We start from the raw sequence: 56429 nt of genomic DNA on the forward strand, positions 1-56429 counted from the left end.
ATTGTTGATCGACACGATGCGCTCGTTGGCGTCCGTGATCAGCACCCCCTGGTCGCTGTCCTCGACGATGCGCGCATGCAGGTGCACCTTGTCCGCCTCCGACAGCGGGTCGTCGAGCAGGTTGAACATGACGAGCACGCCGACCACCTCGGCCCGGTCGTTCTGCAGTTCCGCGTTGGCCAGCCGCAGCCACACCACCTCGCCCGACTGCTTGCGCCGGCGCACATCCGTATAGCCCTTGGCGTGACGGGGAAACAGCTCGGCCACGGTCTGGTCTTCGTCGTCGTCCGCGTACAGGAACAGCACGTGCTGCCCCACCGCTTCCTGCGCCGTGTAGCCGAACAGATGGGCCGCACCGCTGTTCCAGCCCTTCACGTAACCGGCCAGGTCCAGTTCCAGCACGGCATCGGGCTGCAGGTCGGCCGCGTCCTCACCGTGCGTGACCAGCTGTTCCAGCGCCGCCTCCAGGTTGGCCAGCGTGTCGGCCAGCGCGCCGCCCTGCTGGGCACGGGCTTGCCGGCTCAGCGCCAGGCAGCGCGCGATGGCCGCGTCATGCATGGCCCTGGCCCTGGCCCTGGCCCGTATCCGCCGCGCTGGCCGCCACGCTCTGCATCCACAAGTGGGCGTCGGCGACGATCTGGTTGAATTCGGCGGCCGGCAGTTCCAGCTGCGCCAGCTGGCCGGACAGGGCGGCGAAATCGCGCCGCTCGGCCCCTTCCAGCAGCACCAGCAACTGCCCCATCTCGCCCTCGTGGCGCAGCAGCGCCTGTTGCACGGCATCGGCGATGGTCAGCGGTTGCAGCACCTCGTCCAGCGGCAGGCCGAACAGCACGCCCAGCAGCGAGAACATGCCGGCCATGAAAGCCTGCTCCTGGTGCGCCTTGTCCATGCCCGTGGCCTGGGCCAGCAGCTCCATGGCGCGCGCGCGCACGGCCACCCGGCCCAGCAGCATGGGCGAGCGCAGGTCGCCGTCGCGGGTGCAGAACAGCATCAGGTTGAGCCAGCGCCGCAGCTGGGTCCGGCCCAGGATGAGGATGGCCTGGGAAAAACTGGTCACGCGCCGGCCGGTGCCCACGCCCAGCGAATTGACCAGCCGCAGCAGCTGGTACGACAGCGTGGGGTCGCGCCGCAGCAGCGATTCGATTTCGTGCGTGTCGGCGTCGGCCGCCACCAGCTGCACCAGCTGCAGCGCCAGCGCGCGCGACATGGCTTGCTGGCCCACCGGCTTGGGCGGCGGCGCCAGGAACCAGTCCCCTTCCACGCACTGCACGGCCGGCGCCAGCGCCGGCGGGAACATGGCGTCGGCCCGCAGCACGCTGTCGGCCGCCAGCGGCCGCCAGCCCTGGGCGCGCAAAGTGTCGGCCAGCCCGGCGGCCACGTCGGCCCGGTAATAACAGGCGCCGTGGGCCGCCAGTTCCCCCAACGCCGCTTCCGGCAATGCCGGCGGCGGCAGGGTGGCATCGGCGTCGAACAGCAGGCCGGCCGGACTGCCTTGACGGTCGGCCAGCAATTGCAAGAACAGGGGCGAGGCGGAGCGCGACTCAGTCATAAATTGTTCCAGAGTAATGCTTACATGATCACACCATACTATCTCGAAATTATTGGCGCGGGTCAACTCAATGGCGGGTCAACGGCCGATTCCCGCCCCTGTGCCGCCTTATCTGTGGCAAACAGGCCATGCTCCGCGCCGTTCCCCCGGTTTGACTTTGAACGAAAAACACCCCATGATTATTGGGGAAATCAAACGACGAGGAGTTTCCCATGAGCAAAGCTAAAATCGGTTTTGAAGTCGATGAAGCAGATTTGGCCAGGGCCAAAGCTTATGTCGCCAAGCATGGGACCTCGCTGAACAAACTGGTGTCAGCCTTGTTCGCCTCCCTGGGGCAAGAGGACGTTGGCCGAACGCCAGCACTCGACCCATTGACCAGCACTCTGCTGGCGGTCAGCGTGGGGAAACTTTCCGTCATGGAGGCGTCCCGACGCCTTGAGCTGCCGGACGCTGGCTACGTGTTCCATCTATTGGCGGAAAGAAAACTGCCGCTGCCCCGCTTGTCGGATGATTTTGTGAAGAAGCAATTGGCGGAGGCGCGCAGCGCGTTGGACGATTGCCTGCTTGAGCCAGCGAAGACGGTCACCAAGCGCGGAGCGGGCCGCCGCCCTGCGACGGCATGAGCCGGCTGCTGATCCCCGATTCCGGCCCGCTTTTCTCTTTGGCGGCAGGCGACTTGCTTCAACTGCTTGCCAATTTCAACGTCGGGGTCACTGACGTCGTTCGCGACGAGACGATCAACCGTGGAAACCGCGCCGACGCTTCGGCCGAGGCGCGGTCGCTGCTCGCTTATTACAAGCAGAACGCGCCCAATGTACAAATTTTCCCGACTCAGGTGGGAGCCGACCTGGCGGCGTTGAGAGCGAGGGATCCTGCCTATCAACCACCCCGAAACGTCGGCGAACTTTCGATACAAAGCCTGCTGATCAGCTTACAGATGAGCAATGCCGGCGCCCATCCCGTCATTCTGTTTGAGAATCATTGGTTTCTCAATAACGGGCTCATGCTCACGAAACCTTGCACCCTGCTCAGCACCCAGGCTTTTTTGGGGTATGCGGAAAGCAAAAAATGGATACCGTCCGCGGAACAAGCCCGGCAAGCGATACTCCAAAACCGCCCCGGCGCCTACGCGGCGAGCCAGACCATTTTGAATGTTCCAGATCCCGGCTAGAGCAAGGAACACCGCATCAGGCTAAGAAATCGACTCGGCCATGCCCCGGCAAATGCTGCACCAGGCGCTCGAACACGCCCGGCTGGCGCATGCGTTCCAGCCACCAGTGCAGGGCGGCGCCCGTCTCGCCCGTGCGCCAGGCCAGGTAGAAGGTTTCGTCCGGTTTCGGCTCTTCCACCTGCTTTTCCACCAGCAGGCCGGCGGCGATGGCGGCGCGGGCGCACGGCGCGGGCAGGAAGCCGAAACCCATGCCGGCCAGCTGGTAGTCGAGCTTGGCCTGCATGGTGGGCACGGTCAGCGTGTCCTGGCCCAGCAGCAGGCCCACCGTGCGCGGCGCCAGCCGGCGCGCGGAATCGGCCACGCTGACGGCGCGGTACGGTTGCAGCTCGGCCCGCCCCAGGGGACCGGGCACGCCCGCCAGCGGATGCTGCGGCGCCACGGCGAACACGAACGACAGCTGGCCCAGCGGGACGGCCACGTAACCGCCGCCGGACGGCCCTTCGCCGGCCGCGCCCACCAGCACGTCCACCCGGCGCTCGAGCAGCGCTTCCCAGGTGCCCGACAGGGCTTCCTGCACCAGGCGCAGCCGGGTCTGCCCGGTCGCGCCGTAGAACGCGGCCACGTCGGCCTGGAACACGGCCGGCGCGAACATGGAATCGCTGCCCACGGCCAGCTCCGTCTCCCAGCCCGACGCTACCCGGCGCACGCGCTGCTCCAGGTCGTGCGCCGCGAACAGCAGGTAGCGCCCTTCCTTGAGCAATTCCTGGCCGGCCGCCGTCAGCTGCACGCGCGGACCGTGGCGCAGGAAGATCTGCACACCCAATTCATCCTCCAGCTTGCCCACCGTGTAGGAAATGGTGGAGGGCACTTTGTGCAATTCCTTGCCGGCGGCGGAAAACGAACCGCGCCGGTCGATGGCGTCCACGATCTGCAAGGCTTCCAGGCTCAGTCTTAACATTCGATTCTTTCGATAATAGATCGGTAAATTTTCCGTTTTTTGTTCCAGTCCCACCCAGCTATACTGCTTCTGTACCAGCAATGAACGTGAAAGCAATTTTCGAAATTATTGCACAAACCCTAAACCAATTGGAGTCCACCATGTTACAAGTACGCAAAAGTGAAGAACGCGGCGATGCCCACCACGGCTGGCTGCAATCGCGCCACAGCTTTTCCTTCGCCGATTACTACGATCCGCAGCACATGGGCTTCGGTCCGCTGCGCGTGATCAACGAAGACCGGGTGGCGCCCGGCCAGGGCTTCGGCACCCACGGCCACCGCGACATGGAAATCGTGTCCTACGTGCTGGACGGCGCACTCGAGCACAAGGACAGCATGGGCACGGGCTCGGTGCTGCACTACGGCGATGTGCAGCGCATGAGCGCGGGCAGCGGCGTGCGGCACAGCGAGTTCAACCATTCGGCCACGGACGGCGTGCATTTCCTGCAGATCTGGATCCAGCCCGACGTGACGGGCATCGCGCCCAGCTACGAGGAAAAGCACTTTGCGCCCGACAGCAAGCAGGGCCAGCTGCGCCTGATCGCTTCCCGCGACGGACGCGACGGTTCGGTGCTGATCCACCAGGATGCGGCCTTGTACGCCGCCATCCTGGGCGCCGGCGACCGCGTCGAGCATGCGCTGGCAACGGGCCGGCTCGGCTATGTGCACGTGATCCGTGGCAGCGTCACCGTCAACGGCGTGGCGCTGGCCGGCGGCGACGCGCTCAAGCTCAGCGACGAGGCCAGTGTGACGGTGGAACAGGCCGATAATGCGGAGATATTGTTGTTCGATCTGCCATACTGAACGGGCAACGGACTAGCCGAGAATGTCCTCAAATTAATTTTCGCCTGAGTTTTGGTATGATTACAGGGCGCGCCGGGTCTGTGGTATCAGCCCGGCGCGCCCTTTTTTACCGCTTTCTTATTTTTTTTGCCATTTTTTGAAGAGCACAGCCATGTCGCAGAGCGCAGAAACACCCGTCAACGTTGAATTGGACTACACCACTTCCTGCGCGCTGCCGACCCCCTGGGCCCAGTTCACGCTGCACGCCTTCGTCGAGCACGCCACGGGCAAGGAACACCTGGCCATGACGCTGGGCGACATCGGCAACGGCGAGCCGGTGCTGGCCCGCGTCCACTCAGAATGCCTGACGGGCGACGTGCTGTTCTCGCAGCGCTGCGACTGCGGCGCCCAGCTTGAAGGGGCGCTCAAGAAGATCGCCGCCGAAGGGCGCGGCATCCTGCTCTACCTGCGCCAGGAAGGACGCGGCATCGGCCTGATCAACAAGATCCGCGCCTACCGCCTGCAGGAAGGCGGCGCCGACACGGTGCAGGCCAACGAACAGCTGGGCTTCAAGGCCGACGCCCGCAACTACGCGCTCGTCAAACCCATGTTCGCGCAATTTGGCGTCACCAAACTGCGCCTGATGACCAACAACCCGCGCAAGATCGACGCCATGAGCAAGCTCGGCATCGAAGTGGTGGAACGGGTGCCGCTGCTGGTCAACCGCAACGCCTTCAACCAGCACTATCTGAACACCAAGGCGGCCAAGCTGGGCCACATGATGACGCCCGTCACGCCGCCCGCGGCCGAGGACGGCGAACTCTGACCGGCCCGCGCCCTGCGCGCCCTACCCAAGTCCCAGGCATGCATGAAATTTACTGAACTTGCTCTCCTCTCCACCTTGACTTGGGCCAGCGCCGCCGCCCTGGCCGCACCGCCCCCCGGCGTCGGCGCCGCCCAGGCGGCCGCCCCGCTCACGGCGCCGGCCGCCGGCCGCGGCGCCGGCAAGCCCGACGGCGCCGCCCTGCCGCCGCCGTCCAGCGCGGCCCAGAAGCTGTACGCTTCGGCCAAGAACGACATCCTGCAAGTACGCTCGCTGCTGCGCAGCGGCCACACCCAATCGTCGGTCGGCTCCGGCTTCCTGATCGGCACCGGCAACCTGGTCGTCACCAACTACCACGTGGTATCGCAGTTCGCGCTCGACCCCGAAACCTATGTGGGCGAATGGGTGGACACGGGCGGACAGCGCGGCAACGTGGAACTGCTGGCCGTGGACGTGCTGCACGACCTGGCCGTGCTGCGTGTGAGCCGCAACGGCACCGGCTTCTTCAAGCTGCCCGACCAGCTGGCCACGCTGAGCCAGGGCCAGTACCTGTACTCGCTGGGCAACCCGCTCGACCTCGGCTTCGCCATCTCGGAAGGGGCCTACAACGGCGTGATCACGCGCAGCTTTTACGACCAACTGATGTTTACCGGCCCCATCAACGCCGGCATGAGCGGCGGCCCCAGCGTGACGGGCGACGGCGCCGTGGCCGGCATCAACGTGTCCAAGCGCCTCGATGGCGAGCTGGTCAGCTTCCTCGTTCCGGCCCGCTATGCGCAGGATCTGCTCAAGCAGGTGGCGCGGCAGCCGCAGGCACCCAAGGATTTCACGGCCGTGGTAGCCCAACAATTGCTGGCGCACCAGCGCGCCATGGTCGGGCGCCTGCTCGACGCGCCGCTGACCTTGAAGAGCATGGGCCCCTACCGCGTGCCCGTGCGCGAATCGGAACAGATGCGCTGCTGGGGCAGTTCCACCGTCAAGGCCGACAAGCCCTTCACCGTGGACGACGCCAACTGCGCCATGGAATCGGCCATCTTCGTCAACGGTTCGCTGCAGACGGGCCAGGTCAGCATCCGCCACCAATACCTGCGCAGCACGGGCTTGGGTCCGCTGCGCTTTGCGCAGCTGGCCAGCGATTCGTTCAAGAACGAGCGCTTCGGCTCTACCCGCGACAGCCGGCTGAGCGGCCCCAGCTGCACGGAACAGTTCGTCAAGAACGGCACGCTGCCCATGCGCGCCGTGCTGTGCGTGCGCGCTTACCGCAAGTTCGACGGCCTGTACGACTTCGCCCTGATCACCTCGAGCACGGACCAGCCCCTGATGAATCTGCAAAGCCGGCTCGATGCGCGCGGCGTTTCCTATGACAACGGCCTGCGCGTGACGCGCGCCTTCCTGGAAGCGCTGGGCAACGGGGGCCGGCCATGAACGCGCCCTACTTCATCGAGTTCCTGAGCCGCAGCGGCGACGTGCTGCAACGCCAGCGCGTCGAGCAGCTGCCGATCCGCCTGGGCCGGGGCTACGACAACGACGTCATCCTCGACGACGCCCACGCGGGCGCCCACCATGCCGTGATCGAAGCGGACGCCGGCGGCGTGCCCGTACTGCGCGACCTGGGCAGCCGCAACGGCACCGTCAGCGACGGCAAGCGCCAGGCCAGCGTGACGCTGGACGGCCATGTCGTGGTGCGGCTGGGCCACACGCGCCTGCGCGTGCGCGGAGCCGACTTCGCCGTCGCGCCGGAACTGGCCGATACCACCATGCACCGCTGGGAAGGCGCCGCGCCGGCGCTGGCGGGCCTGCTGCTGATCACCCTGTTCACGGGACTGGAAAACTGGTTGTCGGACACCGACGCCTTCCAGCCCATCCGCTACCTGCTGGTGGTGGCCTCCAGCCTGGGCGTGGGACTGGCCTGGAGCGGCGGCTGGGCGCTGGCCAACCGCCTGTTCGGCACCCATGCGCGGCTGGGCCGCCACCTGTTCATCCTGGGCACGGGACTGTTCGCCGTGGGCGCCTGGCGCGCCTTGAGCGAGCTGCTGGCCTTTGCCTGGTCGGCCGAGCTGCTGACGCGCTATGGCAACATGATGACCATCGCCCTCGTGTGCGGCATGCTGTTCTTCCACCTGTGGACCATCAAGCCGCACCACCCGCGCCGCTTGGCCGCCAGCTGCGGCGTGCTGCTGCTGGCCGGCATCGGCCTGAACCTGATGACCAACCTGCAAAGCACGGGCCGCGCCGCCGACGAGCTCTACATGTCGGTGCTGCTGCCGCCGGCGCTGCGCCAGAGTCCCGACCACAGCGTGGCCGAGTTCATGGCCGGCGCCGCCCAGCTCAAGGCGGCCGCCGACGCCGCCCGCGCCCGCCCCGGCAAGGACAGCGACGAGGAAGAGGACGACGCGGACGGCGAGTAATCGCCCCGCCCCAGCCGCCGCGCCCTGACTGCCTGGCTGCCTGGCTGCCGGGCTACCGGGCTCAGGACCAGGCCGGGCCTTTCAGTTCGACCATATTGCCTTCGGGGTCGTTCAGGTAGATGGAAGGGCCCTCGCCTTCCGCGCCGTAGCGCGATTCCACAGGGCCGGCCGTCACCCCGGCCGCGGCCAGCTCGCCGCGGATCGCGGCCTCGTCGAACGGCTCCACGCGGAAACAGATGTGATCGACATTGCGCCCCTCCACGCCGGGCGCCGCGCCGCCCATGCGGCCCAGCTTGCCGTCCACGGGCACCAGGTCCAGCAGGCAGCGCCCGGCCCGCAACTGGATCAGTCCTATCCCCTCCTGCCGCCGCTCGACCTTGCAGCCCAGCACCTGGCAATAGAAACGCTCCATGGCCGCCAGGTCCACCACACGCAAAACGATGTGATCGATTTCACGGATATGTATCATCAATTCGCCCTTTCGATGGGATAATGCATGACAAATGGGAATGATAGAACAAATTGCAATCACAATCGGTTTGCCTGATTATCCCGCCATCCGGACTTACATCACACCCCGAATCAGCCGCGAAAGGAAAGAATTACTTTGACCAGCCAGCCAAAACGCATCCGCCATACCGCCGCTACCCTGCTGTGTGCCTGCCTGATCCCCGTTAGCGCCTGGGCCGCCGAGCAGCCGGCCGCGCTGCGCGACGTCGTCGATGCCGCGATACGCCCCATCATGGGCAAGTATGACGTCCCCGGCATGGCGATCGCCGTCACGGTCGATGGCCATGCCATGTACTTCAACTATGGCGTCGCATCGCGCGAGAAGAATACGCCGGTCAGCGAGGCGACGCTGTTTGAACTGGGCTCCGTCAGCAAGACCTTCACCGCCACGCTGGCGTCGTACGCGCAAGTGCTGGGCAAGCTGTCGTTCGACGATCATCCCGGCAAGTACCTGCCGGTGCTCAAAGGCAGCGCCATCGACGGCGCCAGCCTGCTCAACCTGGGCACTTACACGGCTGGCGGCCTGCCGCTGCAGTTTCCCGACGAGATAGTGAACGACGATCAGATGATCGCCTACTTCAAACAATGGAAACCGGAAGTCGCTCCCGGCAAGCGGCGCCAGTATTCCAACCCCAGCATTGGCTTGTTTGGCTACCTCAGCGCGATCGGACTGCAGCGCGACTTCGCCGATGCGGTGGAGACCCAACTGTTTCCTCAGCTCGGCCTGGAACACAGCTACATCCACGTGCCCGACAGCGCCATGGACAGCTATGCGTGGGGCTACAACAAGGCCAATCATCCGGTGCGGGTCCATCCTGGGGTGTTCGACGCGGAAGCCTATGGCATCAAGTCGACGGCGGCCGACATGCTGCGCTACGTGCAGGTGAACATCGAGCCGGCCACGCTGGCCGAACCGATGCGGCGCGCCGTTGCCGGCACCCACGTAGGCTACTTCAAGACCGGGACGATGGCGCAGGGCCTGGGCTGGGAACAATATCCCTACCCTGTCGGCCTGAAGCAACTGTTAGCCGGCAACGCAGAGGAAATGATCTATGATCCCAATCCCACGCAGCCAATCGCCGCGCCGCGCCAGCCTGTGCAAGCCACCCTGTTCAACAAGACCGGCTCGACAGGTGGATTTGGCGCGTATATCGCGTTTGTGCCGGAGAAGAAAATCGGCATCGTCATGCTGGCCAATAAAAGCTACCCCATCCCCGCGCGCATCGAGGCGGGATATGCGATCCTGGAACGGTTGGCCACGATGACGAAATAGTCAGCGAGTCAGCGAGTCAGCGAGAGACAGTGCCTATCGTACGCAAACTGAACTGGCGACTGTCGCACTGGCCACCAGCTTTCAAATCCTGCCGCGCTTGAATTCCGCAAGAAAGCGTTTGGTTTCCGCTGCCGACATGACCTGCTCAGCATCGCCATGCCAGGCATAGAGATAGGGCATGCCGCCCAGCCGGTCGGTCAGCTTGGCCGACAACAGAAAACGGGTGCCGAGCGGAAAGACGCCCGTGTCGCACATACGGCGCGAACACTGCACCAGCAGCTCGGGCGAAAACGCCTGCCCTGGCACCGGGCGGATCTGCACCCTGCCCTCGCGCAGCACCGATTCGACGGCCACCTGCCGGTATGCATAGATATCGCGTGCCATTGTTGTTCTCCCTGTTCCCGGTCAGGGCGCCATGGTAGCAGAACGTCGGCCGCCCGCAAGATGCCGCCCGGGCCGCAGCAACAGGACCCGACCAGGAACTGACGGGCCGGTGGCATTTCCCCGCGTCCGCGCACAGGGCGGGCGCCGCTGTTGCCTACAGGGCCTGCGGCAGCCCGGCCGTTCCAACGCGCCGGGCCGTCCGCAATGGCGAACAACTTACTTGCTGTAATAGCCCACGCCCAGCAGCACCTTATCCACGCGCTGGATCAGCGAGTGCTTCTGCTCCACCGCGTTGGTGGCCGGGTTGCGCCAGACGAAGTCGACGACGCCAGAGCCCTTGTTCTTGGCCACCTTGATCATGTCTTCCACCATGGGCTTGCCGGCCGCATCGCGCAAGCCGCGCACGTCCATGCCCGCCAGCTGCGGCGAGTCGCCGGACGCGCGGTAGCGGCCGTCGTCGATGCCGATTACGAACACATACAGGTCGTTATGCATGAAGCCGCCCTGCGGGCTGTTGAAGGCAGTGTAGGCCGCCGCATCGCCGGACTTCTTCAAGTAGGCGACGGCCTTGTCGAGCAGTTCCTGCGCCTCTTCCACCGAGCCGCGCGGCGTGTAGTAGCCCACGCACAGGATGTACTTGCCGATCTTGCGGTATTGGCTGAACTTGTTTTCGACGTGGTTGCTGACCCGGTTCAGCCAGCGGTATTCCACCGTGCCCGTGTCGCTCACCCTGGCCTGTTCCAGCAGGTCGCGGATCAGGGGCTTGCCGGCCGCATCGCGCAGGTCGATCTCGTTCTTGCCCACCAGGCCCAGTTGCGAGCCGCCGTTGGCCGCCATGAAGCCATCCTGGTCCACCACGAAGACGTAGTACGGGCCGTGGACGAAGGGGCCGGCCGGCTCGTTGAATTCGGCAAAGGCCTTGTCCGGGCCATTCTTCTGCAGGTAATCGACTGCACTGTCGAGCAGCTCCGTAGCGCGCTTGGCTTGCGCGCGCTCGATACTCCCGAAGTGGCTGGTCGCAGGCGCTTCGGCCGCGTATGCCGCAGGAATGGCGATCAAGGCCGACGCTGCGGCCAGAGTCAGTGCGCTTAAGTAATGTCGTTTCATGTGTGCTTTCCGAATCAAAGAATGACAGCCAACGTGCGCGCAAGCGCAGCGTGTGGCACCAGCATGACGAACGACGACAATGTTTGCCGCAACAGCGACCGGCGGCGCACATGCCGGGGACCATACTGATTACGAACAAGCAAATAACAGGCCATCCGGTTTGGCATGCTTCGTTTGATGGATCGGAAGCCGCAGATCAACCACCAACGATGAGGCATGCGCCAGAGAGGCGCATGGGCGCAAGTGATGCCATCACTGCGTCCAGGTATCGAGGCGTTGCAGAAGCATGGGATCGGCCAGGCGCCATCGTCCCATTCTGCAACAACGATGTTGTGGATTGGAGCAGCGCAACAGGGCGGCGCCGACTACCGATTTGCTTTAAATAGGCGCGCCTTACGAGCGTATCAGCAAAGCCACCGCTTCTGCAGCGATGCCCTCTTCCCGGCCCAGGTAGCCGAGCTTCTCGTTGGTCTTGGCCTTGATGTTGACCTGCCCCACCGTCACGCCCAGGTCCTCGGCCACGTTGGCGCACATGGCGCCGATGTGCGGCGCCATCTTGGGCCGTTGGGCGATGATGGTGGCGTCGATGTTGCCGATCACGTAGCCGGTGGCCACCACGCGCCGCGCCGCTTCGCGCAGCAGCGTGCGCGAATCGGCGCCCTTGAATTGCGGGTCCGTGTCCGGGAAATGCTTGCCGATGTCGCCCAGCGCGGCCGCGCCCAGGATGGCGTCCGTGATCGCATGCAGCAGCACGTCGGCATCCGAGTGCCCCAGCAGCCCCACGTGGTGCGGTATCGTAACGCCGCCGATGATGAGCTTGCGCCCCTCCACCAGCGCGTGGCAGTCATAGCCCTGGCCGATGCGGAACGGGAGTGCGGGAGTTGGATTCATGAGGTTCAATTCGAAATAGGTTGGGCCAGATACATTTCCGCGATGCGGATATCGGCCGGCAGCGTCACTTTCAAGTTGCGCGGATGGCCTTCCACCAGCCGCGGCGACAGGCCCAGCGCTTCCACGGCGCTGGCGTCGTCCGTGATGGCGGCCGCGTCCGTGGCCGCGTCCAGCGCCCGGTGCAGCAGCGCGTAGCTGAACATCTGCGGCGTTTGCGCCAGCCACAGGCCGTCGCGCGGAACGGTGGCGACGCTGCCGCCGGCCACGCGCTTGACCGTGTCCACCACGGGCAGCGCCAGCAAGCCGCCGGCCGGGTGGCCGGCCACGCCGTCGATCAGGCGGGCGATCAGTGCCGGCGTCAGGCCGGGCCGGGCCGCGTCATGGACCAGGATGCTGTCGCCGTCGCGCACCTGCGCGCGCAGCGCGTGCAAGGCGTTCTGCACCGATGCCATGCGGGTGGCGCCGCCGCAGCGCAGCACGGTGACACCGTCCATGCCGGGCGGAACCACGGCATCGATCTGCCCGTCAGCTGGGCTGACGACGATGTAGGTATGGCTGATGCGCTCGCTGGCCAGGAACGCTTCCAGCGCGTGGCGCAGCATGGGCTTGCCGCCCACGGTCAGGTATTGCTTGGGGCCGTCGGCCGCCATGCGGGCGCCCACGCCCGCCGCCGGTATCAGGGCGTAGTGGCGCGGCGCGCCAGCGGTGTCTTGTGTCATCTATGCCTGTGTCGTTTCAGAAGGTGTAGCCGCCATTGAGCACGTTGCGGATCTCGCCTTCGCAAGCCTGGCTCAGGCGCGCGTATTCTTCGGGCGCATCGATGCGGGCCTGCTCGGCGTCGACCTTGTGCAGCTCGGCCTTGATATAGTCCATCCAGCCATTGTCCACCTCGTGCGTCAGGGCCGACATGGCCGTGCCGGACGGCGCATACAGCGGCTTGTCCTGGAAGCGCCTGGCCAGCGCGTCGCGCACCGTCTTTTCCACCCGCGGCAAATCCTGCATGTAGGCGTGCATGTGGCGCAGTTCGTGTTTGAGGATTTCATTGTAGGCGCAGGAGCCGGCCGGGAATTCGCGCGCCACATAGATCACCACGGGCACATAGTACAGCTTGACCTCTATCCTGGGGGCGATGCATTCGTAGCCACTCTCCGGGTCCTGCAGCAGCGTGCCCGTGTAGCCCATCTTGACGCGCGAATCGGTCTGGGTCAGCCCCGCCACCTTGACGGCGCCGGCGGCCAGGCCATGCATCGACGTCAGCGCCTTGTAGGACAGGTGGGTATCGACCGTGTAGCCGCTTTGCTGGGCCGTCAGCACGGTGACCGTCTTGCTCAGGCTATCTTCACAGCGGACCTGGAACGGCGTGCGTTCGGCGTGCGCACCGGCCGCTGCCAGCAGGCATGCCGTGGCAAGCAGGAACCGTAATGTCCGCAGCAACGCCATCGCTCAGTCCAGCGTCCAGGCGCCGGAGCGGATTTTGTCGAGCCAGAACACACCGATGACGGTCTTGACGTCCGTGATCTTGCCGCTGCGGACCCAGTCCAGCAGCTCATCGATGGTGGCGGTGAAGGTTTCCAGGAATTCGCCGTCGTCCAGCTTGGCCGCGCCGGCGGTCAGGCCACGGGCCAGGTACAGGTCGAGGTGCTCGTCCGAATAGGCGATGGCATTATGGATCACACTGACAAATTGCCAATCCGTGGCCGTGTAACCGGTTTCCTCTTCCAGCTCGCGCTGGGCGCAGGCCAGCGGGTCTTCGCCGGGATCGATCTTACCAGCGGGGAATTCGATGAATACCTGGTCCAGCGGATAGCGGAATTGACGTTCCATCAACACCGTACCATCGTCCAGCAGAGGCAGGATGACGACCGCGCCAGGGTGGCGGATGTATTCGCGGGCCGTGTGTTGGCCATCCGGCAAGGCTACCCGGTCCTTCTGAACCTTGAGAAACTTGCCTTCGTAGACCAGTTCGCCGCCGACGCGGACTTCTTTCAGATGCTTGTCCATGCGCACTCCATATTGCCGTAGCGCTAGTGTATCAGATCACGCGCGGTGCTTGCGCAGGTAACGCATAACGAATCCGGGGAAGGCAAGGACGATGAAGAGGCAGGCCGTGATGGCGTAGAACTCCCACGTCTGTGGGAAAGGGGTGCCGATGCGGGCTTCCAGCGCAAAGCCGGCCGCCCCCACGGCGCAGTACATGACGGCCATTTCCGCCAGCCGCAGCCAGAAAGGCTTGCGCCGCACGGCCCGCGGGTCGCCGGGATGCCGCTTGAGCGGCAGCACGGCAAACATCCTGTCATTGAAGAAAGGCAGGTTGGCGGCCAGGATCGCCAGCACGATCACCAGCCAGCTGGCGGAAGACACTTCCATCAGGAATTGAGGGTCTTGGTCATGGCGCTCAGGCAGGCGCTCAGCAGCGGACCGGGCAGCATGCCCACCACCACCAGGGCGATGCCATTCAGGCTCAGGATGAAGTTCATGTCACCTTTCACCACCAGCGGCGCATTGTCGCTCGGCTCGTCGAACCACATCATCTTGACCACGCGCAGGTAGTAGAACGCGCCGATCAGCGAGAACATCACGGCCAGCACGGTCAGCCAGATCTGGCCCGTACCCAGCACCGCGGTCAGCACCGAGAACTTGGCGGTAAAGCCCAGCAGCGGCGGCACGCCGGCCAGCGAGAACATCATGATCGACATCAGCACGGCGAACCAGCCGTTGCGCTTGCTCAGGCCCTTGAAGTCGGCCAGTTCTTCCGCTTCGAAGCCGGAACGGGCCAGCACCATGATCATGCCGAAGCTGCCGGCCGTCGTCATCACGTAGGTGATGGCGTAGAACATGGCGGCGCTGTAGGCGGCCGAAGCGCCCGTACGGTCGGTCGTGCCGACCACGCCGGCCAGCAGGCCCAGCAGCACGAAGCCCATCTGGGCAATGGTCGAGTAAGCGAGCATGCGCTTGATGTTGGTCTGGGCGATGGCGGTCAGGTTACCGATGGCCAGCGACAGCACGGCCAGCACCATCAGCATCTGCTGCCAGTCCACGGCCATCGGCAGCAAGCCTTCCACCAGCAGGCGGATGCAGACGGCGAAGGTGGCCAGCTTGGGCGCACCGCCCAGCAGCAGCGTGACGGCCGTCGGCGAACCCTGGTACACGTCCGGTACCCACATGTGGAAGGGCACGGCACCGAGCTTGAAGGCCAGGCCGGCCACCAGGAACACCAGGCCGAACACGAGGATGGTGGGCTTGATGGTGCCGCTGGCAGCAGCCAGGGCCACCTTGGACAGGTCCAGCGTGCCGGTGGCGCCGTAAATCATCGACATGCCATACAGCAGGAAACCGGACGCCATGGCGCCCAGGATGAAGTACTTCATGGCCGCTTCCGTGGCCTTGGCGTTGTCGCGGCGCAGGGCCACCAGCGCGTACAGGGCCAGCGACATCAGTTCGATGCCCAGGTAGATGGACAGCATGCTGTTGCCGGAGATCATGACCATCTGGCCCAGCAGCGAGAACAGGGCCAGCACGTAGAACTCGCCGCCCAGGTTACCGCCCAGCATGCCACGGTCGGTGGCGTAGCCGCGCGAATAGACCAGCGTCATGCCGATCGAGACATAGGTGAAGATCTTGAGCAGGTTGGACATCGGATCCGACACGAACATGTTGTTGAACGTGTAGACCGTGGTGCCGGCCGCAAAGTCGACGTAGCTGAAGTAGCCGCAAACGAGCAGCGTCAGCAGCGACAGGACGTACGTGATCGAACGCTTGCCCTCGGACAGGAACATATCGATCAGCAAGATCGCCGACGCGGCGACCAGCAGAAAGACTTCTGCGTAGAGCGGGATCATGTTGGTGGTATTCATGTATGCGTTTCCGTTTTCTTCTTAAGGCAGCTTGCTGTGCGCAACGTGCGCGAGCAGGTCCGCGACCGAGGTTTGCATCGTGTCGGTGAACGGCGCGGGGTACAGGCCCATGGCCAGCACGGCCGCGGCCAGCAGGCCCAGCATCAAGAACTCGCGGGCGCCGATATCGGTCAGCTCGGCCACGTGGTGATTGGTCACCTTGCCGAAGATGACGCGCTTGGCCATCCACAGCGAGTAGGCGGCGCCCAGGATCAGCGCGGTGGCGGCGATCAGGCCGATCCAGAAGTTGGCCTTGACGGCGCCCAGGATGACCATGAACTCGCCCACGAAACCGGAGGTGGCAGGCAGGCCGCAGTTGGCCATGGAGAAGAAGATGAACAGCGCGGCGAACTTCGGCATCTTGTTCACTACCCCTCCGTAGTCGGCGATCTGGCGCGAGTGGGCGCGGTCGTACAGCACGCCGATGCACAGGAACATGGCGCCGGAGATGAAGCCGTGCGAGATCATCTGGACGATACCGCCCTGCACTGCCATGTCGTTAAACAGGAAGAAGCCCAGGGTGACGAAGCCCATGTGGGCGATCGACGAGTAAGCGACCAGCTTTTTCATGTCCTTCTGCACCAGTGCCACCAGGCCGATGTAGACCACGGCGATCAGCGACAGGGTAATGATGAAGTTGGCCATGTAGTGCGATGCGTCCGGGGTGATCGGCAGCGAGAACCGCACGAAACCGTAAGCGCCCAGCTTCAGCATGATGGCGGCCAGCACGGCGGAACCGCCCGTTGGCGCTTCCACGTGCACGTCGGGCAGCCAGGTGTGGACCGGGAACATCGGCACCTTGACGGCGAACGCCATCAGGAAGGCGATGAAGATGAAGATCTGCTCGCGCATGGTGAGCGCCGTACGGTGCCAGGTCAGGATGTCGAACGAACCGCCCGAAGCCTTGTACAGGTAGATGATGGCGATCAGCGTCAGCAGCGAACCGAAGAAGGTGTACAGGAAGAACTTGAACGAGGCGTACACGCGGTTCTCGCCGCCCCAGATACCGATGATGATGTACATCGGGATCAGGGTCGCTTCGAAGAAGAAGTAGAACAGCAGGCCGTCGAGCGCGCAGAACACGCCGATCATCAGGCCCGACAGGATCAGGAAGGCGCCCATGTACTGGGCCACGCGCTTCTGGATCACCTGCCAGGCCGAGATCACGACGATCACGGTGATGAAGGCCGTCAGCGGAATGAACCACAGCGACAGGCCGTCGATACCGAGCGAGTACAGGATGTTGAAGCGCTCGATCCAGGGCGACTTCTCGACGAACTGCATGCCGTGGGCCGCGTTGTCGAAATGCGAGATGAGCGGCAGCGTGACCAGGAAGCTGACGATGGAGCCGATCAGCGAGCCGACACGGACCATGCCGGCATTGCTGTCGCGGCCGAATGCCAGCACCAGCAGGCCGAAGGCGATCGGCACCCAGATCGCCAGGCTAAGGAACGGAGGTAATGTAGAAATTGACTGCATCATGGTTATCTTTATCTCTATGCGTATCAGCTAATTAAGCGTGCCAAAACGGCAGGAAGTAGACCAGGAACCCCAGAATGCCGAGGATCATGACGAACGCGTAGTGGTAGATATAACCGGTCTGCGCCAGGCGGGTCAGCGCCGAGAACCACTCCACAACCTTGGCGCTGCCGTTCACGACGAAGCCGTCGATCAGCGTGCGGTCGCCCACGTTCCACAGGCCGTTGCCCAGCAGGCGTGCACCGCCGGCGAACACCACCTCGTTGAACTTGTCCATGTAGTACTTGTTGTCCAGCAGCGTGTGGATGGCGTGGAACTTGTCGTAGAACCAGGCCGGCACGCGCGGATTGATCATGTAGCAGTAGTAGGCCGAAGCGACGCCGGCGAACGCCAGTGCCAGCGGCAGCGAGGTGAACGCATGCAGGGCCATGGCCATCGGGCCGTGGAATTCCTCGGTCAGTTTCTCGATCGCGTGGTGGTTCTCGCCGACGAAGATGACGCCGTTGAAGAATTTACCGAACAGCATAGGACCGATGGTCAGGTAGCCGATGATGACCGATGGGATGGCCAGCATCACCAGCGGGAACCACACGACGAACGGCGACTCGTGCGGCTTCTCGCCCGGGGCCAGGCCGTGGTGGCCGTGCGCGTCCTCTTCCTCTTCGTGGTGGGCATCCGAATCGTGCTCCACGTGGTCGGCGGCCGGGGCGTGATGGTCGTCATGGCCGTGGGCCTTGCCGAAGCGCTCTTCGCCGTGGAACACCAGGAAGTACATGCGGAACGAGTAGAACGCGGTCACGAACACGCCAGCCAGCACGGCGAAGTTGGCGAAGCCGGCGCCGGCGATGTGGGTCTCGGCCACGGCTTCGATGATCGAATCCTTGGAGTAGAAACCGGAGAAGAACGGCGTGCCGATCAGGGCCAGCGAACCGAGCAGCGATGTGATCCAGGTCACGGGCATGTACTTGCGCAGGCCGCCCATGTTGCGGATGTCCTGGTCGTGGTGCATGCCGATGATGACCGAACCGGCGCCCAGGAACAGCAGTGCCTTGAAGAACGCGTGGGTCATCAGGTGGAACACGGCGATCGAATAGGCCGACGAACCCAGTGCCACGGTCATGTAGCCCAGCTGCGACAGGGTCGAGTAAGCGACCACGCGCTTGATGTCGTTCTGGATGATGCCCAGGAAGCCCATGAACAGGGCCGTGATGGAACCGATGATCAGCACGAACGACAGCGCCGTTTCCGACAGCTCGAACAGGGGCGACATGCGGGTCACCATGAAGATACCGGCCGTCACCATGGTGGCGGCGTGGATCAGTGCCGAGATCGGGGTCGGGCCTTCCATCGAGTCAGGCAGCCACACGTGCAGCGGGAACTGGGCCGACTTGCCCATGGCGCCGATGAACAGGCAGATGCAGGCCACGGTCAGCAGCATCCAGTCCGTGCCCGGCAGCGTCAGGGCGGCCAGCGCCTCGCGCTTGGCGAACACTTCCTGGTAGTTCATCGAGCCGGCGTAGGCCAGCAGCAGGCCGATACCGAGGATGAAGCCGAAGTCGCCCACGCGGTTGACCAGGAACGCCTTCATGTTGGCCACGATCGCCGTCGGGCGCGTGTACCAGAAGCCGATCAGCAGGTACGACACCAGGCCCACCGCTTCCCAGCCGAAGAACAGCTGCAGGAAGTTGTTGGCCATCACCAGCATCAGCATCGAGAAGGTGAACAGCGAGATGTAGGCGAAGAAGCGGTTGTAGCCTTCGTCTTCGGCCATGTAGCCTATCGTGTAGATGTGCACCATCAGCGAGACAAACGTCACCACGCACATCATCATCGCCGACAGCGCGTCGATCTGGAAGCCCACTTCGAGCTTCAGGCCGGCCACCGTCATCCAGTTGTAGACGGTGCCGTTGTAGCCGGCGCCGCCGATGACGTCTGACAGCGTCATCGCCGACAGAATAAATGCAATCAGCACGCCAAGTATCGTCACGGTATGTGACGTCTTGCGGCCGACTAGATTCCCGAAGAATCGGGTTCCGAACAAGCCCGCAATCGCAGCGCCGGCCAGCGGCGCCAGAGGTACGGCAAGAAGGAGGTTAGGGTTAAGAGTTTGCCCCGCCATGATGAACCTTAATCGTTATTATTCGAGGTTGAAACTTAGCCTTTGAGGCTATCCAGGTCTTCTACGTTGATGGTGTCCAGGTTACGGAACATCACCACCAGGATCGCGAGGCCGATCGCCGATTCAGCGGCGGCCACGGTCAGGATGAAGAACACAAAGATTTGCCCGGCCGCGTCGCCCAGGTAATGCGAGAACGCGATGAAGTTCATGTTCACCGCCAGCAGCATCAGTTCGATGGCCATCAGCAGGATGATGATGTTCTTCCGGTTCAGGAAAATACCCACGATCGAGATCGCGAACAGGATCGCGCCAAGAACGAGGTAGTGAGCGAGCGATAAAGTCATGGAGCCTCCTTGTTTGCTGCACCGGCCTGCTCGCGGTTGGACACGGCGGCCATCTTGACGATGCGCAGACGGTCGTTACGCTTGACGCGCACTGCGTCAGCCGGGTCGAAATGCTTGGTGTCCTTGCGCTTGCGCAGCGTCAGGGCCACTGCGGCGATGATGGCCACCAGCAGCACGGCGGCGGCGACCTCGAACGCATAGACGTATTTGGTGTAGATCAGCAGGCCCAGTTCCTTGGTGCCGCCGATGTTGCCGGCGTTGGCCGGGCCCTGCGCCTCGAACGAGAGGAAATTGCGCCACAGGACGGCGGCCATTTCCAGCACGATCACGACGCCGATGAAGCTGGCCAGCGGCAAATAGCCCCAGAAGCCTTCGCGCATCTTGTCCATGTTGATGTCCAACATCATGACCACGAACAGGAACAGCACCATGACGGCGCCGACGTACACGAGCACCAGCACGATGGCGAGGAACTCGGCTTTCAGCAGCAGCCAGATGGCGGCGGCCGAGAAGAACGACAGCACCAGGAACAGTGCGGCGTGGACCGGATTGCGGGCCGTGATAACGCGGGTCGCGGCCAATATCATGATGGCCGAGAACACGTAGAACAAAGCAGTTTTAAATTCCATAACTAACCCAAGAGACGTACAGTTTATTGATCGAGACGCCACTGAATTGCGGCCCGCCCTGCCCTCGCCGCGGCGCGGTCGGGGGCTGGCCGCATCTCATCAGCGGTAAGGAGCGTCCGCTGCGCGCGCCGCGGCGATCTGCTCTTCGTAGCGATCGCCGACGGCCAGCAGCATCTCTTTCGTGTAGTACAGATCGCCGCGTTTTTCGCCGTGGTATTCCAGCACGTGCGTCTCGACGATGGAGTCGACCGGGCACGATTCTTCGCAGAAGCCGCAGAAGATGCACTTGGTCAGGTCGATGTCGTAACGCGTGGTGCGGCGCGAACCGTCGTCGCGCTGCTCCGATTCGATCGTGATGGCCATCGCCGGGCACACCGCTTCGCACAGTTTGCAGGCGATGCAGCGCTCTTCGCCGTTGGGATAACGGCGCAGCGCGTGCAGGCCGCGGAAGCGGGGCGACATCGGCGTCTTCTCTTCCGGGTACTGGATGGTGATCTTGCGCGAGAACATGTACTTGCCCGTCAGCGCCATCCCTTTGATCAGTTCGGTCAGCAAGAAGCTGCCGAAAAAGTCCTTGATACGTTCCATTATTTTCTTCCTTACTTCCAGATATTCCAGGATGTCTGCATCCAGCCGGCGACGAAGACCAGGTACACCAGGGTCAACGGGATAAACACTTTCCAGCCCAGACGCATGATCTGGTCATAACGGTAGCGAGGGAAGGTACCGCGCACCCAGATGAAGATGGATACGATCACGAAGGTCTTGGCGAACAGCCAGAAGAAGCCGCCGAAACCGCCCCAGAACTCGAGGAACTTGAATGGTGCGGCCCAGCCGCCCAGGAACATGATGGAGCCCAGGGCGCCCACCAGGATCATGTTGGCGTATTCGGCCAGCATGAACATGGCGTAGGCCATGCCCGAGTATTCGACCATGTGGCCGGCCACGATTTCCGATTCGCCCTCGACCACGTCGAACGGGTGACGGTTCGCTTCCGCCAGGCCCGAGGTCAGGTAGACCACGAACATGGGCAGCAGCGGCAGCCAGTTCCACGACAGGAAGTTCATGCCGTGCTCGACGAAGTAGCCCTTCTCCTGGCCGCCGACGATGTCGATGAAGTTCAGCGAACCGGACACCATCAGCACGATCACCAGCACGAAGCCCATCGGGATTTCGTAGGAAATCATCTGGGCCGAGGCGCGCATGGCGCCCATGAACGAGTACTTGGAGTTGGACGACCAGCCGGCGATGATGATGCCATACACTTCCATCGACGTGATGGCCAGCAACAGCAGCAGGCCGGCGTTGACGTTGGCCAGCACCGCTTCCGGACCGAAAGGCACGACCGACCAGGCGGCCAGGGCCGGCATGATGGTCATGATGGGACCGATCACGAACAGGCCAGGGTTGGCCTTGGCCGGCATGATGATTTCCTTGAACAGCAGCTTGAGCGCATCGGCGATAGGCTGCAGCAGGCCCATGGGACCGACGCGGTTGGGGCCGACGCGGATCTGGATCCAGCCGATGAACTTGCGCTCCCACAGGGTCAGGTAGGCAACCAGGCCCATCAGTGGCATCAGCACGACGATGATCTTGATCATGGTCCACACCAGTGGCCAGATGGGCGCCAGCACGCTGGCGGCGCCGGCGTTGTTAATGGCGGTGACGAATTCAGGCAGAGCCATTATTTCCCCTCTCCTGCTTTTTCAACTGTGATGGAACCGAACATGCTGCCCAGGGCGGCGGTCGACGCGTGAGCGGCGGCCACGCGCACGGCGTTGGCAGGCAGGCCGGCATCGACGGCGGCGACCAGGATCGCGCTGCCGGAACCTTGGCTAACTTTGACCTTGTCGCCGGCGGCGACGCCCAGCTGCTGCGCCAGGACCGTGGACAGGTGCGCTTTCGGCGCAGCCGCATCGGCCGTCTTTTGCAGCGACTCGGCACGGCGCACGACGGCGTCGGCGAAGTAGATCGGCACGTCCGTCACGCGCTCGGGCGCGGCAGCGTTGCCAAAGGCGGCGGCCACGGGGGCGGCCTTGCCGGCGTTGTTCAGGCGCGACGACACATCGGTCACACCGGCGCCCAGCACTTCGTCGCGGATCGCTTCCGAGGTGTCGTAGTCGAAACCGGACAGGCCCAGGATGTTACCGAGCACGCGCAGCACCTTCCAGCCCGGACGGGTGTCGGCCAGCGGCTTGACGGTGCCGTTGAAGCTCTGTGCCCGGCCTTCGCAGTTGACGAAGGTGCCCGACGTTTCGCTGAACGGCGACACCGGCAGCAGCACGTCGGCGTATTCCATGCCGTGCTTGTAGGCCGACAGCACGACCACCATGTCGGCGCGCTTGAGCGCGTCGGCCGCTTGCTGTGGGTTGACGGCGTCGAACTGCGGTTCCACGTTCAGCAGCACGTAAGCCTGTTTCGGCGTGCTGAAGACAGGGGCGGTGCCGCTGTTGGCGTTGGCGATGTAGGCGCCCACGGTGTTGGCCGCTTCCGTCAGCACGCCCAGCTTGGCGCCCGTCTGTTCGGCGATCCACTGTGCGGCCGCGTGCAGCGCGGCCGCTTGCGGGTGTTGTACGGCGGCGTTGCCCAGCAGGACAGCCTTGTTGTCACCGGACAGCAGGCTGGCGGCGATGGCGGCGGCAGCGTCGGACACGGTGACGGCGTCAAAGCCGGCCGGTGCCGCCACTTCCTTGGCCTTGGCCACGGCAGCGACCACTTGCGACAGCGCGGCCAGCCAGTCGGACGGCGCGGCGATCATCTTGTTGGCGATGGTCATCAGCTGGTCGTCGTCGGCTGCGTGCAGGATGGACAGCTTGGCGCCGCCCTTCACTGCCGTGCGCAGGCGGGTGGCCAGCAGCGGGTGATCCTTGCGCAGGAAGGAACCGATCACGAAGGCGCGGTTCAGCTGCGCGAAATCGGCAATCGACATGCCCAGCCATGGCTTGACGTCGGCCGCCAGCGAGAAGTCGCTGTGGCGCAGGCGCGTGTCCACGCTGTCCGAGCCCATGGCGCGGGTCAGCTTTTGCAGCAGGTGCAGTTCTTCCAGCGTCGAGTGTGGCGTGGCCAGTGCGGCCAGCGCGTTGGCGCCGTGTTCATGCTTGATGTTCTTCAGGCCGTGCGCCACGTATTCCAGCGCCGTCTGCCAGTCCACTTCCTTCCATTCGCCGCCCTGCTTGAGCATGGGCGCGGTCAAACGGTCGGCCGCTTCCAGGCCTTCGTAGGCGAAGCGGTCCTTGTCGGAAATCCAGCACTCGTTGATCGCTTCGTTTTCCAGCGGCAGCACGCGCTTGACCTTGCCCTGCTTGACCTGGACGATCAGGTTGGCGCCGAGGCCGTCGTGCGGGCTGACCGACTTGCGGCGCGACAGTTCCCAGCTGCGGGCGCTGTAGCGGAACGGCTTGGACGTGAGCGCGCCGACCGGGCACAGGTCGATCATGTTGCCCGACATTTCGGAGGTGACGGTCTGGCCCACGAAGGCCGTGATTTCCGAGTGTTCGCCGCGGCCTATCATGCCCAGCTCCATCACGCCGGCCACTTCCTGGCCAAAACGTACGCAGCGGGTGCACTGGATGCAACGCGACATTTCCTGCATGGACACCAGCGGACCGCCATCCTTGGGCGTGACGACGCGCTTTTCTTCCTCGTAGCGCGACTCGCCCTTGCCGTAACCGACGGCCAGGTCCTGCAGCTGGCATTCGCCGCCCTGATCGCAGATCGGGCAGTCCAGCGGGTGGTTAATGAGCAGGAATTCCATTACCGACTTCTGTGCCTGCACGGCCTTGTCGGACGCGGAGCGCACGATCATGCCGGCCGACACAGGCGTGGCGCAAGCGGGCAAAGGCTTGGGCGCCTTTTCCACTTCAACCAGGCACATGCGGCAGTTCGCAGCGATCGACAATTTCTTGTGATAGCAGAAGTGCGGAATGTAGGTTCCCAATTTGTTGGCGGCGTCCATCACCATGCTACCAGCAGGGACTTCGACTTTTTTGCCGTCTATTTCGATTTCAACCATGGTGATCGTTACCTGACGCAGCTTAGATGTAAGCGGGCACTAAGCAATGCTTGTGCTCGACGTGATATTCAAATTCTTCGCGGAACTGTTTGACGAAAGCCCGCACCGGCATCGCCGCCGCATCGCCCAGGGCGCAGATGGTGCGACCCTGGATGTTGTCGGCGATCGAGTTCAGCATATCCAGGTCCGACGCGCGGCCCTGGCCATGTTCGATACGATGCACCATGCGGTACATCCAGCCCGTGCCTTCACGGCAAGGGGTGCATTGGCCGCACGACTCTTCAAAGTAGAAGTAGGACAGGCGCTCGAGCGCCTTGACCATGCAGCGCGTTTCATCCATGACGATGACGGCGCCCGAGCCCAGCATGGAACCGGCCTTGGCGATCGAGTCGTAGTCCAGGTCGGTGTCCATCATGATCTCGCCGCGGATCACCGGAGCGGACGAACCGCCGGGGATGACAGCCTTGATTTTTTTGCCGCCGCGCATGCCGCCAGCCAGTTCCAGCAGCTTGGCGAACGGGGTGCCCAGCGGCACCTCGTAGTTGCCCGGCAGGTTGACGTCGCCTGAGATCGAGAAGATCTTGGAGCCGCCGTTGTTGGGCTTGCCCATGCCCAGGTATTTTTCCGGACCCATGTTCAGGATGAACGGCACGGCCGCGAAGGTTTCCGTGTTGTTGATCGTGGTGGGCTTGCCGTACAGGCCGAACGAGGCAGGGAATGGCGGCTTGAAGCGCGGTTGGCCCTTCTTGCCTTCCAGCGATTCGAGCAGTGCCGTCTCTTCGCCGCAGATGTAGGCGCCGTAGCCGTGGTGCGCGTGCAGCTGGAAGCTGAACGCGCTGCCCATGATCTGGTCGCCCAGGAAGCCGGCCGCGCGCGCCTCTTCCAGCGCTTCTTCAAAGCGCATGTATTCCTGGAAGATTTCGCCGTGGATGTAGTTGTAACCGACGGTGATGCCCATGGCGTAAGCGCCGATGGCCATGCCTTCGATCAGCGCATGGGGGTTGTAGCGAATGATGTCGCGGTCCTTGAACGTGCCCGGCTCGCCTTCGTCGGTGTTGCAGACGAGGTATTTCTGGCCCGGGAACTGGCGCGGCATGAAGCTCCACTTCAGGCCCGTGGGGAAGCCGGCGCCGCCGCGGCCGCGCAGCGACGACGCTTTCAGGTCGGCGATGATCTGTTCCGGCGAGATCTGCTCTTGCAGGATGCGGCGCAGCGCGCTGTAGCCGCCGCGCTTGACGTAGTCTTCCAGATGCCAGTTCTGGCCATCCAGGCCGGCCAGGATGACCGGGTCGATGTGTCGGTTATGGAGTGACGTCATTTCTTGAGTTCCTCGACCAGGGCGTCGATCTTGTCGTTCGACATGAAGCTGCACATGCGGTGGTTATTCACCAGCATCACCGGCGCGTCGCCGCAGGCGCCCATGCACTCGCCTTCCATCAGCGTGAACTCGCCGTCGGCCGTCGTGTCGCGGTAGTCGATGCCCAGCTTTTCCTTCAGGTGGTGGGCCGCGCGCTCACCGCCCGACAGGGCGCAAGGCAGGTTGGTGCACACGGTGATCTTGTGCTTGCCGACCGGCTTGAGGTTGTACATATTGTAGAAAGTGGCCACTTCCTGCACGGCGATGGCCGGCATGCGGATGTAGTCCGCCAGTTCCTGCATCACTTCGGGCGAGATCCAGCCCAGTTCAACCTGGGCGTGGGCCAGCGAGGCCATCACGGCCGATTGACGCTGGTCGGCCGGGTACTTGGCCAGTTCGCGGTCGATTTTCTTGTAGCACTGCTCTGATAACAACATACTTTTGCCTTTCGGACTGTCTTTTCGTCTAGCGGTCGATTTCGCCGAAAACGATATCCTGGGTACCAATGATGGTCACGGCGTCGGCGATCATGTGGCCGCGCGCCATTTCGTCCAGCGCCTGCAAGTGGGCATAGCCCGGGGCGCGGATCTTCATGCGGTACGGCTTGTTGGCGCCATCGGACAGCAGGTAGATGCCGAACTCGCCTTTCGGGTGCTCGACGGCGCTGTACGCTTCGCCCGGCGGCACGTGGAAACCTTCCGTGAACAGCTTGAAGTGGTGGATCAGCGATTCCATGTTGGTCTTCATGTCCACGCGCGACGGCGGCGCCACCTTGCGGTTGCTCGACATGACAGGACCCGGATTGTTACGCAGCCACTCTACGCACTGCTTCATGATGCGGTTGGACTGGCGCATCTCTTCGATACGCACCAGGTAACGGTCATAGCAGTCGCCGTTGGTGCCGACCGGGATGTCGAAGTCCATCAGGTCGTACACTTCGTACGGCTGGTGCTTGCGCAGGTCCCATTCGATGCCCGAACCGCGCAGCATGGCGCCGGTAAAGCCCATGGCCAGCGCATCTTCCGGCTTGACCACGCCGATGCCCACGGTACGTTGTTTCCAGATCCGGTTGTCGGTCAGCAGCGTCTCGTATTCGTCCACATAGGTGGGGAAGCGGCGCGTGAAGTCCTCGATGAAGTCGAGCAGCGAACCCTGGCGGTTTTCGTTCAGGGCGGCGATTTTCTTGTCGCTGCGGATGATGGACTTCTGGTGCTGCGGCATCGCGTCCGGCAGGTCGCGGTAGACGCCGCCCGGACGGTAGTAGGCCGCGTGCATGCGCGCACCGGACACGGCTTCGTAGCAGTCCATCAGGTCTTCACGGTCGCGGAAGGCGTACAGGAAGGGACCCATGGCGCCCACGTCGAGCGCGTGCGCGCCCAGCCACAGCAGGTGGTTCAGCAGACGGGTGATCTCGTCGAACAGCACGCGGATGTATTGTGCGCGCAGGGGCACTTCCACGCCCAGCAGCTTCTCGATCGCCATCACGTAGGCGTGCTCGTTGCACATCATCGACACGTAGTCGAGGCGGTCCATGTAAGGCACGGACTGCAGGTAGGTCTTCTGCTCGGCCAGCTTCTCGGTGCCGCGGTGCAGCAGGCCGATGTGCGGGTCGGCGCGCTGGATCACTTCGCCGTCCAGCTCCAGCACCAGGCGCAGCACGCCGTGCGCTGCCGGGTGCTGCGGACCAAAGTTCAGGGTGTAGTTTTTAATTTCGGCCATTATTTCGTCCCGTAATTTTCTTCGCGGATCACGCGCGGTACATTTTCACGCGGCTCGATCGTCACAGGCTGGTAGATCACACGCTTCTGCTCCGGGTCGTAACGCATCTCGACATAGCCCGAAACGGGGAAGTCCTTGCGGAACGGGTGGCCGATGAAGCCGTAGTCGGTCAGGATGCGGCGCAGGTCGTTGTGGCCGTCGAACAGGATGCCCATCACGTCGAACGCTTCGCGCTCGTACCAGTTGGCGGTGCGCCACAGGGGCGTGACGGATGGCAGCAGCGGCATGTCGTCGTCGGCGGCAAACACGCGCACGCGCACGCGCCAGTTGTGCTTGACCGACAGCAGGTGCACCACGACGGCAAAGCGCAGGCCGTCCCAGGCGCCGTCGCCATAGTTGAGGTAGTCGACGCCAGCCAGGTCGATCAGCTGATCGAAGCCCAGCGCCTTGTCGTCGCGCAGCGTCTGCATCACGCCATAGTAGTCGGCAGCCTTGACCACCAGGGTGATCTCGCCCAACGCCACGGTGGTGCTAACGCGATCGCCCAGGGCGGAGCCGAGGGCGTTTTGCAGTGTTTCCAAATGTGTAGTCATATCTGATGCGCCCCGTTAGCGTGCAATCGTATTGGTGCGCTTGATCTTGTTTTGCAGCTGCATGATGCCGTACAGCAGAGCCTCAGCCGTCGGCGGGCAGCCCGGCACGTAGACGTCGACCGGCACGATGCGGTCGCAACCGCGCACCACGGAGTAGGAATAGTGATAGTAGCCGCCGCCGTTGGCGCAGGAACCCATCGAGATCACCCAGCGCGGTTCGGGCATCTGGTCGTAGACCTTGCGCAGCGCGGGCGCCATCTTGTTGCACAGGGTGCCGGCCACGATCATCACGTCGGACTGGCGTGGCGAGGGACGGAACACGACGCCGAAGCGGTCCATGTCGTAACGGGCCGCGCCCACGTGCATCATCTCAACCGCGCAGCAGGCCAGACCGAACGTCATCGGGAACATCGAACCCGTACGCGCCCAGTTGATCAGCTTGTCGGCCGAGGTGGTGATAAAACCTTCGTTTAATACGCCTTCAATAGCCATGGCTTATTCCCAATCAAGGGCACCTTTCTTCCAGATATACCAAAAACCGACCACGAATTCGGCGATGAACACCATCATCGTCACGAAGCCGGCCCAGCCCAGTTCGCGCATGGAGACGCCCCACGGGAAGAAGAATGCCGTTTCCAGATCGAACAAAATAAAGAGGATCGCGACCAGGTAGTACCGGACGTCGAATTTCATGCGCGCGTCTTCGAAAGCTTCGAAACCGCATTCATAGGGGGAGAGTTTTGCAGAGTCAGGCTTGTTGGGCCCGAGGAGATGACCCAGGATCTGGGGCACGATACCTACGCCGAGACCGACGAGGATGAACAACAGGACGGGGAAGTAATTTTCGAGGTTCACGGTTGATAAGCTTGAGTTGAACGGTCGGTTGAAGGACACACTGCGATGCCTTGCAGTGATCTTAACGTCCGACCCTAAATCAAAGCTTAGACCAGGATCGAACGACACATCCTCGTAAAAAAGCCAGCTTAGGTACTCCCTTGCTGGCCTCTAATTTCTGGTGCCGACGACGAGACTCGAACTCGTACAGCTTGCGCCACTACCCCCTCAAGATAGCGTGTCTACCAATTTCACCACGTCGGCATTAAGGCCGCTATTCTACTGTGTTTTGCTCGCTTTGTTAATGCGTATTGCGCCAAAACAAGAAGAAAAACGATAAATCTTTACTGATTCTCACGCTGGATTGTTTTGACAGCATTTACTGCCAAAACAATGAGCAAACTACTTGAGTTCCTGCTAATTCCTGCCTGCCGCGACCGGGGGATGACCTCGATCGCAGCCACTACCATTACTACCTGCTGCTATTGTTGCCTACATCAATCGCTGCTTACTTCGGGATCGACGCGGCCGGGCCGCTGGCGGCCGGCGCTGGTGCCGGCGCTGCCGCGGCAGGTGCCGCCGGTGCTGCAGCCGAAGGGATGGCAGCTGCACCGCCGGCCGGTGCTGCCGGCGCAGGCGCCGTTACTTTATCCATCACACCGCCGCTGACGCCGGTGGTGTTGTGGGTTTGCAGGAACGACAGGCCCAGTGTGGCGCTGAAGAACAGGATGGCGGCGATGCCGGTCGACTTGGACATGAAGTTCGACGAGCCGGTGGCACCGAACAGGCTGCCCGAAGCGCCGGAACCGAAGGCGGCACCCATATCGGCGCCCTTACCATGCTGCATCAACACCAGGCCGATAATGGCCAGGGCCGACAGGACTTGCACCACAACGATCAGATTGAACAAAGTGTTCATGTTATTCCATTCTCAGTTTAAATAAGTTCTCAGCCTCTGCCCTGCCCTGCCACCCACACGCTCAGTGCGCGTGGATGATGGCCAGGAAATCGGCCGCCTTCAATGCCGCGCCACCGATCAGGCCACCATCGATGTCCGGCATGGACAGCAATTCCTTGGCGTTGTCCGGCTTCATGCTGCCGCCGTACAGGATGTGTACGCCGGCGGCCGCTGCCGCATCCTTGCCGGCCAGCTGGGCACGCAGCACCTGGTGCACGTCCTGCGCCATTTGCGGCGTGGCCGTCTTGCCGGTGCCGATGGCCCATACGGGCTCGTAAGCGACGACGATCTTCGCCACGTCGCCGGCGCCGATGGCCGCCAGCACGGCGCCCAGCTGCTCGCCGACAACGGCGTCGGTACGGCCCGCTTCGCGCTCGGCCAGGGTTTCCCCCACGCACACGACGGGAGTCAAACCGGCGGCCAGCGCAGCCACGGTCTTCTGCGCCACCAGCGCATCGCTTTCGTGGTGGTAGGCGCGGCGTTCCGAGTGGCCGATCAGCACATAGCGGCAAGCGAAATCGGCCAGCATGGCAGCCGATACTTCGCCCGTGTAGGCGCCGGAAGCATGGGACGATACGTCCTGCGCACCCCAGGCGATGGCCGTGCCTTGCAGCGCAGCCTGGCACTGGGCCAGATAAGGCGCCGGCACGCAGACCGCGCATGCCGCGCCGGAGGAGGTCAAGCCAGCCGTGATACCAGACAACAATTCCGCATTGCCGGCACGGCTGCCGTTCATTTTCCAATTACCGATGACGAGTTTGCGTCGCATAGTAGCCTAATTTTCAATAACCCGCTATTTTAACGTGAGGCCCGAAGGCCGGTCAAACCAGCGGCGCGAGCCGCTGGGCCAGAGTCGGCGAAAATGATACAAACGACCATCATCGCCGTCAAAAACGTATCAAATTACCTGCAACATGATTTTTCCCACATGGGTGCTGCGCTCCATCAGCGCATGCGCCTCGGCTGCCTGCTCCAGCGGGAAGACCTCATAGATGACGGGCTTGATCTTGCCCGCCTCGAACATCGGCCACACGCGCTTGTTCAACTGGGCCGCAATGGCGGCCTTGAAAGCGACGGAACGCGGCCGCAGGGTCGAGCCCGTGATGGTCAGGCGGCGGCGCAGCACCTGGCCCAGGTCCACCGTCGCCTTGGCGCCGCCCAGCAAGGCGATCAGGGCGATACGGCCATCGTCGGCCAGGCAGCCGATTTCGCGCGGCAGGTAGTCGCCGCCCACCATGTCCAGGATCACATCCACGCCGCGCTCGTTGGTGAGCGACTTGGCCAGGGCGGCGAAATCCTCGGTCTTGTAATTGATGCCGCGCTCGGCGCCCAGCGTTTCGCAGGCGCGCGCCTTGTCGTCGCTGCCGGCAGTGGCGAACACGCGGTGGCCCATGGCGGCAGCCAACTGGATGGCCGTCACGCCGATGCCGGAAGTACCGCCCTGCACCAGCAGCGTCTCGCCGCCGCGCAGGTGGGCGCGGTCGAACACATTGCTCCAGACGGTAAAGTAGTTTTCCGGCAGCGAAGCGGCCTCCAGGGCCGACAGGCCGCGCGGCACGGGCAGGCATTGCTGGACGGGCGCCACGCAGTACTCGGCATAACCGCCGCCCTGCACCAGCGCGCAGACCATGTCGCCCCGTTTGAACTCGCTGCCGGCCAGGTCGCCGTCCACGATTTCGCCGGCCACTTCCAGGCCCGGCAAATCGGAAGCGCCCGGCGGCGGCGCGTAGCTGCCCTGGCGCTGGAACACGTCGGGACGGTTGATGCCGGCCGCATGCACCTTGATCAGCACCTCGCCCGCCTTGACGGCCGGCACCGGACGTTCACACAGCTTCAGCACATCAGCCGGACCCGGCTTGGTGATCTCGATCGCGCGCATCACGCTTCCCCTTCCAACGCAAAGGGGAGATTGTACTTCAGGGCGGCGTTGCGCGCAGGTGGGAGGTTCGGCAAATAGCGGCGCGCGGTGGTGATGGCGCGACGGCCTGCTTGCCGCCCGCTAATCGAGCTTCTCGGCGATCAAGACATTGCGCAGTCGACGCGCCTTCGCTACCTGCAGGTGGTTATCCGGTGAAACGATTTGTGTGTCGAGTGAAATCAAGGTGCCGCCGTCCTGCGTCTCATCAAAGGTCAAGCCGCGCAGCATCTCGTGATGACGGAGTCCCGACGCGCGCGGGTCACGCAAATAGGTCAGCCATCCCACACACGGCCGCCCCGCCCCCACGGCATCGGTAAAAAGATGCGACGTTACCCGCCCATACTTTGGCTGCCATGAGGCGATCATCTCCGTAAATAGCCTTTTCAGGAATTGATATTGGTAGAACTCGGGATATGGGAAGCACTCATGCCCCGGCGGCGGGAACCCGACCGATATCGCATTAGGCACGGGGAGGAAGCCGTAGTAGCCTGCTGCCAGGGCGATACTTATGCCACCGGCCCGCGCGGATCTTCCCGTCCAAAAATCCATACTGTAGCCAAATTCTCCGACGGACTCCCACGACGGCGTGCCATCCGGGTTGGGATTGTGGTATTTGGCTTCGCTGTGACCAGCATGGCGATAAATCAGGTCGTCCAGATTGCCCAGATCAGGCAACAAGACTATCGACGAATTCGGCCGATCGCCAACCCACTCCAACGGTTGAAAAGCGGGGTGCATCTCCCGCAACTTCGCCAGGAAGCTGCGCACTGCGTCAGCGTAGTGCCGCAGACTAAGAGGTCGATCCGCCGGCCAGTAAACGCCCAAATAGAAATGCAACATCAGAAAGTTCCACTTTGCGCAAAGCGTTAAATAACACGCCAACGGTGCCGGAATGGCTGGACGCGCGCTGATGCTAGAAGAATCCTTCGGCAAGCAGCCTGCTGCGCAGACGCCGCGCTTTCGTCACCTGCACGAGGTTATCCGGCGAGATAATGTCCGTATCGAGTGAGATCAATGTTCCGCCATCTGGCAATTGTTCAAAAATCAAATCGTGAAGAGTTGGGTCGTTCCGCAGCGTGGCGGCGCGCGGGGCATGCAGATAGGTCAGCCAACCAATATACGGCGGTGCATCGTCCGTGATTGCATTGGAAAACGGATGCGTTGTGACCAGCCCATTCGCCGGCTTCCAGAACTCGATCATTTTGGTGAATAAGGTCATCAGGAATTCGTACTCGTAAAATTCACGGTAAGGCAAATTTATGTCGGACGGCAACGGAAAGCCAAGCCAGATCGCATTTGGCGTCGGAATGCCATAGCATCCAGCTTTGATCCGAATGCTCACTCCACTGGCCTCCGCGGATTTTCCGGTTTCATAAACCATGCCATAGCCGAATTTTCCGACCGAGGCCCAGGACAGTGTGCCGTCGGGGTTCTTGTCTTGATATATCGCGTCGTCACGTCCTGCATGGCGATAAATCAGATCGTTCAAGTTGCACAAATCTGGCGACAGATGTACCGCAGAATTCGCCCCGTCACCCACCCACTCCAACGCCTGAAAAACAGGATGCAGCCTCCGCAATAGCTTCAGAAAGCTGCACGTCGCATCCGCGTACTGCCGCAAAGTTAACGCGCGGTTCGCCGACCAGTAAATTCCCAAATAGAAACCGAACATCAACAAGGACTCCCAGTTAGGCAAAGCTTAGGAGTGCACCGCCAACGTCGTTGCATCAGGAAGAAATATGCCCGCGTTCAGACGAGCCTCTCGGCAATCACCTTGCTGCGCAGGCGCCGTGCCTTCTCAAGTTGCAAGTGGTTGTCTGGCGAAATGATAGCCCTATCGAGCAAAATCAAAGTACCTCCGTCAGCTGCCCTTTCAAATTCCAAGCCGGCCAACGACACGCTATTCCTCAGCGCGGCGGCGCGCGGATCACGTAGGTAGGTAAACCAGCCAACGTACGGTAGATCGTCACCAGATACCGCTTCGGAGAAGGCGTGCTGCGTCACCAATCCTCTTTCCGGCTTCCAAAATCCGATGACCGACAAGAACAGATCCCTCAGGAATTTATAGCTATAGTATTCGCGATGACTAAATGTTGGATCTTCGACGTCGGGGAAGGAAATGGTTACAGCGTTCGGGATTGGAGATTCGGTACTGCCTGCACGAATGCTCACACTTAGGCCGCCTGCGGACGCAGGCTTGCCGGTGCTAAATCTCATGGAATACCCGAAAATGCAGGTCGATTGCCAGGAAGGTGTTCCATCGGCGTTTGCGTACTCGTACAAATGACGCTTGCTTCCAGCGTGGTCATAAATTAGGTCCGCAAGATTGTTCAAATCTGCCGAAATGCTAACGGCGGAGTTTGGGCGATCGCCCACCCAGCTCAACGTTTGAAAGGCCGGATACAGGCGGAGCAACTCCGAAAGAAACCCATGACCTTCGTCCGCGTACTGTTGCAACGTCAATGATCGGCCATGCCAGTAAGTGCCCAAGTTAAAGTAGCTCATCCATTTTCCTGGCATGCAATAGATGCGGTTTCGGAAGCATTGGAGTAGCCGTCCCGAAGGTAGCGACGCAGTTCGGTGCTAAACGATTTTTTCGGCGATCAGCTTGCTGCGCAGACGCCCTGCCTTTTCCACCTGCGCGAAGTTGTCCGGCGAAATGATTTGCGTATCGAGTGAGATCAATGTCCCACCATCGGGCGTTTCTTCAAAATGCAAACCGCTAAGCGCTGCACTATGTCGCAATGCCGCCGCCCGCGGATCGCGCAAATAAGTGAGCCAACCGACGTGCGTAGGCCCCTCGTCAACAAACGCGTGAGAGAAAGCATGTGACATGACCAGTCCTTTTTGTGGCTCCCAGCAGCGAATCACCATCAGGAACAGCTTCTTCAAGAACGCATAATCGTAGAACTCACGATACGGGAACCTGGCATCGTCAACGGCGGGAAAGGAAATCGTAACGGCACTGGGGGTTCTGGTTTCAGCATTCCCAGCGCGAATCCCAACGCCAACCCCACCGCCTGACGCGGCCCTTCCAGTGTCGTAAATCATCGAATATCCATAGGCACAGGTGGACTCCCATGATGGCGTGCCATCCGGGTTCGCGTGTGTATAAAGGTAGTGGCTGTCGCCGGCATGTAGGAAAATGAGCTCGTCAAGATTTCCAAGGTCAGCGTTCACTTTGATGGCGGAGTTGGGGCGCGTACCTACCCATTCCAGTTGGCGAAAAGCCTGGTGAAACTCCTGCAACTGGACAAAGAAGGTGCGCGTGACATCGGCATACTGCTGCAACGTCAACTGCCGCTTATGCCAATAAGCGCCTACGGTGAAATATCGCATGCTAGCAAGCCCTTTGCAGATCGGGACGGTCGGAGTAGCCAACTAGGTGACGATTCGTTCAGCAACTAGCATGCGGCGCAAACAGCGCGCCTTCTCCACCTGCGCGAAGTTAGTTGGAGAAATAATTGTCTTATCGAGTGAAATCAACGTTCCGCCGCCGGGCATCTCTTCAAAGGTCAATCCACGCAGCGCATCACAATTACGCAATGCGGCGGCGCGCGGATCTTTCAGGTACGTGAGCCAACCGACATATGGCAGCGCATCTTCCACGACTGCTTCGGAAAATGGGGGCATCGTTACCAAGCCGTTCGCCGGTTTCCAGAACGTTATCATCTTGGTGAACAGGCCCTTCAGGAAATCGTAATCGTAGAACTCGCGATGCGGGAAAGTTGTGTCGCCCGGCAATGGGACGGCGATCCGTATCGCATTGGGCGTAGGAATGTCATAGCCCCCCGCTTTAATCCCGATACTTACCCCTCCTGCTCGCGCTGATTTCCCTGTGCCAAAGTCCATGCTGTAGCCTAAGTAGCCGACCGATTGCCACGACGGGGTCCCATCCGGATTCGTGTTCTGATATATGGTCTCGTCGAATCTCGCGTGCTGATAAATTAGTTCATCCAAATTGCATAAATTGGAAGACAAATCTATCGCGGAATTCGGTCTGTCACCAACCCATTCTAATGATCGAAATGCGGGGTGTATTCCTTCCAGCAATTGCAGAAAACTACGCGTTAGATCCGCATATTGACGTAAGGTTAGGGGACGGACCGCCGGCCAGTAAACTCCAAGATAGAAAAATGACATAGATAAGATCCCCCTTATGATTTTGGCGTCAGAACTAATCTGATACCACTGACTTGCTCGGCGTCCAAGGCTCTTCTTACTGCGAACAGGCTTTCCTGAGTACTGAAGTGCCACTCCACCGGAATCCCCTTCGCAGCTATCAATTGATTGTTTGCCTGCTGGCTCACCTTCTTCTGCCAGAAATCCACATCTTTTGGCGGATAGCCCTTCCAGTCCTTGGCATCAAGCAAAACCTTGCGCTCCGCATCGAATCCATCGAAGCGGACTTTCCCCGATGGTACGCGATCACTTGGCACATCATATTCAATCCCCCGCCGCACGCCCGTGATTTGTTCTTGATATGCCTCACCACCTGTGCGTTTGGGCGACAGTTGCCAAGATCCCGGGCCGCCTTCGGTTTTGCCGATGAGCGGTTCAATTTCGCGCAATACCTTGCCTGCCGTTTCGGCCGGTGCAGTACTATTCCCCGCCTTGCGCGGCCGGGACGATGGCGCTTGCCCGGCAGTATCGGCGCCGATGGCGCCATTGCCCGTCCCCTTTCCGCGCTCCTGCAACAGCGGCTGCCTGACCAGCCGGTCGGCATTCTGCTCCAGCCAACCAGCCATCTTTGGCCCCAACCGGGCACTTTGGCGCACTTCCGCCAGCAGGACCGGCAACTGGCCCTTGCCCCTCGTCAGATAGGCGACCATGCCGGCCAGCAGGGCGATGACGAGGATTTCGTGGCCGCGCGCAAAGTCGCGTGCCGCGTGATACGTGCTGCCTGGCTGGAAATCCGCGCCGAAATGCGGTGCGTCGAACGAGTTGATGCCAAGATCGGGCATCCGTCCCCATGCTTCGCGGAAGCCGGCCTGATAGGCATGTGCGGCGCGCGGCAGGCTGTCGGCCATGAAACCGACCACGGATTTCAGGCCGAAGAAACCCAGCAGCAGATTGCCCGCCTGCGCCCCGGCGAGCGCGCCGGCCGTCGCGCCCGGCAATATGCCAGCCCCGAACACCAGCATGCCCACGCCGGCGCCGATGACACCGCCAGCCAGCACGCCACCGCCGACGTAGAGCGCGACATCGTGGCAGATCTCGCTCAGCACCGGCCAGATGTCGGCCAGGCCGATGCCGCTCAACTTGGCCTCTAGTTCGCGCAGCGCAATAGCTTCGGATGCGGCGACTGCGTCGCGCACCCGGTACGCCCGCTCGCCCAGACGGGCACCCGCAGGCCAGTTCCAGTAGTCGAGATGGGAAGAATATGGCGCATGCGCGCGGCGCCGCTGGAGAATAGCCTCGGCCAGGCACTCGTCATGCCGGTGCAGGCGGGCATAGTAGTCGGCGCGGTCGAAACGGTAGCTGCTCATGGGAAGCGAACTGTGCGTTTATCGTCCGCACAGCTTGCGCTTCCGGCAGTTTCCAGCGTTGAGACATCACAAACGACAGCGACAGGCGCGCGGTCGCGCCGTTCCTGTCAAACGGGGCAAGCGGGGTTTAGCTCCCCCCCGTGCGCGACTGGCGCGGCAGCGGCGTGTTCGGCTTCCACGCGGCCGACAAGGCCTGGCCTTCTTCGATCTGTTCCTGCGTCATATTGCGCAGCACGGCGGCCCGCTGTTCGGCCGCGTTCATGGAGCCGTTGGCGGCGGCCAAATTCCACAGCATGTAGGCGATCACGTTATCCTGCGGCATGCCGCCGATATGGTAGCGGTACATGAGGCCCAGCACCTGCTGCGCTTCCGCATGGCCCTGCTCGGCCGCCTTGCGGAACCAGACGATGGCTTGCTTGTGGTCCTGGATCACGGCGTTGCCCGTGTAGTACATGGCACCGACCACATATTGGGCGTCGGCCTTGCCCTGCAACGCCGCCTTGCGATGCCATTCCAGCGCCTGCTTGTAATCCTGCGGCACGCCGCGGCCCATGTAGTACATCAGCCCCAGCAGATGTTCGGCGTCGGCATTGCCGGCCTTGGCCAGGGGTGCGATTTCGCGGTATGCCTGCGCGTAGTTCTTGTTGTTGTAGGCCATGGCGCCGTCGGCAAATCCGGCGTACGCGGCCTGTTGCGCGGCCAGCAGCAAACTGATCGCGAAGATGATTTTTTTCATGTCGATTAACGATGTGTATGTCTGTCGGTTCATCGGTCTGGCCCCGTTTATTTCCAGCTGACCTTGCCCAGGCCATCGACGCTGACATTGCGGTTGGCCGGCTTGCCGTACACGGTGACGGAACCGAGACCGCTCAGGTTGAGCGTGGCGTCGTTGCGGGCCGTCACGGTGGCGTTGCCCAGGCCGCTTAGCTGCAGATCCACGGCGTCGGCCTGGAATTGCTGCGCGTTCAGGCCGCCCAGTCCGCCCAGCGATGCGCGCAGCAGTTTGCTGCGTCCGCCCAGCGTGATGTAGCCGGCCCCATGCAAGTCCACTTCCACGACATCGTTCTCGCTCACCCACAGGTGCATGCTGCCCACACCGCCCAGATTGGCCCTGAGCTTCTTGTAGTCGCCCGCCACTTTCATGGAGCCGGCCCCGTCCAGCGTCAACTCCAGTTCGTCGCCCATGAAGCCGTTCACCTCCGTCATGCCCACGCCTTCCGACACCACTTCGCGCAATGCCGGCAGCACCAGTTCGGCCCGTACATTGGAACGGTTCAGCTTGATGCCCCGCCCTTCCGTGTCCAGGTGCAAGGTGTCGCCCGTCTGTACGGCCGTGATCTTGCCCATGTAGCGCTTGTCGGCCACGATGATGAGCGACGGCTGGGCGCCGTGCGTCAGCTTGAGGTCGATCACGCCGTCCAGCAGCACGCGCACCACGCGCGCGTCGATGGGGTGCGACTCGGTGACATATTCATCGGCCGCATGGGCGCGGCCCAGCAGCGTACAGACGGCGGCCAGCAGCAGGCCAAAAGGGAGCAGTTTCTTCATATAAATGGTTTCCTCGGAGGTGGTTCTGGATCGCCATCGGTCGGGGATGCGGATGCTCGCCAATGTAGCAGAGCCCGGCAACGGGCGCAGCAGATTGCGACGAACTGCACAATTGGCGTCACAGAGTGCCGAATTGCGCCCTTCCCCCTCCTCCACCGCGGCATGCGGCGCCCGGCCCCGGCCGCCCCCTGTCGGAAAAGCTGACAGTGCCGGGCCCGCTCAGCGGCGCGCCGCCCGTCGCCACGGGCATGGCCGGGCTCGGCACGATAAATGCATGCCCGCGCCAGGGGGCCGTTCCGGCCCGCCCTCAACCTGCTGCACGTATTGGAAAGGATATGGTATGTCCATCGATCATCCGTATCGCCGCCGCATCACGCGCCACCTGCCGCGCCGCCTGGCCGCGCGCTGGCTGGCGCCGTTGCTGGCGTTGCTGGCCTTGAGCGCCAGCGGCCCCAGCCAGGCTTTCTGCCCGAAGAATGGCCTGGTCTGTTTCATCACGTCCAAATCGGCCGGTAGCCTGACCCACCAGGACATTACCCAGCGCGGCATCGAGGACCTCGACAAGCGCTATTTCAGCGTGCCCAAGCTGACCGCCTCCATGCAAAAGGCGCTGGACCGCATCATCGAAGCCGACGCCAAGGTGGATGAGGACCAGACCAGCTCGGCCAAGCACTTCGACGGCGAAAACGCGGCCGGCGCCCAGCTGCGCCTGGCCACGCTCAAGCAGAACGTGCTGGACGCCCTGCGCAGCGATCCCATCAACGCCACCGGCGCGCGCGACAACCTGGGCAGCGCCCTGCACACCATCCAGGACTTCTATTCGCACAGCAACTGGGTCGAGATGGGCAACGGCGGCGCCAATCCGGACGTGGGCCGGCCCAACCCGCTGGCCTTCGCCGGCCCCGGCGTGACGACGTGCTCGGGCTTCACGGACACGGGCCTGACCTGCGCCAACTCGTCCAACCTGGTCGGCTCGCTGCTCACCAGCGGCTATTACGGCGGCGAAGACCGGGTCAAGCCCGGCAACTTCAAGTGCAGCCACGGCGGACCGCTGGACAAGAGCTCCAAGTCCAGCGACCTGCTCGGCTACTTCCGCGAAGGCATCAACAAGGACACGCTGTACTGCGACATCTCGCCCCACAGCACCTTCCACAACACGGCCGCCGGCGCCGCCATCGCCGCCACCCAGCAGTTCGTGGAAGACATCAAGGCCGAGATCACGCCGGCCCAGCTCAAGGCCCTGCTGGGCGCCGGGCCCACACTGGCGTTCGCCATCGACACCACCGGCAGCATGGGCGGCATCATCGCCGGCGTGCGCAATTCGGCCATCAACATCGTCAACGCCCGCCTGGGCACGGACGAGGAGCCGCTGCAATACGTGCTGGCCCCGTTCAACGACCCGTTCACCGGTCCCGACCTGGCCACCAACGATGCCAGCGTCTTCAAGTCGGCCATCAGCGCGCTGGGCGCTGCCGGCGGCGGCGACTGCCCGGAACTGGCCATGACGGGCATCTACCACGGCCTGTCGCTGGCCGATCCCGGCGGCGACCTGTTCATGTACACGGACGCGGCGGCCAAGGATGCGGCACTGGCCGGGACCGTGATCGGCCTGGCCAAGAGCAAGGACATCAAGATCTACCCGGTGCTGTTCGGCAGTTGTTCCCCCATCACGCCCGGCTTCCTGCAGGCGGCCAGCGAAACGGGCGGCCAGGTGTTCTTCCTGTTCGGCGGCGAGGCCGGGGCCGTCACCCAGCTGGCCGACCTGGTGGGGCGCAACAATGCGGTGCAGATCCTGTCGGTGCAGGACCAGTTCCCCGTGCACAAGACCTATCCCGTGCCCGTCGATGCCAGCATGACGCGGCTCACCGTGTCCGTCAGCACGGCCGTGCAGGGCTTGCCGCCATTCGTCCACCTGGTCCGGCCCGATGGCGTGGTCATCAGCGCGGCCACGGCCACCGCCTTCCTCAACCTGAGCAGCGGCACCATCATCTCGATCGACCACCCCATGCCCGGCCCGTGGCAGCTGACCGTGGGCGACACGTCCGGCATCATGTACGTGAACGTGAGCGGCATCGCCGGTCTGGCGTTCAGCTCATTCAAGCTGGCCCGCTTCGGCGCCCAGCCGCCGCACCAGGGCTTGCTGGCCATCGATGGCGAGCCGGGGCCGGGCCAGTTGCTGTACGCGCTGGCGGCGCTGACGGAACTGAGCAGCGCGCCCCAGTTCCAGCTGCGGCAAAAGAATTTCGGCCTGATCGGGCCGCTGGCGCTGGAGCAGGATGCCACGGATGGCGGCAAGTTCTTCGGTCCCATCACCGTGCCCAACAGCCCGTTCCTGGCCTATGCGACCGGCACCGACAGCGCCGGCTATCCGTTCCAGCGGCTGGTGAGCCTGATGGTGTCGCCGCAGACCGTGTCGCTCAAGCCGCCCGCCCCGCAAGACCTGCGGCCGGGCATGACGACGGCGTTGATGTACCAGGTGCGTAACGACGGCGCCCCCGCCACCTTCAGCTTTGCCGCCACGGACGACCAGCATTACATCGGCAGTGTCAGTCCGGCCAGCGTCACGCTGGGCACGGGAGAGAGCAGCAACGTGACGGTGCAGCTGACGCCGCCCGCCACCGCCCGCATCGGCAGCGCCGACAACGTCACGGCGGCCGTGCAAAGCGTGAGCGATCCGGCGGTCCACAACAGCGCCTCGCTGACCAGCTTTGTGACGGGCGCGGCCCAGGTACTGGGCAAGCCCAACTTCATCGCGGAAATCGTCGGCCAGGAGACGGTGGCGCCCGGCGTGACCGGCATCGACCTGCGCTTTACCAACGCGGGCGCGGGCACGGCGCAGAACATGACGCTGGCCGCGCTGAGCCTGCGCACGCTGAGCGGCACGGGCATGGTGACGCTCAACACGGCCCTGTCGCCCACCCTGCCCTTCGTGACGCCCAATGTGGATGTGGGCAGCTTCTTCACCGTGCGCCTGACGTTCAACACGCCGGCGGATGTGCAGCGCTTCAGTGTCAGCGAAAGCGGCACCGTGTCCGACATCGCGGGTGTGCCTTATGCCTACTCGCAGGCGCAGGCTGTGATACCGAAATGAAGCAGCGCGCCCGTCCCTGTGGACGGGCCGCTTCCAGCATTCAATGCAGCACTCTTGCAGGGAGACTCGTCATGAAACCCATTTCCTTTTGCGCGCTGGCCGGCCTGCTGGCCAGCCTCCTGTTGGCGCCGGGCGCGCGCGCCACGCCGTTCACCTTCACCTTCAGCGCCACGCCGTCGGGCGGCATGATCAGCGGCCAGCCGGGCCAGCTCACCGGCTGGGGCTACGACATCGGCAACACCGACACGGTGGACTGGTTCGTGCCCACCCAGCTGAGCGCATCGTCGTTCAGCATCGGCACGCCGGACGCCAGCTATTTCGACTTCCCCATCCTGGCGCCGGGCAGCAGTGCGTCGCGCGCTTTTGATGCGGCCACCATTGCCGGCCTGTTCGGCGTCCAGGTGTTCGGCTTCGCTACGCCGGGCCAGAGCGACAGCGGCGTGTTCACGTTGTCGGGCGAATGGTGGGATGGCGATCCGCTGGCCGGCGGTGCGCTGATCCAGCTATCCGATCCCGTAACGGCGCCGTTTGCGCTGCAAGTGCCGGGCGCGCCGACATTGCCCGTGCCCACCACGGCGCTGCTGTTCGCCACGGGGCTGGGCTTAATGGGACGGCGTTGGTGGATGGGCCAGCGCCACGGCCAGCAGGCCTAGCAGGTCGGCGCTTGCCAGCGGGGCCGGCGCGGCGGGACGGATGTCGAGATAGAAGCCCGGGCCCGTGCGGCCCAGCAGGTCGAGCTTCTTGCCATGCCGCTCGGTGGGCTGTACCTGGATCAGCGTGAGCCGGGTCTGGTGCGCGCCCTGCCCTTGCAGGTGGACGATGAACTGGCAGGAGAAAGGCGCGCCGCCCGCCTCCCAATAATAGTCGGCGTCGGGCACGATGAGCACGTCATGGCGGCGCGCATCGATGGGGAGCTGGAGCCAGCGCGCCAGGGCCGGCGTGGGCGACAGCGCGAGGTCTGTATCCGGTGGGAACAAGGGCGCGCCAAACGGCAGCGCCAGACGGTATCGGCGGCGAGCCTCGCCCCCCGGCGCCAGGTGCTGCATGGCGCGCAGCACCAGTTGCTGGGCCTGGGCCGGCGCCAGCTCGATGGTAATCGCATCCGGCTCGGCGCTCGCCGCCCGCAGCGGCAGCATGGCAAACAATGAGGCGCAGACCAGCGCCATCAGCAACGACGGCCATCTGGCCAGGGCGCTGGTGAATTCACCTCTCATCGTATGTAAGACAGCAATCATTTTCCGCCTCGCCATCCGTGCCGCCTGGCTGCGCGTGCCATGCCACCGATATGACGGCGGCCCGCACAAACGCAATAGCCAGTTCCAGTCCAGCACGCCACCAAAAAAGGGGGACGTCCCCATTAATTCGAAAAAAGGGGTACGTCCCCATTTATTCGCATTTATTCGTGTGCGACTGAGGCTACTGTCGCACAAGATGCGCGGCGATGCCCGCGACCGCATCAGCAAGCGGCGCCGTTCAGCTTTCGAGCGGGGTGAAGGCTGCGCCGGGCAGGAGGATGGTGGCGCGGAAGCCACCCTCGGGATGGTTGTCGAGCAGCAGTTCGCCACCGTGGGCTTGCACGATGCCGCGCGCGATGCCCAGCCCCAACCCCATGCCGCTGCTGTTTTGCTGGCGCCCATGCTCGAGCCGCACATACGGCTCGGCCAGCCCTGCTATCGCTTCGGGCGGCACGCCGGGCCCGTGGTCGCGGATCACGATGGCGATGTTGCTGCCCCGCGGTTCCACGGCCAGTTCCACCTGCTTGCCGTAATGCAGCGCGTTGTTAAGCAAATTGCCGATGGCGCGCTTGAGCGCCAGCGGCTTGGCCGCCACGCTCAGGCCCGACGCCGCGAACGACACCTGGTGACCGGCCAGCTGTGCATCGCGCACCATGCGCCCCAGCAAGGCGTCGAGCCGGATCTCGGTGGGGTTCTCGTGGATGTCGCTATCTTTTACAGTCTGCAGCGCGCCCTTCACCATCATGTCGAGCTCGTCGAGGTCTTCGTGGAACTCGTCGCGCAACTGGTCGTCGTCCAGCAATTCCGTGCGCAGTTTGAGCCGCATGATGGGCGTGCGCAGGTCGTGCGAGATGGAGACGAACAGCCGTTCCCTGTCCTCGATGTAGCGCTGGATGCGCTCGCGCATGGCGCTGAAGGCCCGCACCGTCTTGACGAATTCGCGGCTGCCCGTTTCCGGCAAGTCGGGCATGCGCTCGCCGTTGCCAAACGCGGTGGCCGCTTCCGACAGGGCCGCCAGCGGCCGCGTGGTCCAGCGCACGACGAGGATGGACAGCAGCAGCACGGCCGCCAGCGACAGCGCTTGCAGCAGCACGCGGTCGCGCGTGAGCGGGTTGCTGCTGTCGAGGAAATAGGGATTGGGCATCAGCGTGGCGAGGTACAGCCAGTTGCCCGGCCCCATTTCCGCCTGGATCAGCAGGATGGGCGCCGGCGCCGGCTTGGTCAGCACCACGTTCTGCACCCACCCTTCCGGCATGTCGTTGAGGGTGGTGCCATCGTCGCTGACGGGCAGATGGTCGGGCCAGGCGAAATCGATGCGCAGCTTGCTCAGGTTGGGCACGTCTTCCTTGAGCGTGGTGCGCACCTGGGCGATGGCCACGTCGGCCAGCGCCTGCTCGCCGATGCCGGCGATTTCCACCGGCGCCCGGTTGACGTTGACGAGGAAGCGGGTGCCGCCCATTTCGCGGAACTGCTGGATGATGAGGGGCCGGTAATTGGGCGGCAGGCTGAGGAAGAAGCGGATTACCTTGGAGGCGCTGTGGGCCAGGTGCTGGGTGGCCGTGCGCACTTCCACTTCCGCTTCCGCGTGGCGCTGGGTGGCCCAGATCCAGTTGCCGGCCAGCTGGGTCAGCAGCACGCCGGCCACCATCACGACCGACAGCCGTCCCAGCAGCGACGGCGGCAGGATGCGCGCCAGCCAGCGCCCCGGGCGCAGCCGCGCAGTCATTTCAAAACGGCCATGGCTAGGCATGGCGACGAAGACAGTGCGCGTGTACGGCAAGGCGCCATCACGACGCCATGGGCTGTTTGAAGTGGTTTCTTAGACATTGCTGACCGTCACATCGGCTGAGAACACGTAGCCGGCGCCGCGCACGGTCTTGATCAGCAGCGGCTGCTTGCCGCCGTCGTTCAGGCGCAGGCGCAGCCGGCTGATCTGCACGTCCAGGAAGCGGTCCATGGGGCCGGCGTCGCGGCCCCGGGTTTCCTCGCACAGCACGTTGCGGTCCAGGATGTCGCCCGCGTGTTCCACGAAATACTTGAGCAGCTGGAAGTCCAGCCCCGTCAGCGGCACATGTTCGCCGCTGGGGCCCGTCACCGTGCGCTCCACCGTATCCAGCGTGTAGCCGACAAAGCGGTAGAAGCGGGGCGCGGCCACGTTGTCCATGCCGGTGCGGCGGTGGATGGCCTTGATGCGGGCCAGCAGTTCACGCGGGCTGTAGGGCTTGGAGATGTAGTCGTCCGCGCCCAGCTCCAGCCCCACCACGCGGTCCGTCTCGTCCGAGCTGGCCGTGAGCATGATGATGGGCACGTTGGAGCGGCGCCGCACCGTCTTGCACAGGGCAAAGCCGTCCGTGTCGGGCAGCATCACGTCCAGGATCACCAGCGACAGTTCGTCGGCGTAGCGGTTGAACTCGGCCAGGAAGGTTTCGCCGTTGTGGGCCAGGCCCACGTCGTACTGGTTCTTTTCCAGGTAGGTCTTGAGCAGGGTGCGGGTTTTTTGGTCGTCGTCGACTATCAGTATCTTACGCATGGTGTTGCCTAGTGTGTCTTGGTGAAAGTGCGCGCAATGGCGGCCAGCCGGCGCTGCGCGTCGGCGACGGTCACGCCGTCGTCGAGGAAGAAACGGTGCAGCTCGGCCACCATGGCGTCGCGCACGATCTCGTCGGTGGCCATGCGGTGCACCAGGCTCGGTATCTGCGCCGCGGGGCCGCTGGAAAACAATTTGTAGGAGGCGCGGGCGCAGCTGTCCATCCTGGTCAGCATGGGGTTGCGCAGCACGGGGATGGAACCCTTGACCAGATTGTAGTCGTTCTGCAGCGTTGGCGTCATGATGAGGGCGGCCAGCTTTTCCTGGGCCGGCCGGTGCGGCTCGCGCGTGGCCAGCATGCTCAGGGTGTCGATGTTGTACAGGTGGTAGCTGGCCGTGCCGGGCACGACGGCGCAGCCGAAACCTTCGTCCACGGCCAGGCCGCGCGCCACCAGCTCGCCCTTGGCCCAGTCGCCCATCACCAGCATGGCGGCGTTGCCGTCGGCCAGCTGGCGGGTGGCCTCGTCCCAGGTGCGCTCGGGCACGGGCTGGTCCATCCATTTCTTCAGGTGGCGCAGCCGGGTCAGCGCGCTGACCAGGCGCGGGTCGGCATAGGCGGCCGCTTCGCGGCGCTGGAACAGGGCGCGGTAGAACTCGGCGCTCTCGGACAGCACCAGCGTCTCGAACAGGGTGGCCACCTGCCACGGCTCGCTGCTCTGGGCCAGCGGCACCACCCCGCCCTGCTGCAGCACGGCGGCCGCGTGCTCGAACTCGGCCCAGGTGGCGGGCGGGTTCAGCTTGTATTGGGCGAACAGCTTGCGGTTGTAGAACAGGGTGTTGATGCGGTGGATGCCCAGCGGCGCGGCGTAGACATGGCCGTCGGACTGGATGGCGGCGGCCACGGTCGGCTGCAGCAGCTTGTCCCACTTGCCGGCGGCGGCCACGGCATCGAGGTCCAGCAGCAGGTCGAGCCGGGCCCAGTCGCGGATCACGATGCCGTTCACCTGCGCCACTTCCGGCGCATCCTTGGCCAGCATGCGGCTGCGCAGCACGATGCCGGCGCCCACGCCCGAGCCATTGGGGATCATGCTGTCGCGCCAGGCGATGCCTTCGTCGTTGAGGCGGGCGGCGATCAGGTCGACCGCCTTGCGCTCGCTGGCCGACTTCCACCAATGCAGCACTTGCAAGCCGTCCGCCTGCGCGGCGCCCCATGCCGCCAGGCACACCAGCGGCAGCAGCCTGCGCAGCGTTTTCACCATGTCTCCTCACTCCAGCAGCGGCCCGCCTCGTCGGATGGGCCTGTTCTTATCGATTGCGGCAACAGGAACCCCATGTTGCCGCTGAGACTATACCTTAGATAAAGCAACAAACGTTGGTAACCATGTTCAGCATTTTGCAATAAAGCGTATGGAATTGTTGCGTTTTGTTGCAGCCGGACGCCCACCCCATTATCCGTTGCCAGGCCTGCAATGACGGGCTAGCGGGCCCTTGCGCCGCGCCACCCATTGTAAAGAAATGTAAGCGGCCAATACCGGCAAAAACAGGGCAAATCCAATCAAATCAAGTACTTAACCATATTTCAGATAGGGGAACGTGTCTCACTAGCATCACATTAGGGCCGATGCTACTGTGCATTTGCCGTAGCAAAAAACTACAACATCCACCGCAGCAGCAACAGTGTGGCAGATACGCCGGCATGGAACGAGAGATAACGCGGCAGAAATGCCGACGTGTCCAGGTCCGCACTGATAACCATAAGGAGACTGTCGTAATGAAGCATACCGTCCTGAAAACCCTCCCGGCCATGCTGGCCCTGGCCCTGGCCAGCGGCGCAGCCCACGCCGACGCGTTCAACGATACCGAGGGCTTCCACGGCTACCTGCGCGCCGGCTCCGGCGCCAGCTCGACCCACGGCCCGCAAAGCTGCTTCGGCCTGGGCGGTCCTACCCAGAGCTACCGCCTGGGCAACGAGTGCGACAGCTACACCGAATTCGGCTACACCCACGAACTGGCCAAGTCCGAAAACGGCGCCACCTTCGTCGGCACCCTGTGGGCCAACGCCTACAAGAACAGCTCCGACTTCGGCAACGCTCCCCTGAACGTGGCCAAAGCCTACGTCGAAGCGCGCAACCTGCCCTTCATGAACGGCGGCACGGTCTGGATCGGCAAGCGTTACTACTACCGTCCTGATATCCACATGCTGGACATGCAGTTCATCAACATGAACGGCACCGGCGGCGGCCTGGACAAGATCAACCTGGGCCCGGGCAAGATCAGCTACGCCGTGTTCAAGGATAACGACCAGAACCAGTACGATCCAAGTCTGTCGACCGTCATCAACACCCCGGCCGCGATCCGCCAGAACCTGGTGTACGAAGGCCTGCCCGTCAACGCCGGCGGCACGCTGGACGCCGCATTCACCGTCATCACGGCCCAGGGCAAGGGCACCCAGGACCACAACGGCTGGAACGCATCGCTGTTCCACAAGCAGGCCGGCACCTTTGGTGGCGGCAACACCGTCGGCGTGCAGTACGGCGTCGGCCCCGGCACCGGCATCGGCGGTCCTTGCTGCGCACGGATCGGTTCCGCGGGCAGCACCACGCTGGGCTCCGACGTGACCCGCGTGCGCGTGTTCGACGACCTGTGGATACAGCCGACCAAGCAATTCAGCGCCGAAATGGTGGCCCTGTGGCAGAAGGACAAGTCCGACGCCAACGGCAGCACCACCTGGACCACGGCCGGTATCCGTCCCGTGTACGCCTTCGCCCAGAACTTCAAGCTGCAAGCCGAACTGGGCGTGACGGGCCTGAAGTCCGGCACCACCGGCGAAACGGCCCGCCTGACCAAGCTGACCATCGCCCCGACCATCACCGTGGGCGAAGGCTTCTGGCAGCGTCCTGAACTGCGCGCCTACTTCACCTACGGCAAGTGGAACAAGGAAGCGACGGCCATGGTCAACGCGGCCAACAATTCCGGCCCCGTGTACGGCAACGGCACCAGCGGTTCCTCCATCGGCCTGCAGATGGAAGCATGGTGGTAAGCCGCCCGGCACTGCGCCCGGCCCTTCCCCTGCCTGCCCTGTAGCCTACCCGCGCGCCGGCACCACACCAGTCTGTACGGTGCCGGCGCGTTTTCGTGATAACGTAGCAAAGTTACATCAATCCACATAACGGAGACATATAACATGACCCTCAAACCCCTCGTTCAAGCTGCCCTGCTGCTGTCCGCCGTCGCCGCCTCCGCTGCCATGGCCGCACCCCAGGTTGAAGTGCTGCACTACTGGACTTCCGGTGGCGAAGCAAAATCGATCGCCGAACTGAAGAAGATGATGGAAGCCAAGGGCGTGGCCTGGAAAGACTTCGCCGTGGCCGGCGGTGCGGGCGAAAACGCCACCACCGCCCTGAAGGCACGCGTGATCGCCGGCAGCGCCCCCACCGCCGCCCAGATCAAGGGCCCGGCCATCCAGGAATGGGGCCAGGAAGGCGTGCTGGCCAACATCGACGCGGCCGCCACCGAAGGCAAGTGGGAAAGCCTGCTGCCATCCGTCGTCACCAAGGTGATGAAGTACCAGGGTCATTATGTCGCCGTGCCCGTCAACGTGCACCGCGTGAACTGGCTGTGGGTCAACCCTGCCGTGCTGGCCAAGGCCGGCGCCAAGGCCCCCACCAACTTCGACGAATTCTTCGCCGCCGCCGACAAGATCAAGGCCGCCGGCATGGTAGCCGTGGCCCACGGCGGCCAGCCATGGCAGGACGCCACCGTGTTTGAATCGGTGGTGCTGGGCGTAGGCGGCGCCGCCTTCTACGACAAAGCGCTGGTCAAGCTGGACCAGGCCTCGCTGACCAGCCCGACCATGGTCAAGTCCTTCGAAACGCTGGGCAAGATCAAGACCTACATCGACAAGGATGCGGCCGGCCGCGACTGGAACCTGGCCACCGCCATGGTCATCAACGGCAAGGCCGGCATGCAGTTCATGGGCGACTGGGCCAAGGGCGAATTCACGGCCGCCGGCAAGGTGCCGGGCAAGGACTTCCTGTGCCTGCCCGCACCTGGCACCGAGAAGGCGTTCACCTTCAACATCGACTCGCTGGCCATGTTCAAGGTCAAGAGCGCTGAAGAGCAGAAAGCCCAGCTGACCCTGGCCAACGCCGTGATGAGCCCCGAGTTCCAGGAAGTATTCAACCTGAACAAGGGTTCGATCCCGGTCCGCGCCGGCGTCTCGCGCGCCAAGTTCGACGCCTGCGCCACCCGTTCGATGGACGACATGGCCGCCAGCAGCAAGGCCGGCATGCTCGAGCCGAGCATGGCCCACGGCATGGCGATCGATTCGGCCAAGGCCGGCGCGATTCAGGACGTGATCGCCAAGTTCATGAACTCGTCGATGACGCCGCAGGCCGCCGTGCAAGCGCTGGCCAAGGCCGCCAAGACGAAGTAAAGCTGCAACCGATGCTGTAATGCTGTCGCGCGGACCGCGGTCCGCGCACAGAGGCTCCCAGTACGTCGTTCCCGCGCAGGCGGGAAACCATGCCGCCCATCCTGTGGTGCGCGGCATGGCACCCCGCCCGCGCCGGAATGACGGCTCCGGCCTCCCGCTTTGGAGAACCCCATGTCCGCTACAACCGCAACCCCGGCCAGCCCGGCAGCCGCCACCGCGGCCCGCGCCCCGGTCCGCGCCAGCCGCTTCGCCGGCCTGGCCGACACCTGGCTGCCACGCCTGGTGCTGTCGCCCACCATCATTGCCTCGCTCGTGTTCGTGTATGGCTTCATCGGCCTGACGGCCTGGCTGTCGCTGACCGACTCGCACATGATGCCCAATTACGAGTATTCCGGCTTCGGCCAGTATTCCACCCTGTTCGAGATCGACCGCTGGTGGACCGCCGCCGCCAACCTCGGCATCTTCGGCGGCCTGTTCATCCTGGTCTGCCTGGCCATCGGCCTGACCATGGCCATCCTGCTCGACCAGCGCATCCGCCACGAAGGCGCGCTGCGCGCCATCTACCTGTACCCGATGGCGCTGTCGTTCATCGTCACCGGCGCGGCCTGGAAGTGGATCCTCAACCCCGGCCTGGGCCTGGAAAAGATGATGCACGACTGGGGCTACACCAGCTTCAGCTTCGACTGGCTGGTCAATTCCGACATGTCGATCTACACCGTGGTGATCGCCGGCGTCTGGCAGTCGTCCGGCTTCGTCATGGCCTTGTTCCTGGCAGGTTTGCGCGGCGTCGACGACGCCATCATCAAGGCCGCCATGGTCGATGGCGCCAGCCTGCCCACGATTTACCGGCGTATTGTGATCCCCTCCTTGCGTCCGGTCTTTTTCAGCGTGCTGCTGGTGCTGGCGCACATCGCCATCAAGAGCTTCGACCTGGTGATGGCGCTGACCGCCGGCGGCCCCGGCACCTCGTCGGACGTGCCGGCCATCTTCATGTACCAGTTCTCGTTCACCCGGGGCCAGCTGGGCCTGGGCGCGGCGTCGGCAATGATGATGCTGGCCACGGTGCTGGCCGTACTGGTACCGCTGATGTACATGGAAACCAAAGGAGCGCGCAATGGACGCTAACATCAACGCCGACGGCAGCCGCATCACGGCCGGCCGCGTGGCCATCTACACCCTGCTGGTGCTGGTGGCACTGTACTACCTGGCGCCGCTGTACGTGATGCTGACCACGTCGGTCAAGACGCTGGACCAGATCCGCGCCGGCAACCTGCTCGACTTCCCGCTGCACCCGACCACGGCGGCCTGGGGCAAGGCCTGGGACAGCGCCTGCACCGGCGTGCGCTGCGAAGGCTTGCAGCCCTACTTCTGGAACTCGGTGCGCATGGTGATCCCGGCCGTGCTGCTGTCCAGCCTGATCGGTTCGCTCAACGGCTACGTGCTGGCGCACTGGCGCTTCCGCGGCTCGAACGTGGTGTTCACGGCCCTGATGGTGGGCTGCTTCATCCCGTTCCAGGTGGTGATCCTGCCGATGGCGCGCCTGTTGGGCCTGGCCGAACTGGCCAACACCACCAGCGGCCTGGTACTGGTGCACATCATCTACGGCATCGCCTTCACCACCCTGTTCTTCCGCAACTACTACGTGTCGGTGCCGGAAGAACTGGTGAACGCGGCCCGCATCGACGGCGCCGGCTTCTTCACCATCTACCGCCGCATCATCTTCCCGCTGTCGCTGCCCATCTTCATGGTGTGCTTCATCTGGCAGTTCACGCAGATCTGGAACGACTTCCTGTTCGGCGTGGTGTTCGGCGGGTCCGACGCGCAGCCGGTGACGGTGGCGCTCAACAACCTGGTCAACACCTCGACCGGCGTGACCGAGTACAACGTCAACATGGCGGCGGCCATCATCGCCGCGCTGCCTACCCTGGTGCTGTACATGGTGGCGGGCAAATACTTCGTGCGCGGGCTGACGGCCGGCGCAGTCAAGGGCTAACACAATACCGGCGCCGGCATCCTGGCCGGCGCCTTCAGGAGACATCAGCATGGCTAGCTTATCAATTCGTAACGTGCGCAAGGTTTATCCCAACGGCGCAGAAATCCTCAAGGGCATCGATCTGGAGATCGAGGACGGCCAGTTCCTGATCCTGGTGGGCGGCTCCGGCTGCGGCAAATCCACCCTGCTCAACATGATCGCCGGCCTGGAAACCATCTCCCAGGGCGAGATCCGCATCGGCGACCGCGTGGTCAACAACATCCCGCCCAAGTCGCGCGACATCGCCATGGTGTTCCAGTCGTACGCGCTGTACCCCACCATGACGGTGCGCGAGAACATCTCGTTCGGCCTGGGCATCCGCAAGGTGCCCAAGGCCGAGCAGGAAAAGATCGTCAACCGCGTGGCCGACACGCTGCAGATGGCCCACCTGCTCGACCGCAAGCCGGCCATGCTGTCGGGCGGCCAGCGCCAGCGCGTGGCCATGGGCCGCGCCATCGCCCGCGATCCGTCGCTGTTCCTGTTCGACGAACCGCTGTCGAACCTGGACGCCAAGCTGCGCGTGGAAATGCGGGCCGAGATCAAGCTGCTGCACCAGCGCCTGGGCTCGACCATCGTCTACGTCACCCACGACCAGATCGAGGCGATGACGCTGGGCGACCGCATCGCCGTCATGCGCGACGGCGTGGTGCAGCAGTTCGGCAGCCCGCAGGACATCTACGACCGTCCCGACAACCTGTACGTGGCCGGCTTCATCGGCTCGCCGTCGATGAACTTCCTGCGCGGCAAACTGCTGCAGGACGGCGCCAACGTCTCGTTCGCGCTGGAGCACGCGGGCCAGACCACGCTGCTGCCGGTGCCGGGCAACGTGCTGGCCAAGCACGTGGGCCGCGAGATCATCCTTGGCATCCGCCCCGAGCACGTGACGGATGCCGTCAGCGCCCGCCGCGCCGCCACGCCCGACGGCTACCATCCGACGGAAGTGGAATGCCTGGTCGAGATGACGGAGCCGACCGGCCCGGACACGCTGGTGTTCGCCTGGTTCAACGGCATCCGCGCCACCTGCCGCACCCACCCGCGCGCCGAAGCGACGGCCGGCCTGCACACCAAGCTGGCGTTCGACCTGTCCAAGGCCGTGTTCTTCGACCCGACGTCGGAACAGCGCGTCGACCTGGGGCAGTAAGCGCCCCGGCACGGCTGCCGCCTCCTGCGGCAGCCCCCCGTCCCCCTCCCCTCCCAGTTGTTTCCGGCTGCAGCAGCGCGGCGACCTCCGCGCCCACCGGGTCGCGGCGAGGCGCAGCACGCATACCCATACTAAAAGGCGCGGGCCACGACCGGCGTCATGGAGACTGAACATGAAGCTCAACGATATCAAGATAGGCTACCGCCTGATGCTGGGCTTCGGCCTGATGCTGGTCCTGATGGCCGGCATGACGGCCATCGCCGCACTGGCCTCGCGCCAGGCCGGCGCCAGCCTGACGCAATCGGTCAACGCCAGCAACGCCAAGTCGGCCCTGGTGGCCGCCATGCGCCAGAACCTGTTCCACCAGGGCCTGTCAGCCCGCAACATCGGCGCCACCGCCGACCTCAATCAGATGCAGCGGGAAATGGCCAACATCGGCATCGAACAGCAGCGCTACCGCGACAACGAAGCGAAACTGGCGGCCCTGGGCCTGAGCCCGGCCGAGCAAGCCATCGTGGCCGAGATGCACGGCTACGAACAGGCCAGCGCCCCCTTCATCAAGGAAGCGCAGGAATTCGTGGCCGGCTTCAACGCGGGCCAGGCGCTCAAGGTGCTGACCACGCAGGTGGCGCCGCTGCAGGACAAATGGCTGGCCGGGATCGACCAGGTGGCGGCCTTGCAGAACCAGCAAATCGGCGCCGGCATCACCCGTTTCAAGGATGACAGCGCGCGCGCCGCCGTCATCATGGTCGTGATCTGCGCCGTGGCCATGACGCTGGCCGTGGTGGTGGCGCTGCGCCTGAGCCGCAGCATCACGCGTCCCCTGCAGCAGGCGCTGGAGCTGGCCACCCGCGTGGCCGGCGGCGACCTGACCCAGCGCGTGAGCGTGGGCGCCCAGGACGAAACGGGCCAGCTGCTGCGCGCCCTGGCCGGCATGAACGACAGCCTGGCCGACACCGTGGGCGCCGTGCGGCGCAGCACGGAATCGATCACTGTCGCCTCGCGCGAGATCGCCAGCGGCAACGCCGACCTGTCCTCGCGCACGGAAGCCCAGGCCAGCGCGCTGGAACAAACGGCCAGCTCGATGGAAGAACTGACCGGCACCGTGCGCCAGAACGCCCAGCACGCGCAGCAAGCCAACCAGCTGGCCGTGTCGGCATCGGCCGTGGCCGCGCAGGGTGGGCAGATCGTGGCCGACGTGGTGCAGACCATGGCCACCATCAAGGCCAGCTCGTACCAGATCGTCGACATCATCGGCGTGATCGACTCGATCGCGTTCCAGACCAACATCCTCGCCCTGAACGCGGCGGTGGAAGCGGCGCGCGCCGGCGAACAGGGACGCGGCTTTGCCGTCGTCGCCTCGGAAGTGCGCAACCTGGCCCAGCGCAGCGCCGGCGCGGCCAAGGAGATCAAGGCCCTGATCGGCAATTCCGTGGACCAGGTGGACGCCGGCGGCAAGCTGGTCGACTCGGCCGGCCAGACCATGGAGCGCATCGTTACGGCCGTGCGGCAGGTGGCCGACTACATGCACGACATCACGGCCGCCAGCCAGGAACAAAGCGTGGGCATCGAGGAAGTGAACCGCGCCGTGGGCCAGATGGACGCCATGACCCAGCAGAACGCGGCCCTGGTGGAGCAGGCCGCGGCGGCGGCCGAAAGCATGCAGGAGCAGGCCACCAACCTGGCGAGTGCGGTCGGCATCTTCAAGCTCGGCGCGCAACAACCGCGGGGGGCAGTGCCAACAATCGTACACAGACTCGACCGTATTGCGCTCTGATCCGAAACGCAAGGACGCAGGCGCTATACCATTGCCGGCATGGGCCAGCGACTCAAAAAAGGGGTACGTCCCCATTTTTGCGTCTCCATTTTTGCCATTTTTGATCCGCAGGGCAAGGACGCAGGAGCTATACCGGTGCCGGCATGGACCACCGACTTGTCCAATTGCCGGAACCGACCCCGCACTTATTTGCGCACTTACTCAACCCATCACCAACCACTTGCCATGACGATGACACCCGACTTCCGCGCCCGCGCCACGCTGCTGGACCACATCCGCCACACCATGCGCTTCTACGAACCACGCTGCGTGGACGGCAGCGGCGGCTTCTACCACTACTTCAAGGACGACGGCACCGTCTATAACGCGCACAGCCGCCACCTGGTCAGCAGCACGCGCTTCGTGTTCAATTACGCGATGGCGTTCCGCCAGTTCCAGCAACCGGTCTACCTGGAACGCGTACGCCACGGCCTGGCCTTCCTGCGCAACGCGCATCGCAATGCGGCCACCGGCGGCTATGCCTGGGCGCTGGACTGGCAGGACGGCGCGGCCACCGTCACGGACGGCACCAACCACTGCTACGGCCTGGCCTTCGTGCTGCTGGCCTATTCGCACGCCGTGATGGCCGGCGTGGCGGAAGCGCGTACCTGGATCGCGGAGACCTACGCGTTGATGGAACAGCGCTTCTGGCAGGCGGAGCACGGCCTGTATGCGGACGAGGCGAGCGCCGACTGGTCGCAGCTGGCACCCTATCGCGGCCAGAACGCCAACATGCACAGCTGCGAAGCCTTGCTCGCCGCCTTCGAGGCGACCGGTGAACCGGCCTATCTGCATCGGGCGGAAACGCTGGCCCATAACATCACCGTGCGCCAGGCGGCACTGGCCGATGGACTGATCTGGGAACACTACCACCAGGATTGGTCGGTCGACGGCGACTACAACCGCCACGACAAGACCAACATCTTCCGTCCCTGGGGCTACCAGCCCGGCCACCTGACGGAATGGGCCAAGCTGCTGCTGATACTGGAACGCCACGCGGCCCAGCTGGCCGGCCCGTCCGACTGGTTGCTGCCGCGCGCCCGCGCCCTGTTCGACCAGGCCCTGGCCAAGGCCTGGGACGGCGAACATGGCGGCATCTGTTACGGCTTCGCGCCGGACGGCAGCATCTGCGACAGCGACAAATACTTCTGGGTGCAGGCCGAGAGCCTGGCCGCCGCCGCGCTGCTGGCCGCGCGCACCGGCGAGCCGGCGTACTGGGACTGGTACGAGCGTCTCTGGCACTACAGCTGGGAACATATGATCGACCACCAGCACGGCGCCTGGTATCGCCTGCTCAGCGCGGACAACCGCAAACTGGGCGACGAGAAAAGCCCGGCCGGCAAGACCGACTACCACACCATGGGC

Annotated in this window: 56 protein-coding genes and 1 tRNA gene (2 of these 57 cut by a window edge); 16 read left to right on the top strand and 41 right to left on the bottom strand. The window is 63.7% G+C overall.

The genetic code is table 11. From position 1 onward, the window contains the following. Positions 1-558, bottom strand: the beginning of a protein-coding gene (locus AC3WOS_RS06685) for a putative bifunctional diguanylate cyclase/phosphodiesterase (RefSeq protein WP_492715098.1). 1593 nt of this gene lie to the left of the window's left edge; 558 of the gene's 2151 nt are visible here — the first part of the coding sequence; it begins with the start codon at positions 556-558; the stop codon falls past the left edge of the window. After that, the gene (locus AC3WOS_RS06690; RefSeq protein ID WP_492715099.1) at positions 551-1549 is read right to left on the bottom strand and encodes an EAL and HDOD domain-containing protein; all 999 of its coding nucleotides are present in this window, start codon (positions 1547-1549) and stop codon (positions 551-553) included. Before AC3WOS_RS06690 ends, AC3WOS_RS06685 begins: the two co-directional genes overlap by 8 nt. A gap of 212 nt (positions 1550-1761) precedes the next feature. Here AC3WOS_RS06690 and AC3WOS_RS06695 point away from each other — a divergent pair, with 212 nt between their 5' ends. Together AC3WOS_RS06695 and AC3WOS_RS06700 are read left to right on the top strand one after the other, a co-directional pair. Further along, entirely contained in the window at positions 1762-2172 is a 411-nt protein-coding gene (locus AC3WOS_RS06695; protein ID WP_492715100.1) for a hypothetical protein, read from the top strand. Next, positions 2169-2720 (top strand): hypothetical protein, encoded by a 552-nt coding sequence (locus tag AC3WOS_RS06700; protein WP_492715101.1) that lies wholly within the window; start codon positions 2169-2171, stop codon positions 2718-2720. The genes AC3WOS_RS06695 and AC3WOS_RS06700 overlap by 4 nt, the downstream gene beginning before the upstream one ends. Before the next feature lie 16 nt (positions 2721-2736). Here AC3WOS_RS06700 and AC3WOS_RS06705 read toward each other — a convergent pair whose 3' ends face one another. Continuing rightward, complete coding sequence (locus tag AC3WOS_RS06705) at positions 2737-3678, bottom strand: LysR substrate-binding domain-containing protein (protein ID WP_492715102.1); 942 nt, start codon at positions 3676-3678, stop codon at positions 2737-2739. A gap of 140 nt (positions 3679-3818) precedes the next feature. Here AC3WOS_RS06705 and AC3WOS_RS06710 point away from each other — a divergent pair, with 140 nt between their 5' ends. From AC3WOS_RS06710 to AC3WOS_RS06725, 4 genes are all read left to right on the top strand, one after another. Further along, positions 3819-4520 (top strand): pirin family protein, encoded by a 702-nt coding sequence (locus AC3WOS_RS06710; protein WP_492715103.1) that lies wholly within the window; start codon positions 3819-3821, stop codon positions 4518-4520. Positions 4521-4671: 151 nt separating this feature from the next. Then, positions 4672-5325 (top strand): GTP cyclohydrolase II, encoded by a 654-nt coding sequence (ribA, locus tag AC3WOS_RS06715; RefSeq protein WP_492715104.1) that lies wholly within the window; start codon positions 4672-4674, stop codon positions 5323-5325. A gap of 42 nt (positions 5326-5367) precedes the next feature. Then, positions 5368-6747 carry a S1 family peptidase gene (locus AC3WOS_RS06720; protein ID WP_492715105.1) on the top strand — a complete coding sequence of 460 codons (1380 nt, stop codon included), beginning with the start codon at positions 5368-5370 and terminating at the stop codon, positions 6745-6747. Then, positions 6744-7730: an FHA domain-containing protein gene (locus AC3WOS_RS06725; RefSeq protein WP_492715106.1), complete on the top strand. Its 987-nt coding sequence runs from the start codon at positions 6744-6746 to the stop codon at positions 7728-7730. The genes AC3WOS_RS06720 and AC3WOS_RS06725 overlap by 4 nt, the downstream gene beginning before the upstream one ends. A 61-nt stretch (positions 7731-7791) precedes the next feature. On the opposite strand, the gene AC3WOS_RS06730 is transcribed toward AC3WOS_RS06725, so the two are convergent. Continuing rightward, on the bottom strand, positions 7792-8202 hold the full coding sequence (locus AC3WOS_RS06730) for a VOC family protein (protein ID WP_492715107.1): 411 nt from the start codon (positions 8200-8202) through the stop codon (positions 7792-7794). 156 nt (positions 8203-8358) lie between these two features. Between AC3WOS_RS06730 and ampC the strand changes: the two genes are divergently transcribed. After that, positions 8359-9513: a class C beta-lactamase gene (gene ampC / locus AC3WOS_RS06735; RefSeq protein WP_492715185.1), complete on the top strand. Its 1155-nt coding sequence runs from the start codon at positions 8359-8361 to the stop codon at positions 9511-9513. An 81-nt stretch (positions 9514-9594) separates the two neighbouring features. On the opposite strand, the gene AC3WOS_RS06740 is transcribed toward ampC, so the two are convergent. The 33 genes from AC3WOS_RS06740 to AC3WOS_RS06900 all read right to left on the bottom strand — a co-directional run bounded on the left by AC3WOS_RS06740 (position 9595) and on the right by AC3WOS_RS06900 (position 38787). Then, positions 9595-9897: a hypothetical protein gene (locus AC3WOS_RS06740; RefSeq protein WP_492715108.1), complete on the bottom strand. Its 303-nt coding sequence runs from the start codon at positions 9895-9897 to the stop codon at positions 9595-9597. A 216-nt stretch (positions 9898-10113) separates the two neighbouring features. Continuing rightward, positions 10114-11004 (bottom strand): cache domain-containing protein, encoded by an 891-nt coding sequence (locus tag AC3WOS_RS06745; RefSeq protein WP_492715109.1) that lies wholly within the window; start codon positions 11002-11004, stop codon positions 10114-10116. Positions 11005-11397: 393 nt separating this feature from the next. Then, complete coding sequence (gene ispF / locus AC3WOS_RS06750) at positions 11398-11895, bottom strand: 2-C-methyl-D-erythritol 2,4-cyclodiphosphate synthase (protein WP_492715110.1); 498 nt, start codon at positions 11893-11895, stop codon at positions 11398-11400. Between the two features lie 5 nt (positions 11896-11900). Further along, the gene (gene ispD / locus AC3WOS_RS06755) at positions 11901-12614 is read right to left on the bottom strand and encodes a 2-C-methyl-D-erythritol 4-phosphate cytidylyltransferase (protein ID WP_492715111.1); all 714 of its coding nucleotides are present in this window, start codon (positions 12612-12614) and stop codon (positions 11901-11903) included. A 16-nt stretch (positions 12615-12630) separates the two neighbouring features. Beyond that, entirely contained in the window at positions 12631-13335 is a 705-nt protein-coding gene (locus tag AC3WOS_RS06760; protein WP_492715112.1) for a hypothetical protein, read from the bottom strand. 3 nt (positions 13336-13338) lie between these two features. Further along, complete coding sequence (locus AC3WOS_RS06765) at positions 13339-13896, bottom strand: NUDIX domain-containing protein (RefSeq protein WP_492715113.1); 558 nt, start codon at positions 13894-13896, stop codon at positions 13339-13341. Between the two features lie 36 nt (positions 13897-13932). Next, positions 13933-14262, bottom strand: coding sequence for a DUF2818 family protein (locus AC3WOS_RS06770; protein ID WP_492715114.1), 330 nt, complete (start codon positions 14260-14262; stop codon positions 13933-13935). Then, positions 14262-15749 carry an NADH-quinone oxidoreductase subunit NuoN gene (gene nuoN / locus AC3WOS_RS06775; protein ID WP_492715115.1) on the bottom strand — a complete coding sequence of 496 codons (1488 nt, stop codon included), beginning with the start codon at positions 15747-15749 and terminating at the stop codon, positions 14262-14264. Before nuoN ends, AC3WOS_RS06770 begins: the two co-directional genes overlap by 1 nt. A 21-nt stretch (positions 15750-15770) precedes the next feature. Then, the gene (locus AC3WOS_RS06780) at positions 15771-17270 is read right to left on the bottom strand and encodes an NADH-quinone oxidoreductase subunit M (protein WP_492715116.1); all 1500 of its coding nucleotides are present in this window, start codon (positions 17268-17270) and stop codon (positions 15771-15773) included. A gap of 31 nt (positions 17271-17301) precedes the next feature. After that, complete coding sequence (nuoL, locus tag AC3WOS_RS06785; protein WP_492715117.1) at positions 17302-19386, bottom strand: NADH-quinone oxidoreductase subunit L; 2085 nt, start codon at positions 19384-19386, stop codon at positions 17302-17304. A 35-nt stretch (positions 19387-19421) separates the two neighbouring features. Then, a complete protein-coding gene (gene nuoK, locus AC3WOS_RS06790) occupies positions 19422-19730 on the bottom strand; it encodes an NADH-quinone oxidoreductase subunit NuoK (protein ID WP_090314441.1) in 309 nt (102 codons plus the stop codon). Continuing rightward, the gene (locus AC3WOS_RS06795; protein ID WP_492715118.1) at positions 19727-20359 is read right to left on the bottom strand and encodes an NADH-quinone oxidoreductase subunit J; all 633 of its coding nucleotides are present in this window, start codon (positions 20357-20359) and stop codon (positions 19727-19729) included. The genes nuoK and AC3WOS_RS06795 overlap by 4 nt, the downstream gene beginning before the upstream one ends. A gap of 99 nt (positions 20360-20458) precedes the next feature. Further along, positions 20459-20947, bottom strand: a complete 489-nt coding sequence (gene nuoI, locus AC3WOS_RS06800) for an NADH-quinone oxidoreductase subunit NuoI (protein ID WP_492715120.1) — start codon at positions 20945-20947, stop codon at positions 20459-20461. Positions 20948-20958: 11 nt separating this feature from the next. Beyond that, positions 20959-22044, bottom strand: a complete 1086-nt coding sequence (gene nuoH, locus AC3WOS_RS06805; protein WP_492715121.1) for an NADH-quinone oxidoreductase subunit NuoH — start codon at positions 22042-22044, stop codon at positions 20959-20961. Further along, positions 22044-24371: an NADH-quinone oxidoreductase subunit NuoG gene (gene nuoG / locus AC3WOS_RS06810; RefSeq protein WP_492715122.1), complete on the bottom strand. Its 2328-nt coding sequence runs from the start codon at positions 24369-24371 to the stop codon at positions 22044-22046. The genes nuoH and nuoG overlap by 1 nt, the downstream gene beginning before the upstream one ends. A 22-nt stretch (positions 24372-24393) precedes the next feature. Next, positions 24394-25689, bottom strand: coding sequence for an NADH-quinone oxidoreductase subunit NuoF (gene nuoF, locus AC3WOS_RS06815; RefSeq protein WP_492715123.1), 1296 nt, complete (start codon positions 25687-25689; stop codon positions 24394-24396). Continuing rightward, positions 25686-26165, bottom strand: a complete 480-nt coding sequence (gene nuoE, locus AC3WOS_RS06820) for an NADH-quinone oxidoreductase subunit NuoE (protein ID WP_492715124.1) — start codon at positions 26163-26165, stop codon at positions 25686-25688. The genes nuoF and nuoE overlap by 4 nt, the downstream gene beginning before the upstream one ends. A gap of 28 nt (positions 26166-26193) precedes the next feature. Further along, positions 26194-27447: an NADH-quinone oxidoreductase subunit D gene (locus AC3WOS_RS06825; protein WP_492715125.1), complete on the bottom strand. Its 1254-nt coding sequence runs from the start codon at positions 27445-27447 to the stop codon at positions 26194-26196. Beyond that, complete coding sequence (locus AC3WOS_RS06830; RefSeq protein WP_492715126.1) at positions 27447-28040, bottom strand: NADH-quinone oxidoreductase subunit C; 594 nt, start codon at positions 28038-28040, stop codon at positions 27447-27449. The genes AC3WOS_RS06825 and AC3WOS_RS06830 overlap by 1 nt, the downstream gene beginning before the upstream one ends. Before the next feature lie 15 nt (positions 28041-28055). Beyond that, positions 28056-28532, bottom strand: coding sequence for a NuoB/complex I 20 kDa subunit family protein (locus AC3WOS_RS06835; protein ID WP_008450353.1), 477 nt, complete (start codon positions 28530-28532; stop codon positions 28056-28058). A gap of 3 nt (positions 28533-28535) precedes the next feature. Then, positions 28536-28895, bottom strand: coding sequence for an NADH-quinone oxidoreductase subunit A (locus tag AC3WOS_RS06840; protein ID WP_492715128.1), 360 nt, complete (start codon positions 28893-28895; stop codon positions 28536-28538). Positions 28896-29053: 158 nt separating this feature from the next. After that, positions 29054-29138, bottom strand: a tRNA-Leu gene (locus AC3WOS_RS06845). Between the two features lie 244 nt (positions 29139-29382). After that, positions 29383-29793: a preprotein translocase subunit SecG gene (gene secG, locus AC3WOS_RS06850; protein ID WP_492715130.1), complete on the bottom strand. Its 411-nt coding sequence runs from the start codon at positions 29791-29793 to the stop codon at positions 29383-29385. A gap of 61 nt (positions 29794-29854) precedes the next feature. After that, positions 29855-30601 (bottom strand): triose-phosphate isomerase, encoded by a 747-nt coding sequence (gene tpiA / locus AC3WOS_RS06855; RefSeq protein ID WP_492715132.1) that lies wholly within the window; start codon positions 30599-30601, stop codon positions 29855-29857. Between the two features lie 129 nt (positions 30602-30730). Next, a complete protein-coding gene (locus AC3WOS_RS06860) occupies positions 30731-31711 on the bottom strand; it encodes an NAD(P)H-quinone oxidoreductase (RefSeq protein WP_492715133.1) in 981 nt (326 codons plus the stop codon). 120 nt (positions 31712-31831) lie between these two features. After that, positions 31832-32590 (bottom strand): Imm52 family immunity protein, encoded by a 759-nt coding sequence (locus AC3WOS_RS06865; RefSeq protein WP_492715134.1) that lies wholly within the window; start codon positions 32588-32590, stop codon positions 31832-31834. A 73-nt stretch (positions 32591-32663) separates the two neighbouring features. Beyond that, a complete protein-coding gene (locus AC3WOS_RS06870) occupies positions 32664-33422 on the bottom strand; it encodes an Imm52 family immunity protein (protein WP_492715135.1) in 759 nt (252 codons plus the stop codon). Positions 33423-33499: 77 nt separating this feature from the next. Continuing rightward, a complete protein-coding gene (locus AC3WOS_RS06875) occupies positions 33500-34255 on the bottom strand; it encodes an Imm52 family immunity protein (RefSeq protein WP_492715136.1) in 756 nt (251 codons plus the stop codon). Between the two features lie 78 nt (positions 34256-34333). Then, the gene (locus AC3WOS_RS06880; RefSeq protein ID WP_492715137.1) at positions 34334-35089 is read right to left on the bottom strand and encodes an Imm52 family immunity protein; all 756 of its coding nucleotides are present in this window, start codon (positions 35087-35089) and stop codon (positions 34334-34336) included. 42 nt (positions 35090-35131) lie between these two features. Continuing rightward, the gene (locus AC3WOS_RS06885; protein WP_492715138.1) at positions 35132-35893 is read right to left on the bottom strand and encodes an Imm52 family immunity protein; all 762 of its coding nucleotides are present in this window, start codon (positions 35891-35893) and stop codon (positions 35132-35134) included. A 14-nt stretch (positions 35894-35907) separates the two neighbouring features. Then, on the bottom strand, positions 35908-37239 hold the full coding sequence (locus AC3WOS_RS06890; RefSeq protein WP_492715139.1) for a DUF6861 domain-containing protein: 1332 nt from the start codon (positions 37237-37239) through the stop codon (positions 35908-35910). Between the two features lie 127 nt (positions 37240-37366). After that, entirely contained in the window at positions 37367-37975 is a 609-nt protein-coding gene (locus AC3WOS_RS06895) for a tetratricopeptide repeat protein (RefSeq protein ID WP_492715140.1), read from the bottom strand. 47 nt (positions 37976-38022) lie between these two features. Continuing rightward, the gene (locus AC3WOS_RS06900; RefSeq protein WP_492715141.1) at positions 38023-38787 is read right to left on the bottom strand and encodes a GIN domain-containing protein; all 765 of its coding nucleotides are present in this window, start codon (positions 38785-38787) and stop codon (positions 38023-38025) included. 340 nt (positions 38788-39127) lie between these two features. Between AC3WOS_RS06900 and AC3WOS_RS06905 the strand changes: the two genes are divergently transcribed. Beyond that, positions 39128-41878 carry a hypothetical protein gene (locus tag AC3WOS_RS06905; RefSeq protein WP_492715142.1) on the top strand — a complete coding sequence of 917 codons (2751 nt, stop codon included), beginning with the start codon at positions 39128-39130 and terminating at the stop codon, positions 41876-41878. A gap of 71 nt (positions 41879-41949) precedes the next feature. Continuing rightward, positions 41950-42531, top strand: coding sequence for a hypothetical protein (locus tag AC3WOS_RS06910; RefSeq protein ID WP_492715143.1), 582 nt, complete (start codon positions 41950-41952; stop codon positions 42529-42531). Here AC3WOS_RS06910 and AC3WOS_RS06915 read toward each other — a convergent pair. The 4 genes from AC3WOS_RS06915 to AC3WOS_RS06930 form a co-directional block, all read right to left on the bottom strand. Further along, the gene (locus AC3WOS_RS06915) at positions 42481-43113 is read right to left on the bottom strand and encodes a hypothetical protein (RefSeq protein WP_492715144.1); all 633 of its coding nucleotides are present in this window, start codon (positions 43111-43113) and stop codon (positions 42481-42483) included. The genes AC3WOS_RS06910 and AC3WOS_RS06915 overlap by 51 nt on opposite strands. A gap of 238 nt (positions 43114-43351) precedes the next feature. Further along, entirely contained in the window at positions 43352-44839 is a 1488-nt protein-coding gene (locus tag AC3WOS_RS06920; protein ID WP_492715145.1) for an ATP-binding protein, read from the bottom strand. A 93-nt stretch (positions 44840-44932) separates the two neighbouring features. Next, positions 44933-45643, bottom strand: a complete 711-nt coding sequence (locus AC3WOS_RS06925) for a response regulator (RefSeq protein ID WP_492715147.1) — start codon at positions 45641-45643, stop codon at positions 44933-44935. Between the two features lie 8 nt (positions 45644-45651). Further along, positions 45652-46899: an ABC transporter substrate-binding protein gene (locus AC3WOS_RS06930; protein WP_492715148.1), complete on the bottom strand. Its 1248-nt coding sequence runs from the start codon at positions 46897-46899 to the stop codon at positions 45652-45654. Between the two features lie 512 nt (positions 46900-47411). Here AC3WOS_RS06930 and AC3WOS_RS06935 point away from each other — a divergent pair. The 7 genes from AC3WOS_RS06935 to AC3WOS_RS06965 form a co-directional block, all read left to right on the top strand. Then, entirely contained in the window at positions 47412-48680 is a 1269-nt protein-coding gene (locus AC3WOS_RS06935) for a maltoporin (RefSeq protein WP_492715150.1), read from the top strand. A 144-nt stretch (positions 48681-48824) separates the two neighbouring features. Next, positions 48825-50075 (top strand): ABC transporter substrate-binding protein, encoded by a 1251-nt coding sequence (locus tag AC3WOS_RS06940; protein WP_492715151.1) that lies wholly within the window; start codon positions 48825-48827, stop codon positions 50073-50075. Positions 50076-50246: 171 nt separating this feature from the next. After that, positions 50247-51200 (top strand): carbohydrate ABC transporter permease, encoded by a 954-nt coding sequence (locus AC3WOS_RS06945; RefSeq protein ID WP_492715152.1) that lies wholly within the window; start codon positions 50247-50249, stop codon positions 51198-51200. Beyond that, positions 51190-52068, top strand: a complete 879-nt coding sequence (locus AC3WOS_RS06950) for a carbohydrate ABC transporter permease (RefSeq protein WP_492715153.1) — start codon at positions 51190-51192, stop codon at positions 52066-52068. Before AC3WOS_RS06945 ends, AC3WOS_RS06950 begins: the two co-directional genes overlap by 11 nt. 49 nt (positions 52069-52117) lie before the next feature. Further along, a complete protein-coding gene (locus AC3WOS_RS06955; protein WP_492715154.1) occupies positions 52118-53248 on the top strand; it encodes an ABC transporter ATP-binding protein in 1131 nt (376 codons plus the stop codon). Positions 53249-53420: 172 nt separating this feature from the next. Next, positions 53421-55025, top strand: a complete 1605-nt coding sequence (locus AC3WOS_RS06960) for a methyl-accepting chemotaxis protein (RefSeq protein WP_492715155.1) — start codon at positions 53421-53423, stop codon at positions 55023-55025. Between the two features lie 231 nt (positions 55026-55256). Beyond that, a protein-coding gene (locus tag AC3WOS_RS06965) for an AGE family epimerase/isomerase (protein ID WP_492715186.1) crosses the window boundary here: on the top strand, positions 55257-56429 show its 5' portion. It continues 36 nt past the right edge of the window; 1173 of the gene's 1209 nt are visible here — the first part of the coding sequence; its start codon is at positions 55257-55259; its stop codon lies beyond the right edge, outside the window.

The organism is Rugamonas sp. FW305-51 (assembly GCF_058786935.1).

Coding starts and splice junctions, on each gene's coding strand:
- AC3WOS_RS06865 (WP_492715134.1), bottom strand. CDS start 32,590: ATGTTGCATTTCTATTTGGGCGTTTACTGGCCGGCGGATCGACCTCTT.
- AC3WOS_RS06835 (WP_008450353.1), bottom strand. CDS start 28,532: ATGGCTATTGAAGGCGTATTAAACGAAGGTTTTATCACCACCTCGGCC.
- secG (WP_492715130.1), bottom strand. CDS start 29,793: ATGAACACTTTGTTCAATCTGATCGTTGTGGTGCAAGTCCTGTCGGCC.
- AC3WOS_RS06910 (WP_492715143.1), top strand. CDS start 41,950: ATGAAACCCATTTCCTTTTGCGCGCTGGCCGGCCTGCTGGCCAGCCTC.
- AC3WOS_RS06940 (WP_492715151.1), top strand. CDS start 48,825: ATGACCCTCAAACCCCTCGTTCAAGCTGCCCTGCTGCTGTCCGCCGTC.
- AC3WOS_RS06885 (WP_492715138.1), bottom strand. CDS start 35,893: ATGTCATTTTTCTATCTTGGAGTTTACTGGCCGGCGGTCCGTCCCCTA.
- AC3WOS_RS06690 (WP_492715099.1), bottom strand. CDS start 1,549: ATGACTGAGTCGCGCTCCGCCTCGCCCCTGTTCTTGCAATTGCTGGCC.
- AC3WOS_RS06825 (WP_492715125.1), bottom strand. CDS start 27,447: ATGGCCGAAATTAAAAACTACACCCTGAACTTTGGTCCGCAGCACCCG.
- AC3WOS_RS06890 (WP_492715139.1), bottom strand. CDS start 37,239: ATGAGCAGCTACCGTTTCGACCGCGCCGACTACTATGCCCGCCTGCAC.
- AC3WOS_RS06870 (WP_492715135.1), bottom strand. CDS start 33,422: ATGTTCGGTTTCTATTTGGGAATTTACTGGTCGGCGAACCGCGCGTTA.
- AC3WOS_RS06875 (WP_492715136.1), bottom strand. CDS start 34,255: ATGAGCTACTTTAACTTGGGCACTTACTGGCATGGCCGATCATTGACG.
- AC3WOS_RS06760 (WP_492715112.1), bottom strand. CDS start 13,335: ATGGCGTTGCTGCGGACATTACGGTTCCTGCTTGCCACGGCATGCCTG.
- AC3WOS_RS06720 (WP_492715105.1), top strand. CDS start 5,368: ATGAAATTTACTGAACTTGCTCTCCTCTCCACCTTGACTTGGGCCAGC.
- AC3WOS_RS06905 (WP_492715142.1), top strand. CDS start 39,128: ATGTCCATCGATCATCCGTATCGCCGCCGCATCACGCGCCACCTGCCG.
- AC3WOS_RS06705 (WP_492715102.1), bottom strand. CDS start 3,678: ATGTTAAGACTGAGCCTGGAAGCCTTGCAGATCGTGGACGCCATCGAC.
- AC3WOS_RS06780 (WP_492715116.1), bottom strand. CDS start 17,270: ATGATGCAGTCAATTTCTACATTACCTCCGTTCCTTAGCCTGGCGATC.
- AC3WOS_RS06960 (WP_492715155.1), top strand. CDS start 53,421: ATGAAGCTCAACGATATCAAGATAGGCTACCGCCTGATGCTGGGCTTC.
- AC3WOS_RS06710 (WP_492715103.1), top strand. CDS start 3,819: ATGTTACAAGTACGCAAAAGTGAAGAACGCGGCGATGCCCACCACGGC.
- AC3WOS_RS06925 (WP_492715147.1), bottom strand. CDS start 45,643: ATGCGTAAGATACTGATAGTCGACGACGACCAAAAAACCCGCACCCTG.
- ispD (WP_492715111.1), bottom strand. CDS start 12,614: ATGACACAAGACACCGCTGGCGCGCCGCGCCACTACGCCCTGATACCG.
- AC3WOS_RS06945 (WP_492715152.1), top strand. CDS start 50,247: ATGTCCGCTACAACCGCAACCCCGGCCAGCCCGGCAGCCGCCACCGCG.
- AC3WOS_RS06740 (WP_492715108.1), bottom strand. CDS start 9,897: ATGGCACGCGATATCTATGCATACCGGCAGGTGGCCGTCGAATCGGTG.
- AC3WOS_RS06695 (WP_492715100.1), top strand. CDS start 1,762: ATGAGCAAAGCTAAAATCGGTTTTGAAGTCGATGAAGCAGATTTGGCC.
- AC3WOS_RS06955 (WP_492715154.1), top strand. CDS start 52,118: ATGGCTAGCTTATCAATTCGTAACGTGCGCAAGGTTTATCCCAACGGC.
- nuoI (WP_492715120.1), bottom strand. CDS start 20,947: ATGGAACGTATCAAGGACTTTTTCGGCAGCTTCTTGCTGACCGAACTG.
- ribA (WP_492715104.1), top strand. CDS start 4,672: ATGTCGCAGAGCGCAGAAACACCCGTCAACGTTGAATTGGACTACACC.
- AC3WOS_RS06725 (WP_492715106.1), top strand. CDS start 6,744: ATGAACGCGCCCTACTTCATCGAGTTCCTGAGCCGCAGCGGCGACGTG.
- AC3WOS_RS06920 (WP_492715145.1), bottom strand. CDS start 44,839: ATGACTGCGCGGCTGCGCCCGGGGCGCTGGCTGGCGCGCATCCTGCCG.
- AC3WOS_RS06880 (WP_492715137.1), bottom strand. CDS start 35,089: ATGCGATATTTCACCGTAGGCGCTTATTGGCATAAGCGGCAGTTGACG.
- AC3WOS_RS06930 (WP_492715148.1), bottom strand. CDS start 46,899: ATGGTGAAAACGCTGCGCAGGCTGCTGCCGCTGGTGTGCCTGGCGGCA.
- AC3WOS_RS06770 (WP_492715114.1), bottom strand. CDS start 14,262: ATGGAAGTGTCTTCCGCCAGCTGGCTGGTGATCGTGCTGGCGATCCTG.
- nuoE (WP_492715124.1), bottom strand. CDS start 26,165: ATGTTGTTATCAGAGCAGTGCTACAAGAAAATCGACCGCGAACTGGCC.
- AC3WOS_RS06895 (WP_492715140.1), bottom strand. CDS start 37,975: ATGAAAAAAATCATCTTCGCGATCAGTTTGCTGCTGGCCGCGCAACAG.
- AC3WOS_RS06915 (WP_492715144.1), bottom strand. CDS start 43,113: ATGATTGCTGTCTTACATACGATGAGAGGTGAATTCACCAGCGCCCTG.
- AC3WOS_RS06950 (WP_492715153.1), top strand. CDS start 51,190: ATGGACGCTAACATCAACGCCGACGGCAGCCGCATCACGGCCGGCCGC.
- AC3WOS_RS06860 (WP_492715133.1), bottom strand. CDS start 31,711: ATGCGCGCGATCGAGATCACCAAGCCGGGTCCGGCTGATGTGCTGAAG.
- AC3WOS_RS06745 (WP_492715109.1), bottom strand. CDS start 11,004: ATGAAACGACATTACTTAAGCGCACTGACTCTGGCCGCAGCGTCGGCC.
- AC3WOS_RS06900 (WP_492715141.1), bottom strand. CDS start 38,787: ATGAAGAAACTGCTCCCTTTTGGCCTGCTGCTGGCCGCCGTCTGTACG.
- tpiA (WP_492715132.1), bottom strand. CDS start 30,601: ATGCGACGCAAACTCGTCATCGGTAATTGGAAAATGAACGGCAGCCGT.
- nuoG (WP_492715122.1), bottom strand. CDS start 24,371: ATGGTTGAAATCGAAATAGACGGCAAAAAAGTCGAAGTCCCTGCTGGT.
- nuoN (WP_492715115.1), bottom strand. CDS start 15,749: ATGAATACCACCAACATGATCCCGCTCTACGCAGAAGTCTTTCTGCTG.
- ispF (WP_492715110.1), bottom strand. CDS start 11,895: ATGAATCCAACTCCCGCACTCCCGTTCCGCATCGGCCAGGGCTATGAC.
- nuoL (WP_492715117.1), bottom strand. CDS start 19,386: ATGGCGGGGCAAACTCTTAACCCTAACCTCCTTCTTGCCGTACCTCTG.
- AC3WOS_RS06795 (WP_492715118.1), bottom strand. CDS start 20,359: ATGGAATTTAAAACTGCTTTGTTCTACGTGTTCTCGGCCATCATGATA.
- AC3WOS_RS06830 (WP_492715126.1), bottom strand. CDS start 28,040: ATGACTACACATTTGGAAACACTGCAAAACGCCCTCGGCTCCGCCCTG.
- AC3WOS_RS06765 (WP_492715113.1), bottom strand. CDS start 13,896: ATGGACAAGCATCTGAAAGAAGTCCGCGTCGGCGGCGAACTGGTCTAC.
- nuoF (WP_492715123.1), bottom strand. CDS start 25,689: ATGACGTCACTCCATAACCGACACATCGACCCGGTCATCCTGGCCGGC.
- AC3WOS_RS06935 (WP_492715150.1), top strand. CDS start 47,412: ATGAAGCATACCGTCCTGAAAACCCTCCCGGCCATGCTGGCCCTGGCC.
- nuoK (WP_090314441.1), bottom strand. CDS start 19,730: ATGACTTTATCGCTCGCTCACTACCTCGTTCTTGGCGCGATCCTGTTC.
- AC3WOS_RS06700 (WP_492715101.1), top strand. CDS start 2,169: ATGAGCCGGCTGCTGATCCCCGATTCCGGCCCGCTTTTCTCTTTGGCG.
- nuoH (WP_492715121.1), bottom strand. CDS start 22,044: ATGGCTCTGCCTGAATTCGTCACCGCCATTAACAACGCCGGCGCCGCC.